The sequence below is a fragment of the Aestuariivita sp. genome (assembly GCF_021404545.1).
Lineage (GTDB): Bacteria > Pseudomonadota > Alphaproteobacteria > Rhodobacterales > Rhodobacteraceae > Aestuariivita.
This window is the reverse complement of the sequence record NZ_JAAWWD010000046.1, coordinates 1-57,244: the sequence shown is the minus strand read 5'-3', so window position 1 is coordinate 57,244 and position 57,244 is coordinate 1. Positions and strand designations below refer to the sequence as shown.

Genomic DNA, 57,244 nt, shown 5'->3' with positions numbered 1-57,244 from the left:
CGACAGAACGGCTCCCTTCCTTGAGCCCGCGTGAGCTGGAATGCCTGAAATGGACCGCGGATGGAAAGACGAGCATCGAAATCGCGCGGATTCTGTCGATGTCGGCCGCGACGGTCAACTACCACCTGAACAAGCCTGTCGACAAACTGGCAGCCTCGAACCGCCACCACGCGGCAATCATCGCAATTCGCAACAAGCTGATGTGACAGGGTCGCCTTGCCTGCAAATACGGCGAGCGATGCGCCGATCCTTTCGGGTGCCATTGCCGACAGATGCCTCGGTGCCAGGTCAAGGTCGGCTGGGACGGAGGGGTCCACCGGCTTGGCTGCTCTACCCGGGCAGCCACAGGGCAGCTCGCAAGCACCGGGATCGCCGTGTTACAGGACCGACCGATCCACTACCGCCACACCGGGCAGGACAGAGTCGCTGGGATGGATGATTACCCGTTCTCCGACCTCCAGCCCGTCAAGCACGACAGCCATCTGTGTGCTGCGTCGGCCAATCGTGATTGGACGCAGTTGCGCGACACCGTCCTGTTCGACAAAGACCGCCCAATCGGCGCCTTGCCGAAACAGCGCGCTGACCGGGATTTGCAGGACATCCTCTGCCCGCCATTCCACGATCCGCAGAAAAACCGCAAAGCCATCGCCAAGGCCGGGCCGCTCGGCCACCGGTGTTGTCAGGGTGAAATAGGCGTCGACGCGCTGTTCCTCGATGCCCAGGGCCGAGACTTTGGTACGCGCGGTCGGATCAATCCGATCCAGCCGGGCCTCCAACATCCCATCGCCGCCCCATCGGTCCACATAGGCCAGCGCCCCGGGGGCAAGGCGCACCCCATCGCTGGACAATAGATCGGCCACCAGTTCCAGATCGGACGGATCGCCAACGCTCAGAAGCGGAGCGCCCGAGATCACGGGGCGCTGGCTGATGGTTTCGACAGACAGGACCACACCATCGGCAGGGGCGGTAATCTCGACGCAACACCCGGTGGGAGATTCCTCGGGCTGGCTGGGTGTCATCAGGCTGGCTTCGGCGCGGTCGATTGTGCCCAGCGCCATATCGATGCGCGCCTCTGCCGCCTCAACAGTGGCCTTGGCGATGGCAAGGCGCTGTGTTGCGTCTTCCAACTGTGTGAGCGAGGCCACATCGCGGTTAACCAATGCTTCGACCCGGTTGAACTGGGTTTGGGCAAACACGCGGTCCTCAAGCGCTTTGGTCAGATCGGCCTGGGCCACGCTGAGCGCGGCCTGTGCCTCTTGCAGCGTGCCTTCGGCCTGCATGCGCGTGCGCCGGTCCAGCAGGCTGGGGGCCACCGGCTCCACGATCGCGACCACGGTCTTGCCCGCCACGACGGGATCGCCGGCCTCCACCGGAGAGCGCAGCGCCATGCCGGTGATCGGCGAGGCGATCTCGTACAGGTTGCGCACCTTGGTTTCGCCGTCGGCGTTGATTGTCACCTCAAGGGTGCCGCGCTGGGCGGTGTGCAGATCGACCGCCACCGGCTCTTCGCGGAAGCTGACATAGGCAAGCCCAGCGACGATTGCGCCGCCTAGGCCGATAAGGATGAGGGTGCGGGGAGAGTAGGCCACAGGCATCATTCCCTTGTTTTCATGACAGAGACGAGATCCAGCCGGTCCAGGCGGCGGCGCACCACCATGGCCGATGCGAATGCGGCTGTCAGCACGATCAAGCTGGCCAACGCAAAAGTGTCGGCTTTCAGTACCAGCGGGATCGCGTAGAGATCGCTGGAAAACCCGCGTGTCATGGCCGCGGCCATCCACGCACCGATCAGCCAGCCCAGAGGCTGCGCCAAAAGCGTCAGCAGCATGGTTTCACCAACCAGAATATATGACACTTCGCCCCGGCCAAAGCCCAGAATGCGCAGGCTGGCCAACTCCCGGGCGCGCTCTGACAGCTGGATCCGTGCCCCGTTATAGGCCACGCCAACGGTGATCAGGATAGCGATCACGATATAGATCGTGTTCATCACCAAAATGTTCTCGCGAATGGTTTCCTGAAAGGCGGCGCGGTTTTCGTTCATCTGCACCAGCCCTGCCAATTGCGGCAGTCCTTTGAGGGCGGCGTGCAGCGCGTCCAGTTCGGCCTCGTCCAGCATCACGTTCGCGACCGTTATCTGTGGGGTCTGACGGAAAAGCGCGTTCAAATAGTCAAGATCCATGTAAGCCCCCAGCCCGAAATGCTGCTCGACCAGGCTGGTGACGGTCAGAGTATGGGTTTCGCGCCGACCGGACAGGAACGCGACCTCGACCCGATCTCCGGCTTGCAGGGCAAGTTGCCCGGCCAGCCGTTCGGACAGCAGAATGCCGCCCGGAGGCGCCGAGATCACCCGATCCTGGGCATCCAGAACACGGCTGAGACCGGTGTCCGGACGCCGCGCATCAATCGACACCCGCTTGGACAGATAGCCATTGCGCAGAATGGCTGTGTGATACTGCTGGCCTTCGGCCTGCATCACTCCGGGCAAGGTCAGCACGTGCGCAAGCGCTGTTTCGGGCACGTCCTCGGAAAAAAGCAGCGTCGCGTCCTGCCGGTTGGTCTGGAAAAACGCGGTGTCGATGATTTCATCCAGCGCATCGCTGATGAACATCGCCGCGATCACCGATGCCACGGCCAACGACAGCCCCAGAGAGGTGAGCAGGCTGCGCCCGGGCCAGCGCAGCAGACTGCGCAGGATCATGATCGTTGGCTGCGACAGCCGCAGACGCGCCATCAGACGATCAACGGCCGAGCGTTTGAACCGCGGAGGGGTCGGCGGCTGCATCGCAATGGCGGGCGGCAGGCTGGCGGCCTGCATCGCGCTGCGCGCCGCCCCCAGCGTGGTGGTCAGCAGGGCGGCCAGCCCGGCGGCCGCATAGACCCAGTAGGAGACGCGGAAGATCATGAAGGGAAAATCGAAGAACTGTGTGTATTGCAGGGCCATGGCATGGGCCAGCCAGGTGCCAAAGCCCCAACCGACCACGATGCCCACCATCGCGATCAGCCCGGCCAGCATCAGATAGTGCAGGCACACCTCGACATCGGAATATCCAATCGCCTTGAGCAGCCCGATCTCACTGCGCTCCAGTGCGATGATGCGCCCCATGACCATGCTGACCAGAAAGGCCGAGATACCGAAAAAGATCGGCGGCAAGACGGCTGCCATGCCCTTGAGCTGGCTGATCTCGGCATCGAGAAAACTGTCGGACGGGTGCAACTCCCGGCCATAGGCACCCAGCCCTCCATAGGGTTCGAGCAGATCGTCGAGCCGGTCGATCACATCGGCCTCGTTACTTCGGGCAGCCAGCACCAGTGAAACGTCGTTGAACGCCCCGGTCATGTCAAAGGCTGCCGCCGCTGCCCGTTCGGACATCCAGATGATCCCGAAATACGCGTCATCGGGCATCATCGCGCCGGGGCTTACGGTATAGATGAACTCGGGCGATAGGACCGCGCCGACAATGGTCAGTGTGCGCTTCTGACCGTTCAGGTTGGCGTCGAACGTATCGCCCGGTCCAAATCCGTTGGCAATGGCGAAGGGCTGGTTGACGATCACCTCATCGATGGCCATCGGGTCGGGCATCCGCCCCCAGCGCAGCAAGGGCACGTTCAGCACGGGTTGGGCATCGTCGGGGAATGACAGAACACGACCCACGGCGGTGCGCGGCTTTCCGGGCAGGTCCAGAATGGCCGAGCCCGAGATCCGTGCCTCGGCGGTCATCACGCCCTCGATCGCGGCAATCTCGCGCATCAGCCCCTCTGGCGCGCGTTTGGCGGTCGCAAAGACATCGGCGAACCGGTTGCGTTCGTAATAGGCCTCTCGGGTCTCGGTCAGGGCCTGATACATCCCCAATGACGTCAACAGGATCGTCACGCCGCAGGCCAGCACCAGCGCAATGGCCAGCGCCTGTGCCCAGAGGCGCTTGAAATCGCGCAGCAATTTGCGGTCAATCGCTTGCATGCCGTTCACCACTTGATCTCATGCGGGGCCAGGCGATGTTCGTTGATCTGCGTCTTGCTGATTTTGCCGTCCCGGAAGTAGATGACGCGATGCGCCATGCGCCGGATCTCGGCGTTGTGGGTAATAACGACCGTGGTCGTGCCGAACTGTTCGTTGATGCTCTGCAACACTTCGAGGACCTGAGTGCCCGTGGTGCTGTCGAGCGCGCCGGTCGGCTCATCGCACAGCAGGATCTCGGGACGTTTCGCAATCGCGCGGGCGATCGCGACCCGTTGCTGTTCGCCGCCCGACATCTCGGACGGGAAATGGTCCATCCGTTTGCCCAGTCCCACCAGTTCCAGCGCCTCGGCGGCGGGCATGGGGTCGCGCGCCACATCGGTCACAAGCTGGACATTTTCGCGTGCCGTGAGGCTGGGAACAAGATTGTAGAACTGAAACACGAACCCCACATGGTCGCGCCGATACTGGGTCAGACCGCGGCTCGACATATTCGTCAATTCGGTCTCGCCAAACCAGACCCGTCCGTCTGTTGCGTGATCAAGCCCGCCGAGGATATTGAGCAAGGTGGATTTGCCGCTGCCCGAAGGGCCCAGCAGAACCGTCAGTTCGCTTGCATAGAGCTCCAGATCAACCCCGGCGAGGGCATAGACCTTGACCTCTCCGGTGTCATAGACCTTGGTCACGCCTTCGGTCCGGAAAATGATCTTTGGCATCTGATGTCCCGTTGGGCCGTGTCAGTCGCATCGGTCTGGTTCCTTGCGGATCTTAGTCAGACAGGCGCATTGTCCGTGCAAGACGCTTTGAGCGTTTGGGCGAAATCGGCGATCAATTGCCGTCTGCTGCCCGCGTCCTCGTTCTTGTTGGACAGGGTTGCCATGGCGGTGAGCGACCGGCCCAGATCGGCTTCGGCGGTGCTATAGGCCTTGTGCGGAGGAGAGTGGGCATCGCAGGTCAGAAACAGGCCAACACGTGTTGGCAGATCGCTGCGCTTGGCCAGTATATGCCGAAGCGGGGTTGCAGGATATGAAGTCCAGATCGGCCCGCAAAGACCCACAGCCCCATAGTCGGACAGTGATGGAATGTCGTTTTGCGGAGCCGGATGGTTCAGCCAGAGGCTGTCATAGCCCGCCCGCATAAACCCCAGGATGGCCATGTCATAGCGCGGAACCAGAAGCTCGAAAAGCGGCCCCCCGAGCGATTGCGCGAGGTCCTGTGCCACGCTGCGGGAATGGCCACTGCGGGAATAAAAGACAGTTGCGATTTGATCGGCTGGCGAGGGGTCGGCGGACTGGGGCATTTCGCTTCTCACGCAATGGGGGCGGACAGTGTCGGGATGTACCGGGATTTGTCCGAGGGCGTCTTGATAAAAATCAACCAATCTCGCGGGGCTGCGATCCCGGGCGATGCTCGCTCAGAGCCGGTTGCGGCGGCCACACCGATCCACCCTGTCAGTTCTGTCATATCTCTGGAATGATCCGGCCTGCCCGAAATAAAGACAGCCCCGGTCCGTGGACCGGGGCCGCTCTCATCTTTTGAGTGTTGCCCGTGCCGACACGGCCCCTGAACGATGCGCTTGCTATCGCCCGAACCCGGCTACATCGGGCAGCCATGTGGCAATCGGCGGGAACACGAACACCAATGCAAGACCGATCAGCATCAGTCCCGCATAGGGTGCCGACCCGCTGATGACTTGCGACAGTGGTGCCTTGGCAATGCCCTTGATCACAAAAAGGTTCATCCCCACCGGCGGCGTGATCAGCGCCATTTCCAGATTGATCATCAGGAGGATCCCGTACCAGATCGGGTCGATGCCCAGCGCCAGCATCACCGGAAACACGATCGGCGTGGTGATCAGGATGATGGAGATCGTCTCCAGGAACATCCCCAGAACCAGGATCAGCGCCATCACCGCCAGCACGAATTGGGTGGGCGTCATGCCCAGCGCGGCAACTGCCTCCACAATCTCGATGGGCAACCGGATGATCGTCACCGCGTGGCCGAACAGTGCGGCCGCCGCCAGGATCATGAACAGCATCGCGGTGGTGCGCACCGTGTCGAGAGCGGTCATCCACAGATCGCGCCAGCCAAAGTTGCGATAGACCAGAACCGCGATCACCAGTGCATAAAGACAACCGATAGAGGCGGCCTCGGTGGCGGTGAACACGCCCAGATAGATCCCGCCCAGCACCACGGGGGGCATCAGCAGCGCCCAGATCGATTGACGCGCGCGGGCCCAGACGACGCCCATCCCCTCCCAGGGTTTGCGCGCGACGGTGGCGCCGAAGCCCGCGCTGACCATCGCCCAGCCCGCAAAGATCAGCGCCATCATCACGCCGGGGATCAAACCGGCCAGAAACAGCGCGCCAATCGAGGCTTCGGTCACGATGGCATACAGGATCAGCGGCCCCGAAGGTGGGATCAGAATGCCCAACGTGCCACCGGCCGCGATCACGCCATAGGAATAGCTGGGGCGATAGTTGAACCGCTTCATCTGCGGAATGGCCGTGGACCCGATGGTCAAGGCCGTTGCCACGGACGAGCCGGAGATCGCGGCAAAGATCGTACAGGACAGGATCGTGGCCACACCAAGCCCGCCGCGCAGATGACCGACCATCGCGTTCGCCGCATTGTAGAGGTCCTCGACCACCCGCGCGCGGATCATCACATGCGCCATGAATGCAAACATCGGGATCGCCGTGAGCAGCCCGTTATTGAGCTTGGCAAAGACGGTGTCGGCAGCACTGTTGACGCTGCCTTCGGTCAGCAGCATCAGGATCAGAGACGCAAGGCCCAGCCCGGCAAAGATAGGCACGCCGGTCAGCAGGATCAGGATCAGCCCGCCCAGGATCAGAAATGTCATCATCCCGCGGGATCCGTCAATAAGCTGGTCATTCGGGCCAAGGCGGCCAGGATCAGGATCACCATACCAACCAGCAAAGCCGATTGCGGTATCCACATGGCCACGCCAAGATATCCGTTGGAATAGATCCCGAAATCATAGGAAAACCGCACCATCAAGACCGCGCTATAGACAATCGCGGAGGCCACGCAGATCACTGCGATCAACCCCCAGATACCGATCCATTTCTTGGCGCGCCCCTGCGCGCGGGTGGTCAGCAGGTCGACGCCGAAATGCTCGTCCCGCAGCAGGACCTCACCGGCCCCCAGCGCCACCATCGCCACAACCAGAAACCCGTTCAGCTCGTCGGTGATCGTGACCGGCGTGCCCAGCACATAGCGCATGAAGACGCTGTAGCTGACCACGCTGAACACGACCAGCACCATCAGGGTCGCCGCGGCCGCACCGGCGCCAGTCACCCAGCGCACGGCCTTTTCCACCCCCGAGACATGGCGCGTCCCGGAGGCGGCGTGGTCATCAGAGAGCTTGACGCTCACCCTGAAATTCCGTCGACAAGACCAAGCAGCTTGACCCCATCCTCTCCGGTGGCCTCTCCAAAGGCTTCGTCAAAGGCCGGCCCCATCAGAGCCTGCCATTCGGCCTGTTCCTCGGGGGTCTGGATATGGACGTTCATGCCCTTCTCGGCCAGTTGATCCGGCGCCGAGGCAGAGGCCTCCTCGGAGGCGACGACGGCCCATTGCGCGGCCTTCGCACCGGCCTCGTCAATGGCGGCTTTCTGGCTGTCGGTCAGCCCGTTGTACCAGGCCGGGTTGAGGTAGCCGTGAAAGAATACACTAAAGAGCGGCATGACATTGGCCTGATCCTGCACCTCGTAGTATTTGCGCGAATAGGCGGCGGCCACATCGGTCATGCCGGCGTCGATGACGCCGGTTGAGAGCGCCTCATAGACCTTGGAGCCGGACATTGCCGAAGGGGCGGCCCCCATCGCCACCAGGAACGAATCCGCCACCGGGTTCAGCCCGCGGATCTTGACGCCTTCGAAATCGGGCTGGTTGATCAGTGGCGCCCCGTTGGACGTGATCGCCGTCATCCGCGTGGTAAACAGCCAGACCGCGTTGTGAACGCCTTTCTCCAGCAGCTTTTCATTCAGAAACGCGGCTGCGGCACTGTCGGGCCAGGCGGCAAGCGTTTCGAGATCGGTTACGGCATAGGGTTTGAGCGTGACATTCATCAGCGGCAGCGTCTTGCCCCATTGCGGGTTGATCGAAAAGGCGCATTCGATGTTGCCCTTGGCGACCGAAACGATGTTTTCGCGCGCGCCGACAAGGCTGTTGGCGCCAAAGACCTGCACGTCGATCTCGCCGCCCGACAGCGTCTCGATCTCGGCCGCCCAGCGGTCGATGACCTTGGCGATATGGTGCGCGGGCGGCAGTTGGTGGCTGCACCGCATTTCCTCGGCAGCCAATGCGGGCGTGGCAAGCCCTGCGGCCAGGGCCGCGCCGTAAATCAGATGTTTCATGGTATCCTCCCATTTTGGTTATTGCGGTCTTGTCCCGGAACGGATCCGGGTCTCGTTGGTGACTGTCACATCGTCGGGATCGGTCCTGCGCGCGCAACGGCGCCAAAAAGCTGCTCGTTGGGCATGGCACTCTTCAGCACGTCCCGGACAGCGATCAGTTTTTCCAGATCGATGCCGGTGTCGACCCCCTTTGTCTGGGCCAGAAAGGCAAGGTCTTCGAGCACGACGTTGCCGGTGGCACCGGGGGCAAAGGGGCACCCGCCCAAGCCTCCAAGCGATCCGTCCAGCACCTGGCAGCCCGCGTCCAACGCGGCCGACGCATTGGCAATGCCCAGACCGCGCGTATCATGCAGATGGATGCAGAGCGGCACCGGACCGCACAGGGCACGCGCCTGTGCTGTCAGCGCGCCAACCGCATCGGGCCCTGCAAACCCCACCGTATCGGCCAGCCCGATCACGTCCGCTCCGGCCTCCAGACAGCTCTCCACCAGATCGAGCACGTCATGCGGCAGCACCGTGCCGCTGATCGAGCATCCAAACGCCATCGCAATCCCGACCGAGATCAGCGGCCCGTCCGCCGCGCGGGCGCGGTCTGCCATTCGGATCAGCGCGACCGCGTCATCCTGGCTGCGCCGCTGGTTGGCTTGCGAATGCGCCTGTGTGGCCGAAACGACCAGTGCGATTTCATGGACACCCGCCTGCAAAGCGTCGTGCACACCACGCTCGTTCAGGGCCAGCGCGATGCTGTGGGCGCCGGGCAACGTGCCAATCGTTTGGGCAAGCTCGGCGACATCGGCAAACTGTGGGAAGCGGCTGGCGGGTAGGAAGGAGCCGACCTCGAAATGCCGGACGCCTGCCGCGTGCTCGCGCGTCACCCAATCGCGCTTTGCGGTCGTGTCGGGCCAGACCTCGACCATTTGCAGCCCGTCGCGCAGGCCAACCTCGCGCAGGGTGAGGCGGCCTTGGGGGTATATCTGTGCCGCACGGGTCATGCAGGTGTCCGCAAAGGCGTGCAGGCAGCGATCTCGTCCGGGGCCAGGCCGACGCTGGCCAGCACTGCGGCGGTATCCGCGCCCACGCCCGAGACATCGCCCGCGGGCGGGTTGGCCGCACCGTCCACCTCGAAGGGGAGGGAAGGCGCGCGAAACGTGCCGTTTCCATCAATGGCGGAGGTGTCAAGCCCGCCGTCCCGCGCCACATGTGGATCGTCGAACATGTCACCGGGTTTGGAGATGGGAGAGAACGGAATGCCATGTGCCTCAAACAGGGCGGTCAGGTCCTCTGCGGTCCGTGCGCCGATCGCTTCGGCAAAGATCGGAATGGTCCAGGAGCGTGCCGCGATCTGAGCCTTGCGCCCCTGAAGGCGCGGGTCATCGCGCAGATTTTCCAGGCCCAGAAGGCCGGTGATGGTATGCCATTGCCCGTCCGTGACAGCCGACACAAAGATCTGCTGGCCCGAGGCTGTCTGAAACACGTCATAGACCGGCCAGGAAAAATCGCGCGCGGGCATCGGCGGCGGGTTCACCCCGTCAAGGTCGAATTGCACCATATGTTGCGCAACCAGGAGCAGGCAGTTCTCAAAAAGCCCCACCCGAATCGTGCGGCCTTCGCCGGTGGTTTGCCGTTCCAGCAATGCGGCCAGAACCGAGAACGCGCCAAAAAGACCGCCCATGATGTCGTTGGCCGAGGATCCCACCCGCAAGGGCCGCCCCGGCGGGCCGGTCATATAGGCAAGCCCGGTCATCATCTGCACGACCTCGTCAAGCGCTGTGCGATCCTGATAGGGCCCGCTCAGAAACCCCTTGCAGCCACTGATGATCAGACGCGGATAGCGTGTGCGCAACGCCTCCAGATCCAGCCCCATATCGGCGAGCGAGGCATCGCGGAAGTTCTCGACCAGCACATCGGCGGAGGCCAAGAGGCGGTGCAGGGCCGCACGCCCATCCGGCGTTGCGGTGTCCAGGCAGACCGACTTCTTTCCGCGGTTAAAGAGCGGATGCATCGGACGCCCCATCCCCTGAAGATAGCGTGTTTTGTCGCCGCCCGGCGGTTCGACCTTGATCACTTCGGCCCCCAGCAGCGCCAGGAACATGCCGCAGGCCGGCCCCATGATCATGTGGCTCAGTTCGATGACGCGAACGCCGTCGAGCGGACGAAATTCAGGGTTGGACATGTGCGCTCCTGTTGGTGGGGCACACGATACGCGTTGGCATGATATCAGAAAATAACAATGATTGTTGATCTATGTCTTAAAATCCTCAAAGCTCATGCGATGAATGATCGTCACCTGGCCTGTTTCGCCGCCATCTATGAAGAGGGGACATTGTCGGTTGCTGCCGAACGGTTGCGCCTGTCGGTGTCGTCCCTCAGCCTGCATCTGGGAAATCTCGAAGCGCAGCTGGGTACGCAGCTTTTTCGCAGACACCGGCGGGGGATGGAGCCGACCGCAGCGGGCCAGCGGTTTTATGGCCATGTCCGCACCATCCTGGCGGCGATGTCGGATGCCCAAGACGACATGCAGGCCGCCATCAACCGGGTGACGGGATCGGTCTCTGTGGTGATGGCCGGTTCGGCCATTCGCGCCATCGGGTTCGATCTGGTGCAGCGGGTGTGCCGGGACTATCCCGACTTGCGCCTGACTTTGACCGAAAGCCTGTCTGGCGCCGCCCTCGACGATCTGCACAATGGCCGCGCGGATCTTGCGGTGGCCTTCAATCCGATCGCAAGTCCGGACATTCGCATCACGCCGGTTCTGGACGAGGAACTGGTGCTGGTCGGTCAGGTCTCGATCATCGGCGACAGTCCCGAGCCGATCAGCTTTGACGAGGTTCTGAACTATCCCCTGGTATTGCTGCAACAGGGCCTCTCTGCCCGCGCGCTGACCCGCGACACGCGCCTCCTCAAACGCCTGGAGGCCAAGGCGCGGCTGCAGGTGAACTCCATCCGCACCATCGGCGAAAGCCTGTGTGCAGGGTTGGGTGCGACGGTCGGCACACGGCTGATCATGGCCGAGGAACTGGCCAGCGGCACCCTGCATGCGCGCCCGATCATCCGCCCGGATCTGGACCGCACGTTGTGTGTTATCGAAAGCACGGCGCGGCGCCCCAGCTTCGCGTTGGAGCATATGCGGGATCTGGTGTTGGATCTGCTCGAGGCCAGTGTCCGCGAAGGCCGTTGGCAGGCGCGTCTGATCGAGGAGCGCTAGGCCCGCCGGACGTCGTGCATCCGGTGAGCGCGTCACAGGTCTTGGAAAGACCGCACCGGCGCAGGTGCCGCCAGGGTCGGTCTGGCGAAAGGGTTCAGCTGAATGAGAACCCGGTGATCAACTGTCGCAGGCCAAGGGCCGCCCCGGCAAAGATTGATGCAAAGACTATCGGTGCGTTCAGCGTCAGGAGCGAAAAGGCCGAGATCCCCTGGCCGATGGTGCATCCAATTGCCAACACCGCACCGAAGCCCATGAAGATGGCGCCCAGCACCTGCCGCCTCAGCTCACGCGGGTCCTCGCAGGCCTCCCAGCGGAAATGCCCTTTGATCAAGCTGCCGATAAAGGCCCCGGCCAGAACTCCGGTAACCGATCCAACCCCAAAGGTCAGGCCGCCACCGCTCGACGTCATCAGAAACAACAGGGTTTCGCCCAGAGGCGCGGTAAAGCTGTGGCTGTTGACCGCAAGGCTGCTGAAGCCGGTATCGGCGACCCACTGTGTCCCAGCCCATCCGCTGATAATTGCACAGCCGACCACCGTCCCCCAAAAAACCATTTTGGGGTTGTTCAGAAATGGACGTGACCACAGCGCAAAGCCAGTGATGGCCGCGCTGATCAACAGCCCGATCCAGACCGGTGAAATGCCTGTCGCACGGCTGACCAGCTGGGGATAGCTGCGCAGATCTGTGGGAACTTCGGTCATCGACAGGCCCGCGATGCGCGGCTGTGCCAATGGACCCGACAGCATGACATAGGCGCTGATCCCCATCACCAGGACGATCACAAACGAGCGCAGATCGCCACCTCCGATGCGCGCGAGCGCCCCGAAACCGCAATTGCCCGCCAGCGACATACCATAGCCGAACATGAGCCCGCCCAGAATGCCGAATGTGGGGGACCAGGGTGACAGATGATAGATCGTCTGCGCCGGATCCAGCGCGCCGACGGCCACCAGGCCGAACGATCCCAGGCCCGCCAGCCCGATTGCCAACACCCACATCCGCAAGCGCAACGCACTGCCCTGATAGAGGACATCTTCGATCGCACCCAGCGTGCAGAAGCGTCCAAGCCGCGCCGCAAGACCGAGACTCACGCCGCCACCCAGACCGATCAGGGCCAAAAGCCCCGCATCCGACAAACCAAACAGCATATGCTCCTCCCGTATGTCTACGGGCCTGGTCGAGCGGCTAGCTGCCTTTGCAGAACAGGTCGTAGACCAGATCGAGTATCTGAATGGCGCGCTCGTCTGTCAAACTGTAATAAATCACCTTGCCATCCCGGCGCGGCGCGACCAGCCCTTCGCTGCGCAGGCGCGACAGCTGTTGCGAAACCGCCGCCTGGCGCGCCGACAGCAGCTCTTCCAGTTCGGTCACCGATTTTTCGCCGGTTGCAAGATGACACAGGATCATCAAACGCCCCTCGTGGCTGATCGCTTTGAGAAAGTTGGACGCGCTGCACGCATTCTCCATCATCCGCTCAATCTCGGCGTCGGACATGTCCTTGGTGATGACGGGAAGTGACATTTCAGGTCGGCTATCTAGCAATTTCGGGCCCTCTTAACCTCTGGGTCGGTATTTGGCAATTTGTGCTAGGTACGGCGCAGCCCGATGGTCGAATCTGCGCCTAAGTATCAGACTCCCTGGCGGCTGAGTGTTCATTTAATAACTTGCCAAGCAAAAACCAGAAAAATTCGTCGCCTGCATAGCCTTCGATACGGCCCAGTTCGGCACCCTGGTCGATCAGAACGAAGGTCGGTGTAAAAACCGGGCGCGAGGCAAAGGCGATGTCGTCAGGCAAGGCACGCAGATCGACCCGCCGCAGAGGCGCACGTTTGCCGTCCTCGGTCTTGGGATAAATATGGGCAAGTTCCTCGTCCCATTTTGCGCACCAGTGGCATCCATCCTGCTCGACCATCACAAGTTCGAGGGGCATTGCGGCCACAGGGAAAACCCCGATCAGAAGGGCGGCAAAGAGATGTTTCATGGGTATCCCAATTGACGGATCACTTAAACATATAATAACTTGAATATGTAATCTGCACAAGCGCCGGGACGATCCAGCATGTTCGATGTCACCTTGTTTGGCGCTTTTTTGGGCGGTTTGATCGTCTTTTTCTCGCCGTGTGTGCTGCCGATCGTGCCGTTCTACCTCAGTTACATGGCCGGTGCCTCGATGTCCGAGATCAGCGCCGATGGTACGCTTGCGCCGGGGGTACGCAGGCGGGCGTTTCTGGCCTCGGTCCTGTTTTCGCTGGGCATCATAACGGTCTTTGTCCTGCTGGGCGCGGCGGCCTTTGGGCTGAGCCAGAGTTTCCGGGGCGCGCAGACCGAGTTTCGCCTGTTTGCCGCAATTGTCGTCTTTGTGATGGGGCTGCATTTTCTGGGGATCATCCGCATCGGCTTTCTGAACCGGGCGTTCCAGATGGAAGCGGGTGACACGCAGAACATGTCCGTTTTGGGTGCATATGTCGTGGGCCTTGCCTTTGCGGCGGGGTGGACGCCTTGTGTGGGTGGTGTGCTGACCGCAGTGGTGTTTACCGCCAGCACCGAGGCCACCGCCCTGCGCGGTCTGGTGCTGCTATTGGTCTTTGGCGTCGCGATGACGGCGCCCTTTGTCGTGGCATCGCTTTTCATCGGCCCGTTCCTGAGATTCGCGGCCCGGTTTCGCCGCCACCTGCCCAAGGTCGAAAAAGCCATGGGTCTGCTCTTGATCCTGTTTGCGGGGCTGATCGCCACCGACAGCGTCAACCACATCGCGCAATGGATGCTCGAGACTTTTCCTGCATTTCAGAACATCTAGGGAGATCGCCAGATGAAACGCCTTTTGATCCTGCTGTCCTTGATCGCCATGCCTGCCTTCGGGGCCGAGCTGGGCGATGACGGGCTGCACAAGACCGACTGGATGCGCGACACGTTCAAGGATTTGTCCGAGGATCTGGCCGAAGCCAATGCCGAGGGCAAGCGGCTGGTCCTGATGATCGAGCAGCGCGGCTGCATCTACTGCACGAAGATGCACGAGGAGGTGTTCCCGCGCGCCGATATCGCCAGCTATATCCGCGACAACTTCTTTGTCGTGCAGATCAACCTGCATGGCGATACCGAGATCACCGACTTCGATGGTGAGACCCTGAGCGAGAAGCAGGCGGCACGCAAATGGGGTCTGCTGTTTACGCCTTCGATTCTGTTCCTGCCCGAAGAGGTCGCGGAGGGTGCCACTGTGCAGACCGCAGCCGTGGCGCTGATGCCCGGGGCGTTCGGCGCGGGCACCACGCTGGATATGTTCACTTGGGTCAATGAAAAACGCTATGCACTTGATTCGGATGAAGATTTTCAGCGTTACCATGCCCGCCGCATCCAGGAGCGCGCGGATGGGTCCACAGATTAGGTGCGACACAAATTCATTTATTCGAATTTGTCCTTGCTCGATAACATTTCTGTGTCCTAAAGTATGCCGAACATTGAATGTGTTGGGAGGACACATGGAACGCACATTTCTCGCTATTTTTGCCCTCACCGCATCGACGATCAGCCTCGGGGCTGAAGAGATCGCGCCGACCGCTGTTACCTTTGTCGATGGCAGTATCGAGACCTCGCTGACCGGCATGCCCGGTGACCCGGTCAAGGGACGTGACATCGTCAGTGACAAAAGCCTGGGCAACTGCGTGGCTTGCCACGAGGTGACCGATCTGGCCGATGTGCCGTTTCACGGCAATATCGGCCCGATGCTGGATGGCGCGGGCGAGCGGTGGAGCGAGGCGGAGCTGCGCGGCATCGTCGCCAACGCCAAAATCATGTTCGAGGACAGCATGATGCCGTCCTTTTACAAAACCGAAGGCTTTATCCGACCCGGCAACGCCTATACCGGCAAGGCCGCCGACGAGACGTTCGGCCCGCTTCTGAGCGCGCAGCAAATCGAAGATGTGGTGGCCTATCTGGTCACGCTGACAGAATACTAACCCCTGACCGGATTAACGGAGGTTCACGTATGGAACTGACACGACGCAATGCAATTGTGATGGGCGCCGCCGCCATTCTGGCCGCGAGCCTTCCTGTGCGCGGCAACGCAGCCGCAGGCGACCTGATCGCCGCCTTCACCGGCGGTGCAGAGGTTGGCACGGGCGACATCAGACTGATCGCGCCCGAGATCGCCGAGAACGGCAACACCGTTCCGATTGAGGTGTCCTCGGACACGGCAGTCGAAATCATGGTGCTGGCCATGGGCAACCCGACACCCAATGTCGCGACGTTCAAGTTCGGCAAACTGGCCGCTTCGCGCGCCGCCTCCACCCGGATCCGCCTTGCTGGAACCCAGGACGTGGTCGCAATCGCCAAGCTCGAAGACGGCTCGTTCGTTCAGACCGCATCGACGGTCAAGGTCACAATCGGCGGCTGCGGCGGCTAATCAGGAGAGACGACTATGGCAAAAGGTGTAAAACCCCGCGTTAAAGTGCCCAAGACCGCTGCGGCTGGAGACACGATCACGATCAAGACGTTGATCAGTCACAAGATGGAGTCCGGTCAGCGCAAGGATGACGAGGGCAATGTCATCCCCCGGTCGATCATCAATCGCTTTACCTGCGATTTCAACGGCGAGAACGTTATTGACGTGACGATGGAGCCTGCGATTTCCACCAACCCCTATCTGGAGTTCGAGGCGCTGGTGCCCGAAGCCGGTGAGTTCACATTCACCTGGTATGACGATGACGGCTCGATCTACGAAACCGCAAAGAAAATCGCGGTAGAATAATCTGCCGGTCTTGGGAGGGACATCTATGAGAAAGCTGACTGGCGCCCTGCTGGCAAGTGCCATCGCCGCCACGCCTGTGATGGCGGATCCGGTGGATGACACGCTGATACTGAATGAAGAGATCACCTTGGTAACCCGCACGGAGGCCCCTGAACATGTGGCCGATGTGTTGGGCGAGATTATCTCGGGCTGGCACTTTCGCGGCACCGAAACCAGGGCGATGCAGGCCGATGATTTCGACAATCCCGGCATGATCTTTGTCGAACAGGCCGAAGAGGTCTGGAACACGGCCGAAGGATCCGAAGGCAAGTCCTGCGCCAGTTGTCATGGAGCGTCCGAGGACATGGCGGGTGTCCGTCCGGTCTATCCCAAATGGAATGAGGCCGCAGGAGAGGTCCGCACCCTTGAGATGCAGATCAACGACTGCCGCGAGAACCAGATGGGCGCCGATAAGTGGAAATACACCGGCGGCGATATGGTCAACATGACGGCACTTATCGCTTCTGTCTCACGCGGGATGCCGGTGAATGTCGCGATTGACGGGCCTGCGCAATCCACCTGGGAGGCGGGGAAGGAGCTTTACTATACCCGGACCGGCCAGTTGGAGATGGCGTGCTCGTCCTGTCACGAGGCGAATTACGGCAACATGATACGGGCAGATCATCTCAGCCAGGGCCACATCAACGGCTTCCCGACTTACCGGCTCAAGAACACCAAGCTGAACGCGGTACATGCGCGGTTCAAGGGCTGCGTGCGCGATACGCGGGCCGAGACCTTCTCGCCCGGCAGCCCGGAATTCGTCGCGCTTGAGCTCTATGTCGCGTCGCGCGGCAACGGGCTGGCTGTCGAAGGCCCCTCTGTCCGAAACTGAACCAAAGGACCCCGCACGTGACCCGTGCGGGGTTTTCTTTTCGCAACACATTCAGGAAGATGCATATGATATCGCGGCGCGATTTTCTCCAGACCAGCATGGCGGCCAGCGCGATTTTGGGAGCCTCGGGTTTTGGGAAATGGGGTCGGCTTGCGGCGCAGCAGGCCGTGACGCAAGACCAGCTCTTGCAGTTCGAGGCTTTCGGGAATGTCTCGCTGATCCATATCACCGACATTCACGCCCAGCTCAAACCGATCTATTTTCGCGAACCGTCGATCAACATCGGTGTGGGCCCCAACAAAGGCGCGGTGCCCCATATCACAGGCGCGGAATTTCGCAGGATGTATGGCATCGAAGACGGGTCTTATGCCCATTACGCCCTGTCTTCGGGGGATTTCGAGGCCCTGGCGCGCGGCTATGGACGGGTCGGTGGTCTTGACCGTGTGGCCACCGTGATCAATCAGATCCGCTCTGAAAGGCCTGATGCCTTGCTGCTGGATGGCGGGGATACCTGGCATGGCAGCTACACCTGCTACCAGACCCAGGGGCAGGACATGGTCGATGTCATGAACGCCCTCAAGCCCGACGCGATGACGTTCCATTGGGAATTCACGCTGGGCTCCGAGCGTGTGAACGAGATTGTCGAAGGGTTGCCCTTTGCCGCGCTGGGCCAGAACATCTTTGACGCGGAATGGGACGAACCGGCCGAGCTGTTCCCGCCCTACAAGTTCTTTGAACGGGGCAGCGCCAAGATTGCCGTTATCGGTCAGGCGTTCCCCTATATGCCGATCGCCAACCCTGGCTGGATGTTCCCCGAATACGCCTTTGGCATTCGCGACGAGCATATGCAGGAAATCGTGGACAAGGTGCGCGGACAAGGCGCGGACCTGGTTGTCGTGCTCAGCCACAATGGCTTTGATGTGGACAAGAAAATGGCGAGCATCGTCAGCGGCATTGACGTGATCCTGTCGGGTCACACCCACGATGCCCTGCCCGAGCCGGTGTTGGTGGGCGAGACGATCATCGTGGCATCCGGCTCGAATGGTAAATTCGTGTCGCGTGTGGATCTGGATGTGCGCAACGGCCGGATGATGGGCTTTCGCCACAAGCTGATCCCGATCCTGTCGGATGTGATCGCGCCCGACCCAGAGGTCAGCGCGGTGATCGACGGCGTCCGCGCCCCGTTTGAAGAGGCGCTGGGCGAGGTGATCGGCAAGACCGACAGCCTGCTGTACCGGCGCGGCAATTTTAACGGAACCTGGGACGATCTGATCTGCGACGCGCTGATATCCGAGCGGGAGGCGGACATCGCGCTCAGCCCCGGTGTGCGTTGGGGGCCATCCATTCTGCCTGGGCAGGACATCACCCGTGAGGACATCTGGAACGTCACCTCGATGACCTATGGGCAGGCCTATCGCACCGAGATGACAGGGGAGTTCCTGCATGTCGTGCTGGAGGACGTGGCCGACAATCTCTTCAATCCCGATCCCTATTACCAGCAGGGCGGCGACATGGTGCGCACCGGAGGGCTGGGATACCGCATCGACATCACCCAGCCCCAGGGCAGTCGCATCACCGATATGACGCTTCTCAGATCCGGCGAGAGCATCGACCCGGCCAAAACGTATCAGATCGCAGGCTGGGCCTCGGTCAATGAAGGCACCGAAGGGCCACAGATCTGGGACGTGGTGGAAAACCACATTCGCAAGCAAGGCACGGTCTCCGTGCCGCAGAACGACAGCGTGACAGTCGTGGGCGCCTGATCGGCCCCTGACAGAAAGGCAAAGGCATGACAGACGACAAGACTTCCCCCTCACGGCGCGCGTTCCTCAAAGGGGCCGCCATGACCGGTGCGGGGCTGGCGGCGGGCCAGGCCGCGGCCGCCACACCCGATCCGTTGATCACCGAGGTTCAGCCCTGGGCCAGCGGTCTGGGCGACGGTGTGGATGCAACACCGTATGGGCTGCCCATCGAACATGAAGCCGACGTGATCCGCCGCAATGTCGAATGGCTGACCGCTGACACCATCAGTTCGATCAATTTCACGCCGATCCACGCGCTGGATGGCACGATCACCCCGCAAGGCTGCGCGTTCGAGCGGCACCATTCCGGCGCGATTGAATTGCGCAAGGAAGATTATCGTCTGATGATCAACGGGCTGGTGGACCGGCCATTGGTCTTCTCCTATGCCGATCTGGAACGATTCCCGCGCCAAAACCACGTCTATTTCTGCGAATGCGCCGCCAATACGGGCATGGAATGGGCGGGGGCGCAGCTCAACGGGGCGCAGTTCACCCATGGCATGATCCACAATATGGAATATACCGGCGTACCGCTGCGCATGATCCTTGAAGAGGCGGGCCTTGGGGCGGCAGGCGATCTTGCTGACAAATGGGTCTATGTGGAGGGCGCCGATGCCTCCTCCAACGGGCGCTCCATCCCTATGGAAAAGGCGCTCGATGACGTTCTGGTCGCGTTCAAGGCCAATGGCGAGGCGCTGCGCAAGGAACATGGCTATCCCGTTCGCCTGGTTGTTCCGGGCTGGGAAGGCAACATGTGGATCAAGTGGCTGCGCCGGGTCGAGATAATGGACGGTCCCGTGGAGAGCCGCGAAGAAACCTCGAAATACACAGATACGCTGGCTGATGGCATCAGCCGGAAATGGACCTGGGAGATGGATGCGAAATCGGTGATTACCTCGCCCAGCCCGCAGGCGCCAATCACCCACGGGACCGGCCCTTTGGTCATCTCTGGGTTGGCGTGGTCAGGTCACGGGGCGATCACGCGGGTCGATGTGTCCAAGGATGGGGGCAAGAGCTGGGAGACCGCGCGGCTGGCCAAGCCCGGCGAGAAGATGGCGCTTACACGGTTCTACCTCGATACCGAATGGGACGGCCAGGAGATGCTTCTGCAATCCCGTGCCATTGATGAGACAGGGTATGTCCAGCCCACCAAGGCGCAGCTGCGTGAGGTGCGTGGCCTCAACTCCATCTATCACAACAACTGCATCCAGACATGGTGGGTGCGCCCGAACGGGGAGGCGGAAAATGTCGAAGTATCTTAAGGTCGCAACCGCGCTTGTCCTTCTCGGCTCACCGGCATTCGCCGATGGGTTCGGCCTCGGCCGTGTGGCCTTGCCCGAGGAAATTGCGGCCTGGGATCTGGACGTGAGCCCGGACGGCACCGGCCTGCCGCCGGGATCGGGCGACGTACTGACCGGCGAAGAGGTCTTTGCCGACAAATGCGCCGTCTGCCACGGCGATTTTGCCGAAGGCGTGGACAACTGGCCCAAACTGGCCGGGGGGTGGGACACGCTGGCCGACGACGATCCGCTCAAGACTGTAGGCAGCTACTGGCCGTATCTGTCGACCAGCTGGGATTACATCAACAGGTCGATGCCGTTCGGCGATGCACAATCGCTGACCGCTGACGAGGTCTATGCCATTGTGGCCTATATCCTCTATTCCAACGATCTGGTGGATGAGGATTTCGTGCTGTCGGATGAGACCTTCACCGCCTTCGAGATGCCCAATCAGGACGGGTTCATCATCGACGACCGGATCGAGACCGAGTACTCCCAGTGGGTGCGCGAGCCGTGCATGGAAAACTGCAAGGATAGCGTAGAGGTGACCATGCGCGCCATGGTGCTGGATGTCACCCCACAGGAAGAGGTCGAAGCCAGCGCCCCGGTCGCAGCGGCGGCCCCCGCCCCGGCAGTGGCCGAAGCGGTGCAGGTTGTCGCGCTGGATCCCGCGTTGATCGAACAGGGCGAGAAGGTCTTTCGCAAATGCAAGGCCTGCCACCAGATCGGCGACGGGGCCAAGAACCGCTCGGGCCCGATCCTGACCGGAATCCTGGGCAGCCCCGCGGGCGTCGTAGAAGGCTTTAGATATTCCAAAGCGCTGATGGAGATGGCCGAAGACGGCTTGGTTTGGGACGAGGAGAGCCTTCACGCTTTCCTGGCCAGGCCCAAATCTTTCATGAAAGGCACCAAGATGACGTTTGCGGGCCTGCGCAGCGAGGATGATCTTGATGCCATCACCGCCTATCTGGCGAGCTTTGCGGAGTAATGGCCCGATTGCCGATCCTCCCCGCTGCACTGGCCGCGATCTGTGTGGCCGGTGCGGCATGGGCAGAAGAGATCGGAGATGCTGAAAAGGGGGCGGACCTGTTTTCTACCTGTATAGGGTGTCATGAGGTCGGCGCGGGCGCGCGCGATCGCATCGGGCCCCACCTCAATGGCATCTTCGGCCGCCGCGCGGCGGCGCATGACGGATATCCCTATTCCAGATCCATGCAGCGGGCGGGCGATGACGGTTTGACCTGGACCTTTGAAACGCTTGATGCCTACATCGAAAATCCGCGCGCGCTGGTCTCCAAGACGCGGATGAGCTTTCGCGGGTTGAAAGACCCTCGGGATCGCGCCGACATTCTGGCCTATCTCCGCGACTTTTCCGACAATCCGTCCGACGTGCCCGAAGCGGAACCGACCGCCCGCGCGACCGATCACGATCTGGACCCCGCAATCCTGGCGATCCAGGGCGACCCTGAATATGGCGAGTATCTCTCAAGCGAATGTCTGACATGCCACCTGCCCGATGGAGGTGCCGAGGGTATCCCGTCGATCACGCGTTGGCCGGTCGAGGATTTCGTCGTGGCCATGCATGCCTATAAACGCAAGTTACGGCCCCATCCGGTGATGCAGATGATGGCCGGTCGGCTGAATGACGAAGAGATTGCGGCGCTCGCCGCTTACTTCAGGGACCTTGATTAACAAGGTCCCTTTTTCTTTGGGAGGAGAACGAAAATGACATTGAATAGACGCTTGTTCATGGGCGCGGGCGCTGCGGCCGCCGCGACGCTCAAGGCGCCCGTCCTGTTGGCCGAAGGGCATGGAAAACCCAACGTAGTTGTCGTGGGCGGCGGCGCGGGCGGGGCAACGGCGGCCCGCTATCTGGCAAAAGACAGTGACGGGGCGATCAACGTCACCCTGATCGAGCCCTCGCGCACCTATTTCACCTGCTTTTTCTCGAACCTCTATATCGGCGGGTTCAAAGAGATCGACGATCTGGGCCACAATTACGGCACGCTGGCCGCCAAGTATGGGATCAACGTCGTGCATGACTGGGCGGTGGATGTGGACCGAGAGGCCAAGACGGTCAGCCTCGCCGGCGGTGGAAGCCTGCCATATGACAAGCTGATCCTCAGCCCGGGTATCGATTTCATAGGCGGGTCGGTCGAAGGCTGGGATCTGAGCGCGCAGAACGCCATGCCGCATGCCTATAAGGGCGGATCCCAGGCCGAGTTGCTCAGGGCGCAGATCCTGAACATGCCCGAAGGTGGCACCTTTGCGATGGTGGCTCCGCCGAACCCGTTCCGTTGCCCGCCGGGACCGTATGAGCGGATCTCGATGGTCGCGCATGCGCTCAAGGCGAGTAATCCGACGGCCAAGATCATCGTCGCGGATCCCAAGGAGAAATTCTCCAAGATGGCGCTCTTTCAAGAGGGGTGGGCCAACCATTACGAGGGCATGATCGACTGGATCGGGTCGGATTTCGGCGGTGGCAACGTGTCGGTTGATCCCGCGGCGATGACGGTCAGCATTGATGGCGAGGTGACACAGGTCGATGCCTGCAACGTCATTCCTGCGATGAAAGCCGGTCGCATCGCCGAGATGGCGGGTGTGACGGATGGCAACTGGGCCCCGGTGAACGCCGCTGACATGAGCACCAAGGCGGATCCCGACGTCTATGTTCTGGGCGATGCGAGCCAACAGGGCGACATGCCGAAATCCGGCTTTTCGGCCAACAGCCAGGCCAAGGTCTGCGCAAATGCGGTGCGTGGGGCGCTGACAGGCTCGCGGGTGTTCCCGGCCAAGTTCTCCAACACGTGCTGGTCGCTGATCGACACCAATGACGGGGTCAAGGTTGGCGCCACCTATGAGGCGACGGAGGAAAAGATTGCCAAGGTCGACGGGTTCATCTCTTCGACGGGTGAAAGCAGCGATGTGCGCCGTGCGACCTATGAGGAATCCGAAGGCTGGTATGCCGGTATCACGGCGGACATGTTCAGCTAATCAATGGGCTCGGGCCTGACATTTATCAAGGCCCGGGCGGCCCGACTCTGCTTGGGTTGTGTTGCAATCACAGAGGATATCATCAGATGCGACGTTTCATTCTTGCCGCCTTGCTGGCTTTTGCCGCAGGACCGGTGGCCGCTGCGGATCAGGCCGTCACATATCCTTTCGACGGCAGCTTTGAGGACGCGGCCTTTGCCGTGGAAAGTGCGATTGTCGGGCGCGGGCTGGTGATCGACTATGTCAGCCATACCGGCGAGATGCTCAACCGTACCGCCGCCGATGTGGGCAGCGACAAGGCGCTCTTTACAGAGGCGGACATCTTTCTGTTTTGCTCGGCTCAGTTGTCGCGCAAGGTGATGGAGGTCAACCCGATGAACATCGCCCATTGCCCCTATGGGATCTTCGTGGCCGATCAGGAAGGTGAGATCATGATCGGCTATCGCACCTACCCCGAAGGGGAGATGCAGGAGGTGCAGGCGCTTTTGGATGCCATTGTGCAAGAGGCGATGGAATAGCAGCGATCCTAGCCTGAGGTTGCCTGACGTCTCACTGCACGCCAGGCGCGGATCATCTTGGTGGCAATCTGGAGGAAGCCCGCGCGCGCCTCAACTGCTTGTGGTCCCGATCGGTCTTGCCGATGCCTGCCGCAAGCTTGGATTGGTGGTGCCAACTCTGGGTTTCGCCGTCTGGAGGGGAATGGACAGCAGTGGTCGCGCATCGAGTTGACCCACATCAAGGCAGAAAGGCCCTGCCCACAGTAGCCATGGCCCATTGAAAGGACCGATGCGTGTTTGAGGCATTGATCGATCAATTTGGCGATGGCGCCGTGCTGGCGATGGCAGGCTGTTTGGTTGGTCTGCTTTTTGGTGCGATGGCGCAGCATTCGCGATTTTGTCTGCGCGCGGCCTGTGTCGAGGTTTCCGAAGGCAAGCTTGGACCGCGTCTTCATATCTGGTTGATCGCCTTTGGGGCAGCGGTCGCGTCGGTGCAGGGCGCGATTGCAATCGGTTGGCTGGATGTGTCCGAATCCCGCCAGCTTGCCACCACGGGCAGCCTGTCGGGCGCGATCATCGGCGGGCTGTTGTTCGGGTGCGGTATGATCCTGGCGCGCGGCTGCGCCAGCCGCCTTCTGGTGCTGTCGGCCACCGGCAACCTGCGCGCAATCGTCACCGGGCTGGTGCTGACGCTGGTCGCGCAAGCCAGCCTGCGCGGGGCGCTGGCCCCCGCGCGCGAGAACCTCTCGGCACTTTGGCTGGTGCAGGGAGGGGAGGACCGCAGCCTTCTGACGCAGATGGGGCTGTCTTCCACCATGGTGGCAATCCTGGCGGGCGCGGCGGTGCTGCTGACCTTCGGGCTGTCCCGCCGCAACCAGGTGGCGCCCACCCGCGCCATTGCGGCCGCCGGGGTCGGGCTCGCCGTGGGGTTGGGGTGGTTCTTAACCTATGGGATTTCCCAAACCTCCTTCGAGGTGGTGCCGATCTCTTCGGTGACATTCACCGGGCCTGCGACGGATACATTGATGGGGCTGGTCAACAGCTCCGAACTGCCGCTGAATTTCGGGATTGGGCTGGTTCCAGGCGTCTTTTTCGGTGCCGGGCTGATGGCGCTTGTCACCCGCGAGGCCAAGATCGACCGGTTCGGCCCGGATACGCCCATGGAGCGTTATCTGATCGGTGCTGTGCTCATGGGGTTCGGCAGTATGCTGGCGGGCGGCTGTGCTGTGGGCGCGGGGATGTCCGGCGGGTCGGTGTTCGCGCTTACGGCGTGGGTCGCCGTCTTTTGCATGTGGGTCGGTGCGATGCTGACCCACCGGCTGATGCAGCGCGGCTGGTTGGCCAGGGCGGCCTGACGGCGGTTATCGCTGCGGCACCTCCTGGCGGGGCCTGCGCCAACAGAGCGGTCCTGGAATCAACCCGACCCGCTGCCTGAGCAGGTCCGGATATCGGCGCCCGCAGCGCTGGATCAAGGTCGCGATACCATGATCGGATTTATCCCGAGGGATGCCTATTCAAACTCCATCTGCTCGAACACCCGGCCGGCGTTCTTGGTCGCCAGCTCTTCGAAGGTGTCAAGATTGGCATAGGGCGATTGGTCCACATAATAGGCTTCGGCCAGCCCGCCACCGGCATCGATATGCGCGCCGATCTGTTCCCTGAGATATTCCAGATACCCTTTGGTGTAGCGCCGCACCTGATCCATGTTGGTCGGATGCCCATGACCGGGAATGACATAGGTGGCACCCAGCGCCTCGAACGCGGTATCCCAGGTCTCCAACCAGTCGGCGGTGTAGGTATGCTCGAATATCGGAAGCATCCGTTCGTGAAATGCCACATCCCCCGAAATCACCAGACTCTGATCCGGCAGCCAGACCACGATGTCGCCGGGCGAGTGGGCCGGGCCCAGATACCGTGCCTCGATCCGGAAATCGCCCATTTCAACGACATAGGCATCCTCGAACGTCTCGGTCGGGCCTTGCAGCCGGGTGCCTTCCGCCTGATCGCGGTTGTAGCGCTTCATACTCTCCAGAATACTGCCGCCATACTCCGCGACCTCCATCGCGGCATCGACATGCGCCACGATGGGCACACCCTGCTCGGTCCAGTAGTTGTTGCCCAGAACCGCATGCCCTTGACCGTTCTCGTTAAAGACCAGCTTTACCGGCTGATCGGTGATCGCCTTGATTTCGTCATGCAACGCCTTGGCCAGACCATAGGCTGCGCCCCCGTTGATTACGACGACGCCGTCGCCTGTCACGATGAAGCTGAGATTGTTGTTGTGCCCCGCATTCTCATAGGTCGGTGGAGCGGTCGCCCCAATGGCGGAAAAGACGCCAGGGATGAACTCCACCGGTTTGTCATAGAGCAGGGAGCCGGGATACTTGTCCGCGATATCCTCGCTGGCGTGGGCGCCTGTGGCGATCAGAAAAGGTAGTATCCAGCGCATCACATATCCTCCGATAGAAATCTATACGCGTCCCCGTCGCGTTCGACCCGGCCCAATCCGCCGTCCGGCAGGTGAAAGCCCATCAGCATGATCCTGTCCGCCGCAAGCCGATCCAGCAGCCGCATGCGTGTTTCAGCCCCCATATCGGGATCCTGATCTGCGCCACTGGGCCAGTCCGGGCGGGCAAAGGCCACATGCTGGTTGCCGATTGCATCGCCTCCGACCATCACGGCGTTCGATCCCTCGCGCAGCTCGAACGACATATGTCCCGGTGTGTGGCCATATGTGGCATGGGCCATGACGCCCGGCAGCACCTCGTCACCGTCATCGAAGAACCGGATCTGATCCTCGACCATGGCGAGCCTGCGGGCGGCGCCCACGGCAAAGGAGGCGCGCGCCTCACCGATGGTGTCGATCGTGTCGGGGTCCATCCAATAATCCCATTCGGTCCGCCCGATCATCAATTCCGCGTCCGGAAAGACCGGATCGTCAAAATCGTCCAGAAGCCCCCAAAGGTGATCGGGATGGCCATGGGTAAAGATCACGTGCGTGATCTCCTCTGGCGAGACCCCCAGCGTATCGAGGCTGTCGAACAACGCGCCGGCGCTCGGCATGAAGGCCGACCCGGCGCCGGCATCGAAAAGGACCGTCTTGTCGGGTTGGCGCAGCAAGGTCAGGTTACAGGGCGGCATCAGCTGCTCCGAAGACAGCCCGTGCCTGGCCAGGATCTCACCCACAGGTGCCTCGGGCAGCCCTTCAAAAAACATGCTGCCGGGCAGAACGAGATGGCCGTCGCTGACGCTGTCGAGCGTGCTCTGCCCCAGCTGTACACCGGTGCGCGCAAAGGATATCGACGGACCCCCAGCCAGCGCCAAACCACCCAGGCCCGCAAGGACACGCCTGCGATCAAGTTTCATGTGATCCTCCCCAACAAATTCTATTTAATGAATATGATATGATTGTGGGAGCGAATACAACCCCGTTTCAATTTTTGGGAGTGCCGGGGACGATGCGGGCTGAATTTAGCTCCGACACGTCGCTAAGGCCGGATCGCAGCCTGATGACGGTGGGTTGATGGCTTGAGTTTTTTTCGCTTTCTCCGGCTTGCCGATGTTGCAGCAGCAATGGGTATCCGGCCTCTGGATAGCGTGATCTGACCGGATGGGCTTTGCGAACCTGCCCGTTGATCTCTGCGTGTCGGACCAAACCTGCGACGCGGATCTGAGTTGCGGTATCTGTGTTTGGTGCAGGGCGTGGGCCACTTCCCTTGCATGCTCGGCCAGGTGCTTTGTGTGCCAGGCCGGGGTCTTGGGGTGCCTCTTGTCGTGGTCATGTCCGGAGGGGGCTGTTGCGCACAAAAAAAGGCCCCGATTTGCGGGGCCTTTGATCCTTTAGCTCACTCGAAGGTCAGTTGGGAATCTCGCCCTCGATCCCTTGGATGTAAAAGGTCATCCCGGCAAGTGTGGCGTCATCGGCAACCTCGCCGTCAGCCAGCCAGACCGAGCCGTCCTGTTTGTTGATGGGGCCAGTGAACGCATGGTACGCGCCCGTGCGCAGCGCTTCTTTCAGCGCCAGCGCTTCGGCCTTGACCTCGGCGGGCACCGCGTCGGTGATCTCGCCAATACCGACCATGCCTTCGCTGATGCCGTGCCAGGTGTCGACGCTTTCCCAGGTGCCGTCCATGACCGCCTGGGTGCGGGCGATGTAATAAGGCGCCCAGACGTCCAGGATGGCACTGACCCGTGGGAAGGGCGCGTATTGCGACATGTCAGAGGCCTGGCCGAAAGCCACGACATTCCCGGCCTCCTGAGCCGCGGCATGGGGAGCAGTCGAATCGGTATGTTGCAGGATCACATCCGCGCCCTGTTCGATCAGGGCCTTGGCGGCATCGGCCTCTTTGGCGGGATCGAACCACGTGTAGACCCAGACGATACGGAACTCGACATCCGGGTTGGCCTTCTTGGCATGCAGATAGGCGGAGTTGATGCCCCGGATCACTTCGGGGATGGGGTAGGAGGCGATATAGCCGATGATGTTCGATTCCGTCATTGAACCCGCGATATGGCCCTGCACCGCGCGGCCTTCATAGAACCGTGCCGAATAGGTCGAGACGTTGTCGGCCCGCTGATAGCCCGTCGCATGCTCGAATTTCACATCAGGGAACCGGCTGGCGACGTTGATCGTGGCCTCTCCGAACCCGAACGAGGTGGTAAAGATCAGGTCCGCGCCGTTCAGTGCCATCTGGGTCAGCACACGTTCGGCATCCGGGCCTTCGGCCACATTCTCGACGAACACGGTCTCCACGGCATCGCCAAATTCGGCCTCGACCGCCTTGCGGCCCTGATCGTGGGTGAACGTCCAGCCGCCATCGCCGACCGGTCCGACATAGACAAAGCCGACCTTGGTCTTGTCTTCGGCATAGGCGGATGTCGCCAGGCCGAGCGCCATCACGGCGCTGGTCAAAAGGGTTGTGAGTTTCATTCAGGTCTCCCCAGGTTTGGTTTTTGGCCCCTAGTTCGAGGCATGGAAAATCCGGCCAAGCGAAGCAGGCGCGCTGCTTTTGTCAGCCGAAAGAACAACAAGCACCAGGATGGTGATCAGGTAGGGCGACATTGCCAGATACTCGACCGGAATGGCAACGCCTGCTGCCTGAAGGTTAAGCTGCATCACGGTGATACCGCCAAAAAGATAGGCACCCAGCAGCGCGCGCCAGGGTTTCCAACTGGCAAAGACCACCAGCGCCAGCGCGATCCATCCTGCACCGGCGGTCATGCCTTCGGTCCATTGCGGTACCCGGATCAGCGAGATATAAGCCCCGCCCAGCCCAGCGCAGGCCCCGCCAAAGAGGATCGCCAGCGTGCGGATGCGCACCACCTTATAGCCCAGCGCGTGGGCGGCATCGTGATTTTCCCCAACCGCGCGCAGGATCAGCCCGACTCGGGTGAATTTCAGCATCGCCCAGACCGCCGCGGTCAGCAGGATCCCGAAGTAAAGGATCGGGTCATGGGAAAAGAGGATCGGCCCCACGACAGGCAGATCGCTCAGAACCGGCAGATCCAGTTGCGGGGTGGGCGGCGGTCTGACCCCGACATAGCCCTGGCCCAGAAGGCTGGACAGCCCCAGCCCGAAAAGCGTCAGCGCCAGCCCGGAGGCGACTTGGTTTGCCAGCGCATATTGGGTGAGGATCACGAACAGATACGACAAAAGCGCCCCGCCGATCGCGGCCCCGACGAACCCCACGATGGGCGATCCGGTTTCGACCGAGATGGCAAAGCCGCAGATCGCACCCACGATCATCATCCCTTCGACCCCGAGGTTCAGAACACCGGCTTTCTCGACGATCAACTCGCCGATTGCGGCCAGCAGGATCGGTGTGGCCGCAACCATCAGCGAAGCCACCAGCAGCACAGGGTTAATCGAGGACAGGTCCATGGGCGTTACCTCAGATCATGGCGCAGGCAGCGCAGCGTGACGGTGTCGGCGGGCGTATCGGAGACTGTAAGGATCATCACATCCTCCTGCATGTGTCGGGTGAGCGCGCGCGTCTCGAATCGCTGTACCCAGCCGTCGCTTTGCAACGGGCCGATCAGGGCGAGCTGGTCGTCGAACCGCGTATAGGTTCCGGTCCAGACGAGGGGGTATTCGAACGGGCCGGAGGTCTGGACCCCTTCGGCCCGAAACTGCCCCGTGGCGTCCATTGTCAGTTCCAAACCAAACTCGGATATCGGCGCGCTGTCTGGTGCGACTGCCAGGGCGCTTTGGCAGAACCACTCAGCATGGGCAGGCCCGGCGGCCAGAACGGCAAAGAGAAGGGCGACGCGCATCACGCGGCCTCCCGCCCGGTGCGCCGGATGCGGTAGTTGGTCAGCAGATCCAGCGCCAGCAGAAAGAACAAGAGCATGCCCTGAAACACCTGGATCGCGGCGGCGGGCAGGCCCAGTTGGCTTTGCGCGATCTCGCCCCCAATATAGGTCAGCGCCATCAGGAACCCGGCCAGCAAGATGCCCAACGGATGCAACCTGCCCAGAAACGCCACGATAATCGCGGTAAAGCCATAGCCCACGTTGAAGTCAATTGTCACCTGTCCGGCCGGTCCTGCCACCTCAAAAAGCCCCGCGAGACCGGCCAGCGCCCCCGACATGCCCAGACAAAACAGGATAAGCCGCGCCGGGTTCACCCCGGCAAATCGGGCGGCGCGCGGCGCCTCGCCAGTCAGGCGGATGTGATAGCCCAGCATATGCCGGTTGAGCAGCACATAAGCAAAGATCACCGCGATAAAGGCCGTGAGCACGCCCCAGTGCAGGCCCGATCCGGCGATAATCTCGGCATTATGGGCGCTGGCATATTGCTGAAGGTTGCGCGAGCCGGGAAATCCGAAACCCTCGGGGTTGCGCAAAAGCCCCAGCGCGGCGGAGGCCAGGATCTGTTCGGCCACATAAACCAGCATCAGCGATACCAGGATCTCGTTGGTGCCAAAGCGCACCTTCAAAAGCGCAGGGATCATCGCCCAGGCCCAGCCACCCAAGGCACCGGCCAGTATCATCAGCGGAAAGATGTACCACGCCTCAAGCGGGTAGAACGCCAATCCCACACCGGCGCCCACCACGGCGCCCATGATATATTGCCCCTCGGCGCCGATATTCCAGATACCGGCCCGAAACCCCAGCGACAGGCCGATCGCAATCAGGATCAGCGGCGCGCCCTTGATCAAAAGCTGCGGGCGGTAGAAAAAGGAAAACTCGCCAAACAGCGGCTCCCAGAAAATCGTGAGGATCGCGGCAACCGGGTCCTTGCCCAGCGAGGCAAAGAGGATCCCCCCCGCCACCATCGTCGCCAGAACCGCCACCACCGGCGTGGCCGCCGACCAGAACCGCGAAGGCTGCGGGCGTTTTTCCAACCTGATCATGGCGCGTAGGCCCCCCGGCTGATCCGGGACGGGATGAACGAGACCCGGCAAGCGGGATCGACATCAAAACGCGCGTCAGACATGGGCCACCTCCATACCGTGCGCGCCTCCCATCATCAGCCCGATCTGATCCACGCTCAGATCGGCGGTGGGCCGGATGTCCGAGAGCCGCCCTTCGTTGAGGGCCGCGAACCGGCCACTGATCTCCATCAGCTCATCAAGGTCCTGGCTGATTACCAGCACTGCCGCCCCTTGCGCGGCCAGATCCAGGATCGCCTGCCGGATCGCGGCAGCGGCAGAGGCATCGACCCCCCAGGTGGGCTGGTTGACCACCAGGACCGACGGGTCTTGAAGTACCTCCCTCCCGATCACGAATTTCTGCAAATTGCCCCCCGACAGCGACCGCGCGGCATTGGCAGGTCCCGGCGTGCGCACGTCGAAGGCGGCGATGATCTTTTCGGCAAAGGCGCGGGTGTCCGCCCATTTCAGAAACCCCGACCGTTCCAGCCGCTTCCGGACCGACCCGGTCAAGAGGGCGTTCTCCGTCAGGCTCATATCAGGCGCGGCGGCATGGCCCAGCCGTTCCTCGGGGGCGGCGAGCAGACCCAGCTTGCGCCGGGGATTCGGACCCAGATGGCCAACCGGTTGGCCATGCAGCTTGATCGCGTCGGATGCCGTGCGCAACTCGCCCGACAGGGCGGCCAACAGCTCATCCTGGCCGTTGCCCGCAACCCCGCCGATGCCCAGCACCTCGCCTTCTTGTAGGGTCAGGTGGATGTTTTTCAGCGATGTGCCAAAGGCAGAAGGAGAATTAACCGACAACCCGGTGATATCGAGCGCGACCTCACCCAATGCGTGATTGCGCGGCTCGGGCGTTTTCAGCGCGGTGCCCACCATCATCTCGGCCATGTCCCGGGCGGTGGTCTCGCGGGGGACGCAGGTGCCCACGACGCGACCCAGCCGCAGAATGGTGGCGGTGTCGCACAAGCTGCGGATCTCTTCGAGCTTGTGTGAGATGTAAAGGATCGCGGTCCCCTCGGAGGACAGCTTGCGCAAGGTCTGAAACAGGATATCGACCTCTTGCGGGGTCAGAACGGATGTCGGCTCATCCATGATCAAGAGCTTGGGATCCTGAAGCAGACAGCGAATGATCTCCACCCGCTGCCGTTCTCCTGCCGAGAGATCGCCCACCACGCGGAAGGGATCGAGGGGCAGCCCATAGGTTTCGGACACCTCGCGGATGCGGCGCGCCAAATCCCGCATGGGCGGTGGGTTTTCCATGCCCAGGGCGATGTTTTCGGCCACATTCAGCGCGTCAAACAGCGAAAAGTGCTGAAACACCATCGCGATCCCGTCGGCGCGGGCCGACCGAGGTTCAGGAGGGGCAAACCCCGCACCGCGCAGGGACATCGTGCCGCTGTCGGGTTTCACCAGCCCGTAAATCATTTTGACCAAGGTGGATTTGCCCGCGCCGTTCTCACCCAAGAGCGCGTGCACCTCGCCCACACCGATATCGAAGGAGACATCGTCATTGGCGACAACCCCCGGATAGGCCTTGGTCAGCCCTTGGATGGACAAAAGCGTCTCGGTCATGCCCGCCTATCCTTTGTCTCGCTTTGGTATCTGTCGCGCATCAGCAGCTCGTGCGCCACACCGATGGCGATCTGGGCGGGGTGCTTGCCCAGGGCGGGATCGCCGATGGGGCAGGTGATGCGGGCAATCTGATCGGGGCTGTGGCCCAGCTCGGACAACCTCTTGCGAAAGCGCGCCCATTTGGTGGCCGATCCGATCAGCCCGGCATAGGCAAAGCCGCGGCTGAGAACCTGGTGGCACAGCTCCAGATCCAGCGCGTGGGAATAGGTCAGAATATAGTGCTCTGCGGTGCAGGGCGCATGCGGGGCCAGATCACCCGGGGCTTTCTGCGAGACAACTGTGATCTGCGATGGAATGCGGGTCGGGAACCGGTCGGACACCGTGTCGATCCAGGTCAGGTCCAGATCCGGCAACGGGGCCAGCACATCGACGAGGGCGCGGCCCACATGGCCTGCCCCCCAGATCCAGATATGACGGCTGGGCTGTAAGACCGGTTCAATCATCCAGCCATCAATCAGCGCGGCAACGGGACGGTCGCCCTGCGCCCGAGCCTGCGCCAGAACTCGTTTGGCCGACAGCGGCATGTCCACCTTATCCCCAGCCGCAGGGCGCACGATCAGATCGGGGGATAACTCGGAAACCGTCCTGACATCATGGCGTTCCGATAAAATGCTGACGCGGCCCCCACAACACTGGCCCAGATCGGGACCCAGCGCATGAGTGCTCAGGCGACGGCGTTTATCCCCAGCCAGCATCTGTCGCGCGGCCTGGGCCATTTCAAACTCCAAGGCGCCGCCGCCAATGGTGCCCGATTGCCCATCCGCCCAAACCAGCATTGCGGTCCCGACACCGCGCGGTGACGATCCGGCCAGATCGGCGATGACCACACGCACGACGCGGCCATGGGCTTTGACCGCGCTCTGCAACCCTTTGAGATCGAAGCTCATGTCATGGTCTCCAAAGTGGCCCAGATCCGTTCGGCCGTCGCGGGCGCATCTAGCGATGGATAACGGTTACCACAAGCCGCCACCGCGTCGCTCAGCGCCAGCAGAGCAGATATCCCCAGCATGAGGGGCGGCTCTCCCACCGCCTTTGAGCGATAGATCGTCTCTTCGCGGTTCTGGGCGTCCCAGAGGGCCACGTTAAAGACATCCGGGCGATCCGAACAGGCCGGGATCTTGTAGGTTGAGGGGGCATGGGTGCGTAACCGGCCCGCATCGTCCCACACCAGTTCCTCGGTGGTCAGCCAGCCCGCGCCCTGCACATAGCCGCCTTCGATCTGACCCAGATCGATCGCGGGGTTCAGAGAGGCGCCCGCATCATGCAGGATGTCGGTGCGCAGAATGCGGTTTTCTCCGGTCAGTGTATCGACCGCCACTTCGGTCAGGGCGGCGCCATAGGCGAAATAGAAAAACGGACGGCCCGTGCCCCGGATCCGGTCCCACTCCAGCGACGGGGTTTTGTAAAACCCCGCCGCCGAGAGCGACACGCGCGCCATCCAGGCCGATTGCGCGGCTTGCGCAAAGGATATCGCATGATCGCCCACATGGACCTGACCGCCCTCAAAACGCACCGCATCGACCGCAGTCTGATGTCGTTCCGCCAGGTGGGCTGCGATCCGGTCGCAGATGGTGTCGCAGGCGGCCTTGACCGCCATCCCGTTCAGATCGCTGCCTGATGAGGCGGCGGTGGCCGAGGTGTTGGGCACCTTGCCGGTATCTGTCGCGGTGATCCTGATGCGCTCCAGCGGGAGACCGAACCGCGCCGCGGCCACCTGCGCCACCTTCTGGAAAAGACCCTGTCCCATCTCTGTCCCGCCGTGATTGAGATGGACCGAACCGTCCTGATAGACATGTACCAGCGCGCCCGCCTGATTGAGATGGGTCAGCGTGAACGAGATCCCGAACTTAACTGGGCTGAATCCGATGCCTTTCTTGATCACCGGATTTTGCGCATTCCAATCGGCAATCGTCTGTTTGCGCGCCGCGTAATCGGCCCTCTGCAAAAGCTGCTCGGTCAGCTCATGCAGCTCGAAATCGGTCACTTTCATGTTGTAGGGCGTGATCCCGGGGCTTTGCCCGTCGGCCACGGCGCGGGCCGACGGGTAATAGTTGCGCCGCCGCAGTGCCACCGGGTCAATACCGCTGGCATGGGCGACGTGATCCATCACCCGTTCGATCCCCAGCATGCCCTGCGGTCCGCCAAAGCCGCGAAAGGCCGTGGCGCTGCACATATTGGTGCGCAGGCGGTGGCTTTCGATGCGCATATGGGCGATGTCATAGGCGTTGTCGGCATGCAGCATGGCGCGGTCGGCCACCGGCAGCGACAGGTCCATCGACCAGCCGCAGCGCGTGTAATGCCGGAACGACACGGCCAAGACGCGGCCCGCATCGTCATAGCCCACATCGTAATCGATGCGGAAATCATGGCGTTTGCCGGTAATGATCATATCGTCATCCCGGTCATAGCGCATCTTGCAGGGCTTGCCGGTCAGGCGCGCGGCCACCGCACAGGCGATGGCCAGCGCATTGCCCTGGCTTTCCTTGCCGCCAAAGCCGCCGCCCATGCGCCGCGTCTCGACCCGGACGGCATGCATGGGCTGGCCGATGGCGTGGGCCACCTTGTGCTGGATCTCGGTCGGGTGCTGGGTCGAGGAAAAAACATGGCAATCGCCGCCCTCCTGCGGCCAGACCATGGCCGCCTGGCCCTCGAGATAGAAATGCTCCTGACCGCCGATCTCGATCCGGCCTTGCAGGCGGTTGGGTGCCGCGGCCAGCGCTGCGTCCGTCGCACCCTTTTCATAGATGCGCGGGCCATCCTCAAACCGGCTGTCGGCCTCCAGCGCCTGTTCGATGGTCAGGATCGGTTCGGTTTCGGTGATCGTCACGCAGCCCAGCCGTGCAGCCTTGCGCGCGGCCAGATGGCTGCGGGCGATCACCAGAAACAGAGGCTGACCCGCGTAATACACCTCTTCTGTGGCGAGCAGCGGCTCATCATGGTTTGACGGCGAGGTATCGGCGTCAAACTCCAGATCGCCCGCCGTCAGCACGGCCACCACATCGGGGGCCGTGCGGACCGCGTCCAGATCCATGACTTCGATCCGGCCGCGGGCGACATCCGAGAGGCCAAAGGCCAGATGCAGCGTGCCTGTGGGTGCTGGGATATCATCGACATAGCGCGCCGCCCCGGTCACATGCAGGGCCGCCGCATCATGGGGCAGCGGCTTGGCGATGCTCATGGCCCCACCTCCAGCACCGAAATCGCTGCGCCCTGATCCTCCAGCCAGGCGCGGCGCAGCATGGCGCGCGCGCTCTCCAGCCGATAGGCCGCCGAGGCGCGCATATCCGTGAGCGGCGTAAAATCGGCCTCGAAGGCGGCCTGAGCCCGCCGCACGGTTTCTTGGGTCCAGGGCTGGCCCATCAAGGCCGCCTCGACGGCGCGCGCGCGCTTGGGTATCCCGGCCATTCCTCCAAAGGCGATGCGCGCCTGTTGCACCATGCCGTTCCGGGTGGTGATGTTGAACGCGCCGCACACCGCCGAGATGTCCTGATCGAACCGTTTCGACAGCTTGTAGACCCGCAGCCGGTCGGGCTGATCGGGGATGCTGACCGCCTCGACGAACTCGCCCGGCGCGCGGTCCTGTTTGCCATAGTCGATAAAGAAATCCTCAAGCGCGATGTCGCGGCGCGCGTCGCCCTTGCGCAGGTGCAGCCGGGCGCCCAGGGCGATCAGCGGTGGCGGGTTGTCCCCGATGGGCGAGCCATTGGCGATGTTACCGCCGATGGTGGCGGCATTTCGCACCTGGGCCGAGCCATAACGGCGGATCATCTCGGCATAGGCGGGGTGCTGTTCTTCCATCGCGGCATGTACACGATCCATTGTGACTGCGGCCCCAATGCGCAGACCGCCCTCCGTCCGGTCCATCCGCTGTAAATCAATGCACCCGTTCAGGAACGCGACCGGGCCCAGGTCGCGCAGCCCTTTGGTCACCCAAAGACCCACATCGGTGGCCCCGCCCACAAGCGTGCCCTCGGGATGGGCCATGTACCACGCGGCCAGATCATCGCTTGATTGCGGGAGAGCCGTACCACCCGCGCCGACCTCCGGCACCGCATCATGCATCCAGTCAGGCACCGGTTCCACCGCCGCTGCCTGAGCGGCGCGCAGGATGGGCGCATAGCCTGTGCACCGGCAGAGGTTGCCCGCCAGCGCGTCGTCAAAACGGGTTTCGCCATTCAGATGGGCGCAGGTCATCGAGGTTATGAACCCGGGTGTGCAATATCCGCACTGGCTGCCGTGATGGTCGATCATTGCCCGCTGGACGGGATGCAGCACACCGTCCGGCCCGGCGATCCCCTCGACCGTGCGCACGGCCTTGCCATGCAGTTGCGGCAGAAACAGGATGCAGGCATTCAGCGTCCGCGCGCCATGTTCATCGGTTACGATCACCGTGCAGGCGCCACAATCGCCCTCGTTGCACCCTTCCTTGGTGCCGGTCAGTCCACGCCCCTCACGCAGCCACTCCAGAAGGGTCAGTGTCGGGTCCGGTTCGGTGAGGCAAACGACCTCTGCGTTTACAACAAACGTGATCTCCATCTGTGACAGACCTGTCGCGTTACCATTTTGGCCCAGTTTGCACGTCTCGATGCGACGTAGAGAGCGCGGGCCATGTCCCAAAGCCTGCAAAGGTTAGGGAGCAGGCTCTTGATCTGGCAAGACAAAGTTACATGTCTGACCGGCGGATCAGGCTAAACGCCTGCTTTTTCTGCATCTGCCAAACAGCGAAAAGCCGTGATGTTGCAAGGGACTGGCTCAAATCCAGTTTGAAAATCGGGGAATCAGCTTCAAAATTCCCAAGATAATCGGATGTGCGCAAAAGCAGCGGCTAGCGGCACGCAGGTGGTGCGAGCCGACATGTTTTGACGCCACGATCTGCGTGAGGTTGGGACTGGCCCCTGAGGCCGCGGTTGCCTAACTTCGCGCGCATGAACAGTTCCCCCCGATTCATTCACCTTCGCGTGCATTCCGAATACTCCCTTCTCGAAGGGGCGGTGCGCCTGAAAAAACTCCCCGATCTCTGCCGCGCGGCAGAGATGCCGGCGGTGGCGTTGACTGACACCAACAATATGTTCGCGGCGCTTGAGTTTTCGGTCGCGGCCGCCGGTGCGGGCATCCAGCCGATTATCGGATGTCAGGTCGATCTGGCCTATTTGCCCGCCGATCCGGGCGGCAAGCTGCGCGATCCCGCGCCCTTGGTTCTGCTCGCGCAGTCCGAGACCGGATATGAGAACCTGATGAAGCTGAACTCCTGTCTTTACATCGACAAGGCGGGTCAGTTGCCACAGGTTACACTGGAGGAACTGGAAAGACATGCGGGCGGTCTGATCTGCCTGACGGGCGGACCCGGAGGCCCGGTCGGGATGCTGTTGCAGACCGGTCAGCGTCCTGCGGCGGAGGCGCTGATGGATCGGCTTGCACGCGCGTTTCCATCGCGTCTCTATGTCGAACTGCAACGCCACCCCGGTGAGGATGGCGCGCCACCGGAGGCCGAACGCCTGACCGAACGCGGGCTGATCGAGATGGCCTATGCCAAGGAGTTACCCTTGGTTGCGACCAATGATGTCTACTTCCCGAAAACCGAGATGTACGAGGCCCATGACGCGCTGATCTGCATCGCTGAGGGCGCCTATGTCGATCAGCAGGATCCGCGCCGCAAGCTGACGCCGCAGCATTATTTCAAGACCCCGCAGGAGATGAGCGTTCTGTTCGCCGATCTCCCCGAGGCGATTGAGAACACTGTGGAAATTGCGCGCCGCTGCGCCTTCATGGCGTATCGCCGCGACCCGATCCTGCCGAAATTCGCCGATAACGAGATCGAGGAGCTGCGCCGCCAGTCCAAGCAGGGGTTGGCCGACCGTCTGGCTGTCATTCCACACGCGGCTTCGGTGGCGGAATACGAGGAACGGCTGGAATTCGAGCTGGGCATTATCGAGGGGATGGGCTTTCCCGGCTATTTCCTGATCGTGGCTGATTTCATCAAATGGGCCAAGGAAAAGCATATCCCGGTGGGACCCGGGCGCGGCTCCGGTGCGGGCTCACTGGTGGCTTATGCGCTGACAATCACAGATCTGGATCCGCTGAGATACTCACTGCTGTTTGAGCGGTTCTTGAACCCTGAACGGGTATCGATGCCCGATTTCGACATCGATTTCTGCATGGATCGGCGCGAAGAGGTGATCCAGTACGTGCAGGAGAAATACGGCCGCGACAAGGTTGGACAGATCATCACCTTTGGTGCGCTTTTGTCGAAAGCTGCCGTGCGCGATGTGGGGCGCGTTTTGCAGATGCCCTATGGTCAGGTCGACCGGCTGTCCAAGATGATCCCGGTCGAGGGGGTCAAGCCGGTCTCTATCGAAAAAGCGCTCAAGGACGAGCCGCGTCTGCGCGATGCCGCGCGCCAAGAAGAGGTCGTGGACCGTCTTTTGACCTATGGGCAACAGGTCGAGGGATTGCTGAGGAACGCCTCCACCCATGCCGCCGGCGTGGTGATCGGGGACCGGCCGCTTGATGCGCTGGTGCCGCTTTATCAGGATCCGCGCTCTGACATGCCCGCAACTCAGTTCAACATGAAATGGGTCGAACAGGCGGGGCTGGTGAAATTCGACTTTCTGGGGCTGAAAACCCTGACCGTGATCCAGAACGCGGTCGATCTGATCCTCGGCTCGGGGCGTCATCTGCATATCGCCGCCGACGGAACCGAGCTTTATGATCCCGCGCCCGGCACCGAGGATGACATCAACGCGATCCCGCTGGATGACGAGGGATCCTACAAGCTTTACTCCGCGGCCAAGACGGTTGCCGTGTTCCAGGTGGAAAGTTCGGGCATGATGGATGCCCTGAAACGGATGAAACCCACCTGTATCGAGGATATCGTGGCGCTCGTGGCGCTCTACCGTCCCGGCCCGATGGAGAACATCCCGACCTATTGCGAGGTCAAGAACGGCCTGCGCATGCGCGAGAACCTGCATCCCACCATCGACCATATCCTTGATGAGACCCAAGGCATCATCGTCTATCAGGAACAGGTGATGCAGATCGCGCAGGAAATGGCGGGGTATTCCCTGGGCGGTGCCGATCTGTTGCGCCGTGCGATGGGCAAGAAAATCCAGGAGGCGATGGACGCCGAACGCCCGAAATTCCTGGCCGGTGCGGCTGAGAATGGCGTTGACAAGGAAAAAGCCATGGAGGTTTGGAACCTCCTTGATAAATTCGCCAATTACGGATTCAATAAATCGCACGCCGCAGCCTATGCGGTGGTCAGTTATCAGACCGCCTGGCTCAAGGCGAACCACCCGGTTGAGTTCATGGCCGGGGTGATGAATTGCGATATTCATCTGACCGACAAGCTGGCGGTGTATTTCGAAGAGGTCAAAAAAGGCCTGGGCCTGCCCTGGGTGCCGCCTTGTGTGAACCGCTCGCAGTCCGGGTTTGATGTCTCGGGTGGGAAGTTGCTCTATGGGCTGGGAGCGCTGAAGAATGTTGGGCTGGACGCGATGCGTCTGGTGGTCGAGGCGCGCGGCGACCGTCCGTTTGCCACTCTGTTTGATCTGGCGCGCCGGGTGGATCTCAAACGCGTGGGCAAGCGACCGCTTGAGATGATGGCGCGGGCTGGGGCCTTCGATCAGCTCGACCCCAACCGGAGACGCGTCTTTGACAGCCTGGATGCGCTTGTAGGCTATTCGGCGGCGATCTTTGAGCAGAAGGCTTCCAACCAGGTCTCGCTCTTTGGCGAGGCGGGTGCCGATCTGCCCGAACCGCGTCTGAGCCCGGTGACCGATTGGTTGCCCGCCGAGCGGTTAAACGAAGAGTTCAAGGCCGTGGGCTTTTATCTCTCGGGCCATCCGCTGGATGATTACATGGGGGCCCTCAAACGCAAGGGCATCATGACGCTGGAGGAGGTTACGGCCAAATCCGAACGCGCGCCCCATTTGGCCAAAATGGCGGGCGTTGTCGCCGGGCGCCAGGAGCGCAAGTCGGCGCGCGGCAACCGTTTCGCGTTCTGCCAGATGTCCGACCCGACCGGCGCATTCGAGGTCACGCTGTTTTCCGAAGCGCTGGAGGCTGCACGCGAACATCTCGATACCGGCGCGAAAGTGGTGGTGACGGTAGAGGCGACGATGGAGGCCGATCAGCTCAAACTCCTGGGCCGGTCTGTGGCTCCGGTGGATGTGGCGGTGGCCGATGCGGGGGCGGCGGGTCTGAAAATCTGGGTGGAGGATACTGGGGCCGTTGCCCGTGTCGCTGGTGTTCTGGAAGGGGCGCAGGAGGCCGCCAAACGGGCGGCGCGTGGATCGGTGCAGCTTTGCCTGCTAGATCCGGGCTTGCCTGGCGAGGTTGAGATCGACCTTGGGACGGAGTTTCCAGTCAGCCCGCAGATCAAGGCCGCACTCAAGAGCCTGACCGGTATTCTCGACGTTGAGGAAATCTAGGTAGTCAGAAACTGACGCAGTTTCTGGGACATTTTCTGACGCAGAAAATGGTGCCCGGGCAGCCCGTGAAGCGCGAGAAAATGCGTCATTTTCTTTCCATTTTCTATGTTAGAAAATGGCGCGCCTCAATAATGCGGTGGCCGCTCATCGCCGAGAACCACCGCGCCTGGGTTCTGCGCCTCCCGATCCGCCTCACGCCTCATAAGCATCTCAACACGCCGGGTCAGGGTATCGATTTCCCCAGCTTGGCGTGCGACAACATCGCTCAGATCTTCTACGATCCGGGTCATATGGGCCAGTTTTTCTTCGATATCCTGCATGGATGTGTTCTACACCGCCGCGAGCGCCAAGCCAATGGGAGACCAAGATGACCGTCACGATCGAGGCAGACGGCCCCGTCCGCATCATCGCAATCGACCGCCCCAAGGTGCGCAACGCCGTCGATCCCGCCACGGCCGAGGCGCTTTATGGCGCGTTTATGGAGTTTGAGGCTGAGGAGGCGGCGCAGGTGGCTGTTTTCGCCAGCGGCCCGGATGCCTTCTGCGCGGGGTTCGACCTGAAAACCGCCGCAGACGGGTGGGCCAATGACTGGATTGCCGCGGTCGATATCCCCCACGATTGGGCGGATGCAATGGCCTGGCCCCTCGCGGGGCCGATGGGGCCATCCCGCCTCATGCTCTCCAAACCCGTGATCGGCGCTATCGAAGGTCCCGCGGTCGCGGGTGGGATGGAACTGGCCTTGTGGTGCGATCTGCGCGTGATGGCCGAAGGGGCCGTGATGGGGGTTTATTGCCGCCGTTGGGGGGTGCCGCTCATTGATGGGGGAACCGTGCGACTACCCCGGACTGTCGGCCAGGGGCGGGCCAATGACCTGATCCTGACAGGCCGGCCTGTTGATCCGGTCGAAGCGATGGCCATGGGTCTGGCCGACAGGCGTTGTGAGAAAGGGCAGGCGCGCACCACAGCGCTGGCGCTTGCCCATGATCTCACCCGCTTCCCTCAGGGCTGTCTGCGTGCCGATCACCTGTCTGCGCGGCCGACACCGACCGATCTTGCAACGGCCTTGCGGCGGGAATGGACCCCCGCCCGCCTCTTTGGGGACGAAGGCCGCACAGGGGCTGCGCATTTTGCCTCCGGGCGCGGCCGGTCGGGGGATTTCGGCGATATCTGAGGCTGCTTGCCCCTTGCCCCCCCTTGAGCTATCCCCCGGCGCAATCTCATCGCCCAAGGACCCGCGCCCATGGCCAAGCAGAAAAAACAGCCGCGCCCCAAGGCTGAAACGCCCAAAGGGTTCCGCGATTACTTTGGGGCGGAAGTCACCCAGCGCGCCGATATGCTGCGCGCAATTGCAGGCGTCTATCACCGCTATGGGTTCGACGCGCTGGAATCGAGCGCGGTCGAAACCGTCGAAGCGCTGGGCAAGTTCCTGCCCGATGTGGACCGCCCGAACGAAGGTGTGTTTGCCTGGCAGGAAGACGAGGGTGACTGGCTGGCGCTGCGCTATGACCTGACGGCGCCCCTGGCGCGGGTCTATGCCCAGCACCGCAATGATCTGCCGACGCCCTACCGCCGCTATGCGATGGGCCCCGTCTGGCGCAATGAAAAGCCCGGACCGGGCCGGTTTCGTCAGTTTTATCAATGCGATGCGGACACGGTGGGGTCCGCTTCGATGGCCGCCGACGCCGAGATCTGCGCGATGCTGGCCGACACGCTGGAGGCGGTGGGCATTCCGCGCGGCGACTACATCATCCGGGTAAATAACCGGAAGGTGTTGAATGGGGTTCTTCACAATGTCTTTGGTTTCAAGAACGAGAGTGAAGATGCTCAGCTGGACGCTGTTTGGGAGACTGTTCACAAACGCGAGGCGGTTCTCAGAACTATCGACAAATTCGACAAGGTAGGTCGGGAAGGTGTCCTCGAACTCTTGACGACTGGACGGAAAGATGCATCAGGAGCCTTCATTGACGGTGTTGGTCTCTCAGAGGATCAAGCCAAACCGGTTCTGGCTTTTCTTACTTCCAAAGGTGCGACCACGGCCGAGACAATTGCCAATCTTCAGGCCGCCATTGGGGAGAGCCCCGTTGGGGAAGATGGTATCGCAGAACTTCGCCAGATCGCCGACCTTCTCGCAGCCCAAGGCTACGGCCCCGACCGGATCGTCATCGACCCCTCGGTCGTCCGGGGCCTTGGCTACTACACCGGCCCGGTTTACGAGGCCGAGCTGACCTTTGACATTCTCGACGACAAGGGGCGCAAGCGGCAGTTTGGATCGGTCGCGGGGGGCGGGCGTTATGACGATCTGGTCAAGCGCTTTACCGGGCAGGAGGTGCCTGCGACGGGGATTTCCATCGGGGTGGACCGTCTTTTGGCGGCACTGCGCGAAAAAGGCCGGATGCAGGCGCAGGCGACCGGCCCCGTGGTCGTGACGGTCATGGATCGTGACCGGATGGCCGATTATCAGGCGATGGCGGCCGAACTGCGTGCGGTGGGGATCCGGGCCGAAGTCTATCTGGGCAATCCCAAGAATTTCGGCAATCAGTTGAAGTATGCCGACAAGCGCAACTCTCCAATCGCGATCATCGAAGGGGCCGACGAAAAGGCCAAGGGGATCGTGCAGGTCAAGGACCTGATCCTGGGTGCGAAAATCGCCGAAAGCGCCACTCTGGAGGAATGGAAGGAACGCCCCAGCCAGTTTGAGGTGCCGCGCGCCGATCTGGTCGCCCGGATCAAAGAGCTGTTGGACAGCCAGTCCTGATGCCCACCCGCACCGATACTCTGGCAGAAGCCGCGCGGCTGCGCGCCGCGTTCGAGGACGCAGGTGCGCAAGCGGTCGAGACGCCCATTCTGCAATCCGCGGACCTGCTTCTTGACCTTTACGGCGAAGATATCCGCGCGCGGGCCTATGTGACCTCCGATGCGCTGCGCGGCGAACAGATGCTGCGCCCCGATTTCACGGTGCCGGTGGTGCAGATGCATATGTCGGACGGGGCCGAGCCTGCGCGGTATACCTACTCGGGCGAGGTGTTCCGGCGGCAGGAGCATGACGAAGACCGCGCCAACGAATACATCCAAGTCGGCTATGAAGTGTTTGACGGCACCGACCCGGCGGCTGCGGATGCCGAGGTTTTCGCGCTTTTCGCGCAGCTTCTGGCGCCTTTGGGCCTGCGCGCGTCCACAGGGGATATCGGCCTTCTGATGGCAGCAGTGCAGGGGTTGCAGACCACCGACCGGCGCAAAGCGGCCCTGATGCGCCATATCTGGCGGCCCCGGAGATTTCGAGCCTTGCTTGACCGGTATTCGGGTCGGACGCAGATGTCGGCTGCGCGTGAAGCGCTCTTGGCAGAGGACGATCCGCTCGGTACGGCGCCGGAGATCGGGGTGCGCAGTCGCCCCGAAGTTGCCGCGCGGATTGACGCATTGCGCGCGGACGCCACCAGCCCGCCAATCTCCAGGACCGAGATTACGGCGCTGGATGCGCTCCTCGATACCCGCGAAACGATGCCGTTTGCCATTGAGCAGATCTCGGACATCGCGGTGGATTTGCCCGCGATCCGTCCCGCGCTGGACCGGATCCACACCCGGTTGGACGCGCTGGTGGCGCGCGGGCTGGATGTCGATCATCTGGATTTCGAGGCATCCTATGGCCGGACGCAGATGGAGTATTATGACGGCTTTGTCTTTGGGTTTTATGCCGAGACCCGGCCGGATCTGCCTCCTGTGGCCACGGGCGGGCGCTTTGACGCGCTGACCCGGCGGCTGGGGCAGGGGGCTGAAATCCCGGCGGTGGGCGGCGTGATGCGCCCCGGCCTGATGCTGGAGCTTGGCAGATGACGATCAAGCTGGGCGTGCCGTCCAAGGGCCGACTGATGGAGAAAACCTTCCGCTGGTTTGCCGCGCGCGGTGTGACGTTGACCCGCACCGGGTCAGAACGCGAATACGCGGCAGCGGTCGAGGGCATAGACGGGCTGACGCTCGTCCTCCTGTCAGCGGGTGAGATCCCGCGTGAACTGGCTGCCGGACGTATCCATCTTGGGGTCACCGGCACTGATCTGGTGCATGAGAAACTCGCCCGCTGGGAGCATCAGGTGGCCGAGCTTGAACCGTTGGGTTTTGGCCAGGCGGATCTGATCCTTGCGGTGCCCAAGTTCTGGGTCGACGTGGACACACTCGACGATCTGGATGCTGTCGCGGCAGCCTTTCGGGCGCGCCATGGTTTCCGGCTGAGGATTGCCACCAAATACCACCGTCTGGTGCGCGAATTCCTGCGCGATGCGGGCGTCGCCGATTACGCGCTGGTCGACAGTCAGGGCGCGACCGAAGGCACGGTCAAGAATGAGACCGCCGAGGCCGTTGCCGACATCACATCGACCGGCGAGACGCTGCGCGCAAATCATCTCAAACTGCTCAGCGATGGTCTGATCCTGCGAAGCCAGGCCACGCTTTGGCAAAGCCGGACAGCCAAGATGACGCCAGATCAGCGCAGGACGCTGGACGCAGTGCTGAGACGGGTCGACCTCGCCTGACGATCCCGCCCGGGCCATTTGCCCACGGCTGAGGGATATGACGTTGCGTTATCGGTCAGGCCGTCCACCGCACAGGCGCGTTCAATTATATCGTTTATAAACAATTAATTGAATGGCGGTTCGCTGCGCCACGCTAAACCTCTGGGCGGGTGGCGGCGATCGAAATACCGTTGCAGATGTTGCGACAACGCCCGGGGACTGTCATTTATAGATTTGAGCCGTCCAGGACGCGGATGCGATCATCAAAAGATCGCGACAAACCGGGACGATACATGGGAGGTCCGTATCGGAAGCGGAGGTGGATGATGGCGACACGCACGTGTTCGCCCCTTTCGCCATAGCCGTGGACGATCCGGAAAAAATGGGTCGCGCGCGCAATGCTCAAGATCGAAGACCTGCACCTGTCCTTTGGCGGGATCAAGGCCCTGCAGGGCATCAGTTTCGAGGCCAGGCCCGGTGAGATCACTGGCGTTATCGGTCCCAACGGGGCGGGGAAGACGTCGCTCTTCAATGCAATCTCCGGGTTTTATACACCAGATCGGGGCACGGTCTATTTTGAGGGCCGTGACATCACTGGGCTGAGCCCCGATAAACGCGCCGAACTGGGGCTTGCCCGTACGTTCCAGAACATCGCGTTGTTCCGCGGCATGACAGTGTTGGACAACATCAAGTTGGGCGGTCACACGCGGCTCAAGACCAATGTCTGGCAGGCGCTGCGTTATTTTGGGGCGGCCCGGCGTGAGGAGTTGGAGCTGCGCCGCGACATCGAGGAACGCGTGATCGATTTTCTCGAGATCGACCACATTCGCAAATACCCCATCACCATGCTGCCCTATGGTCTGCAAAAGCGTGTCGAACTGGGCCGTGCCCTGGCGATGCAGCCCAAGGTTCTGATGCTGGACGAGCCGGTTGCGGGCATGAACCGGGAAGAGACCGCCGACATGGCGCGTTTTATCCTGGATGTGCAGGAACAGTTCGGAACCACCATCCTTCTGGTCGAACATGACATGCATATGGTGATGGATATCTGTTCGCATATCGTTGTGCTGAATTTCGGCCAGCAGATCGCCAGCGGCACGCCCGCCGAGGTCAGCGGCAATGAGGACGTTATCGAAGCTTATCTGGGAGCCGCCGCTTAATGGGACAGTTCGTCCAGTTTGCAATCAACGGTCTGATGTCGGGCGCGATCTATGCGCTGATCGCCGTTGGAATCGTATCGGTGTTCAAGGCCACCAAGGTCGTGAATTTCGCCCATGGCTATCTGATCATGTTCGGGGCCTATTTCTATTACACGTTCGCGGTGATCATTCCGGGGCAGGAATGGGCGCCTGCCTGGCTCGCCTCTTGGGAGCCTGCCTGGCTGATGGAGTCGCGCGAGGGTCTGCCGATGTTCTCGCCCATGGGGGCGGTGCTGGACTGGGCACAGAACCTGCCGCGCATCCTCTTTGGAATAGCCGGAGCACTCGTGGCCAACGCCATCGTGGGCCGGATCATCGAACGCACGCTGATGCGCCCGCTGATGGGCCAATCGGTCTTTGCGATGATCATGATCACAGTGGGTCTGATTTCGATCATGTCAGGTGCGGCGTCGATCATCTGGACGGCGGATGCCGATTTCGTGCCGCATATCGCGCCCAACGCGCCGATCCGGTTCGAGATGTTCGGAACGACGATTTTCCTCTTTGGCGCGGATCTGGTGAACATGCTGATCGCGCTGTTCATCTTTGCGGGCATCGTGCTGATGGTGCGCTATACCAAATCGGGCGTGGCCATCCGTGCCACGGCCGAGGATCAGTCGACCGCCTATTCCATGGGCATCTCGGTGCCCAAGGTGTTTTCCCGTGCCTGGGTTCTGGCCTCGACCACCGGCGCCATTGCCGGTGCCATTCTGGCCACGCGCAACGGTATCTCGCCGTCGCTGGGTCTTTTTGGGTTTTCGGTGCTGGCCATTGTGCTGATGGGGGGGCTGGACAGCTATATCGGTGTGTTCCTGGCGGCGCTGGCCGTTGGCGTGATGGAGGCGATGACCCAATGGCAACTGGGCGGCGACTGGGCCGAGATCGTGCCTTACGTGGCGGTTCTGGTGGTCCTTCTGATCCGGCCGCATGGTTTGTTTGGCTCCAAAGAGGTTGAACGGATATGATTAACGGCAATCTCAAGGCCAGCTATGCCGCGGACGAGCGTGTCCTGAACAACAGCTATAAGCAGCTGTTCGTCTATGGGATGATGGCGGTGCTGGCGTGTTTCGCCACGTTCGCCAACGATTACATGATCCTGATTGCGTGCAAGATGGGAATCCTGCTGATCGCGGTCGTGGGTGTGAACATTCTGACGGGCTATACCGGCCTTATCTCGCTGGGCCATGCGGCGTTCGTGGCGATCGGCGCCTATGGGGTGACGATCCTGGACAACGTGTTGATGGGTGTCGTGCCCGAAGGCCTGATGTTCTTTGTCATCGTGCCGCTGGCGGTGGCGATCACGGCGATCATCGGCATTTTCGTCGGTCTTCCATCGCTGCGGGTCAAGGGGCTTTATCTGGCCGTTGCCACGCTGGCGGCGAATTTCATCGTGATCTTCCTGATCGAACAGGACCTCTTTGCGCCCTGGACGGGTGGCATGGTGGGGGTCAACACGCCGTCGCCGAACCTTCTTGGCTGGGTGCTGGATACCAACCGCGAGATGTTCATTCTGATCGCGATCATCGCATTCGCATCGCTTCTGGCGGCCCAGAACCTGATCCGCACGCGGGTCGGCCGGGCCTTTATCGCGATCCGCGACCGGGATTACTCGGCCGAGATCCTAGGGATTTCGCTGCTGCGTTACAAGCTGACCTCGTTCGCACTCTCGGCGGCATTTTGCGGGTTGGCGGGGGCGATGTTCGCTTACTTCTATGCCCGTATCCTGCCCGAGCAGTTCGAGCTGGATCTGAGCCTTGAGTTGGTCGCGGCCTTGATCGTGGGCGGGATGGGGCGCACGATGGGCCCGGTCTTTGGGGTGATCCTGATCGTGATGATGCCCGAGGTGATCAAGGTGGTCTTTGCCTATTTCACCGGTGGTGACGCCTCGGCGGCGCGCTATACCGCGCCCTTGCAGGAGATTGCCTTTGGTCTGTTGCTGGTCTTTTTCCTGCTGAAAGAGCCATTGGGCATCAACCAGATCACCGACAGAATACTGCGTGCTGCAAACCGTTGGCCGTTTGCACGCGGATAATCAAAACCCAAAAGGCCATAACTTAGGGAGAAGAGAGATTATGAAACTGAACCGCCGTTCCTTCCTCGCGACCTCGGCCGCAGCGACCGCTGTGATGGGTACGCCCATGATCCTCAGAGCGCAGCCGTCGGAATACGTGCTGGGGGCATCCTTGCCGCTGACGGGGCCTTTTGCCACTGCCGGTCAGCTTGTGGCACCGGCTTTCCAGCTGGCAGCTAAGCTTTTCAACGATGAAGGCGGCGTGGCGGGTACGCCGATCCGCTTTGTGACCGAGGATTCAGGCTATATCCCGCAGAACGCGCTGGCCAATTACCAGCGCGCGCTGGCCACAGAAGGCACTGCGATGATCGCGTATTTCGCGGATTCGACCGGCGCGATGAAACTGATCGCGCCGGAGTTGAAGGGTGAGAACGCGCGCATCATGGGCTCGACCTCGTTCGCGTCCGAACTGGCCGACCCGTCGACTCATCCCTATCAATACATGTCGGGCCCATCCTATCAGTCCCAGTTCGACATCCTGCTGGAAAACATCGCCGCCCAGGGCGGCACGTCGGTAGCGTTCATCTATTCCAACACCGAGTTCGGGCGCGATCCGATTGAACATGGCAAAGCCACGGCCGAACGGCTGGGCATCGAAGTGGTGCTGGAAGAGGCGACCAAGCCTCAGGGCGCGGACATCCCGACCCATGTCACCAAGCTGGCACAATCCGGGGCTGAGCACTGCATCCTGCAAGGCTATGTCACTGGTGTCTGGCCGCAGCTCATCGGTGGCGCGCGCCAGTTCGGCCTGCCCACACGGTTCTATGGCACCTTCTGGGGCATGGAGAAAATCATCGCCGACCGGATCACCCAGGAAGCGGGCCCGTTCCTGGAGGGCTATGAGGGTGTGATGCCTTACCGCTATTTCTGGGACCGCGAAGACGCGCCGCGCTATCAGAAATATGCCGAACTATCGAAGGAGATGTTCGCGGGCACGCCGATGGAAAACTATATGTCGACCTGGGCCATCCAGACCATGTGCGGTCTGGAGATTGCGATGAAGGCGATCCGCGACACCGCCGAAGCCGGGCAGGAACTGACCGCCGATAACATCGCCGAGACGCTGTCTGGTATCTCGGACTGGGATACCGGCGGGTTCTTTGGCGGTCCGGTGACGATGGAGAACAACTCCATCAAGACCGGTCGGGTTTATGCCTATGACACTGAAACCGGTCTTTTCAATCCGCGGTCGGACTGGTTGTCGGTGTGATCACTTGTGTCGGATCGCCTTATGGCGATCCGACCGGCGGGGGGCCAGCCCCCCGCACCCCCCGGGATATTTTGAGCCAGAAGAAACACGAGGCCGTGTCTTTATGCTGACCATCGAGAACATCGAAGTGACCTATTACCATACGGTGCAGGCCCTGCGCGGGCTGTCGCTGGAGGTGCCGGACGGCAAGATCGTCACGCTTTTGGGCACGAATGGTGCAGGCAAGACCACGACACTGAAAGCAGCGTCCAACCTTCTGGCGCTGGAGAACGGCGAGATCGGCGAGGGGCGGATCCGTTTCAAGGGCCAGTCCATCCTGTCGATCCAGCCTGACCGCCTGGTCCAGATGGGTCTGTTTCACGTCCGTGAAGGGCGTCGGATCTTTACCGAGATGAGCGTGGAGGACAATCTGGTCGCTGCCTCCTATGCGTTGGATCGGCGCAACGCCAAGGCTGACTATGACAAGGTGTACGCGTTCTTTCCGCGGCTGAAAGAACGGCGCAAACAGGTGGCGGGATACCTGTCGGGTGGCGAGCAGCAGATGCTGGCCTTTGGCCGGGCGATGATCGCGCGGCCCGAGCTTATCTTGATGGATGAGCCGTCGCTGGGTCTTGCGCCCAAGGTGGTGGAGGAGATCTTTGCCACCATCAAGCGGCTGAATGACGAGGATGGTGTGTCAATCCTGTTGGTCGAACAGAACGCCGGTGTGGCATTTTCCGTGGCCGATTATGGCTATATCATGGAGAGCGGTCAGATCGTGATGGAAGGCGATGTCGCAACGCTGCGCGACGACAAGGACATCCAATCGTTTTATCTGGGTGTTGCGGATGGCGAGGGCGGTGCCCGCCAGTCGTTCCGCGATGTCAAACATTATAAGCGCCGAAAGCGCTGGTTGAGCTGAGGAGCATCTGATGGCATTCGATATTCGCAATACCGACAGCGGGTTCCGGTCTGTGCCGCAGATGGTGGCGGATCATGCCGCCGCGCGCCCGGATGCGGTGGCAATGCGGCAAAAGGAGTATGGCATCTGGAACGAGATGACCTGGTCGGGTGTCTACGACATCATGCAGGCCGGTGCGGCCGGTCTGATCGGGCTGGGGGTCGAGGCCGGAGATCACGTCGGCATCCTGTCGGAAAACCGCAGCGAATGGGTCCTGGCCCAGTTTGCCATCAACGCCGCTGGGGCGACTGTGGTGGGAATGTATCCCACAAGCCCGGCAGCCGAAATCGACCATCTGGTGAGTGCCTCGGACACCACGGTTCTGTTCATCGAGGATCAGGAACAGCTCGACAAGATCATCGAGCTGAAAGGCAAGTTGCCCAAGCTGCGCCAGTTGATCGTCTTCAACGCCAAAGGCACTCAGGGCGAGGGCTATCTCAACCTTAGGAGCTGGGAAGATCTTTTGACCAAGGGCCAGGCAATGCTGAACGGTCAGGCCGGTGACGAGGTGTTGGCGCGTGTGGCCGGGATCAAGCCCGAAGACACCGCAATGATGGTTTTTACCTCGGGCTCGACCGGATTGCCCAAGGCGGCCGAGATTTCCTTTGCCAATCTCAATGCCGGGACCCATGTGGCCGAGCATGTGTTCGAGGGGTATGGGCCGGGCACGGATGTGCTGTCATACCTCCCGCTTTGCCATATCGCCGAGCAGGCTGTGACGGTGATGAACGGCCTGTCCAAGCAATTCGTGATGAATTTCGGGGAAAGCCTGCGCACCATCACCCTCGATCTGCGTGAAGTGGCGCCTCAGGTTTTCTTTGGCGTACCGCGTATCTGGGAGAAGATGCAAGCGGGCGTGATCGTTCAGGCGCAGACCGCCGGTGCGCTGCGCAAGCCGATGATCCTGTTGGCGCTCAAAGGGGCGATGCGGCGCGGTGCGAAACGGCGCAGCACCTGGACGACCGCGGACCGGCTGGCCCATGCCATGTGGGACGCGCTAGTCTATCGACATATCCGGTCTTATCTGGGGCTGGGGCGGGTCAGCTTTGCGATTTCTGCCGCGGCCCCCATCGCTCCGGATCTGTTGGCCTTTATGCGCGGGATAGGCCTGAACATCCGCGAAGCCTGGGGGATGTCCGAAACGAGCGGTGTGGGCACGATCCAGTCGGCCTGGGGCGATTGCGACGGGCGCATCGGCTTTCCGGTGCCCGGGGTGGAGTGTCAGATCGCCGAGGATGGTGAGGTGATGTTTCGGGGCGAGACGATTTTCAAGTCTTACTATAAGAACCCCGAGGCCACGGCCGAGACCATCATCGATGGCTGGCTGCATACCGGCGATGTGGGTCAGATGGAGCCGGACGGCTCGCTGACCCTGATCGACCGCAAGAAAGACATTATGATCAACGCGGCGGGCAAGAATCTGTCACCGTCGCTGATCGAGAATGTCATCAAATCCTCGGCTTTCATCAAGGAAGTGATTGTGATCGCCGACAAGCGCCCTTACGTGACGGCCCTGGTCCAGATCGACATGGATACCGTGCGTCTCTGGGCCGAAGGGGAGGGGATTGCCTATACGACCTTCCGCTCGTTGGCGGTGCATCCACAGGTCAAAGAGATGATCGACGCCGAAGTGGCCAAGGGCAACAAAGACCTGGCGCGGGTTGAACAGATCAAGAAAGTGTACCTTCTGCCCAAGGAACTGGACCACGACGATGGTGAGGTGACCGCGACGATGAAAGTGCGCCGGGCCAAGATCTTTGAGCTATACACCTCCGAGATCGAAGCGCTCTATCAGGATTAAGCCTCATGCGGATCCGCCCGCTGACAGGGTTCATGGGGGCCGAGATTTCCGGTGTGGATCTGCATCAGGCGATCGGTGACGATCTGGGGCAGGCTCTGCGTGGGGCACTTGCCGGGCATCTGATGATTGTGCTGCGGGATCAGCATCTGTTGCGGGCGGATCAAAAGCGGCTGACCCGGGTTTTTGGCCCTTTGATGCGGCTGCCATATGTGGAGCCGATGGCGGAGGATCCTGAGGTTATCGCCGTTCTGAAAGAGGCCGACGAAATTAATGTCGGTGTCTTTGGGGGCGATTGGCATTCCGATTTCAGTTTTCTTGAGAACCCGCCTGGCGGATCGGTTCTGAATGCGCTTGAGGTGCCGGAGGTTGGAGGGGACACTGTCTGGGCCAGCCAGATTGCGGCCTATGAGAGTTTGCCGACCGATCTGCGCCGGATGGTTGATGGGCGCATGGCAGTGCATCTGGGCGCGCCTTACGGCGTTACACATGCCCCGCCTGCCGAGGCGCGGTCGGGTGCATCGATCCGCATGACCCGCGGCGACCCGGAGGCGGATCGCGAGAGGCTGCATCCGGCGGTGGTGACCGACCCGGCGAGCGGACGCCGGGCGCTTTTTGTGAACCCGATCTATACGACGCGCCTGGACGGGCTGACCACAGAGGAAAGCGCACCTGTTCTCGCGGCGCTGTTCAAGCATGCCACCAAACCGGATTTCTCCTGTCGTTTGCGATGGGGCGCGGGGGATGTCGTGGTCTGGGATAACCGCATGAGCCTGCATTATGCCACGAATGATTACGATGGCGCCCGGCGGCTGCTGTATCGGACCACCTATGCCGCGCAGCCACCTGTGTGAGCCAGTTTCTGACGCAGAAACTGGCAAGAAACTGACGCAGTTTCTTGCCACCTGGATGGGGTGCGTTTCTGCGTCAGAAACGGGGCAGAAAATACGTGATTTTCTGACGCTTCTGGACAGATCCTGGATCTGGCGGAGTTTTAGAGAACCCCGATATCCGCAAGCGCCCGATCAAGATCCGCAGGCAGGCTCGGCTCCGCGTCGCGCCCTTTGCGAAGATCGGGCGGTGCATCCTCGGGTTTGAGATAGCGCCATCCTTGAAACGGACGTTTCAGGGCACTGGCCGTGCGCACCACATCTGGATCCAGAACGATGCCGCAACGTATGATCCCGTCCTGTCCTTGTACTTTATCCAGCCGCAGAATGCGCTGACGGCACAGGACCTCTCCCTTGAACACCCAATAGAGCGAACCGCCATTCAGCAGCTTGTCGGCCTGTTTGGGCCACATCCGGGTCACATGACGTGGCGCCCCATCGGGGCCCTTGGCGCGCGCAGAGGCCTGCCAGTCCAGCAGGTCTTTGACGTCTTCTGCGCCAACGCAGAGCTTTATCAGGTTCATCGTTGAGTTATCCACAGAGTCGCCCCCAATCCACACCCGATATAGTAGAGCATTAGAAAAGAGGTGCAAATCCTTGTGGAGTGAGGTAGCGTATTCACCCTGCACGCCATACAATCGGGAATCAACATGACACGCTTTGCCGCCCCTATTGCCGAGCAGATCTGGGACATGAAATACCGCTTCAAACAGGCGGATGGGACCCCGATTGACATCACGGTCGAAGACAGCTGGCGGCGCATCGCGCGCGATCTGGCGCGTGTGGAAAAGGATCCATCCCATTGGGAGGAGCGGTTCTATGCCGCATTGGAGGATTTCCAGTACCTGCCCGCCGGCCGTATCACGGCCGGGGCCGGTACGGCACGGCAGGTTACCTTGTTCAACTGCTTTGTCATGGGCACGATCCCCGACAGCCTGGCGGGCATATTCGAAGGGTTGAAAGAGGCCGCCCTGACCATGCAGCAGGGCGGTGGCATCGGCTATGACTTCTCGACCATCCGGCCCAAGGGCGCGGATGTCAAAGGCGTTGCGGCCGATGCTTCGGGGCCGCTTAGCTTCATGGATGTATGGGACGCGATGTGCCGCACCATCATGTCGGCGGGTTCACGCCGTGGTGCGATGATGGCGACGATGCGCTGCGATCATCCGGATATCGAAGACTTCATTACCGCCAAATCCGACGCCGCGCGGCTGCGCATGTTCAACGTTTCGGTTCTGGTTACCGACGCGTTCATGGAGGCAGTGAAGGCGAACGGCTCGTGGGAGCTGGTCTTTGACGGCAAGGTCTATCACACGGTCGAGGCGCGCGATCTGTGGAACAAGATCATGCGCGCGACCTATGATTATGCCGAACCGGGCGTGATCTTCATCGACCGGATCAACGCCGCCAACAACCTGACTTATGTCGAAACCATTGCAGCCACGAACCCCTGTGGCGAGCAGCCATTGCCGCCGTATGGCGCGTGCCTTTTAGGGTCCATCAATCTTGCCCGACTGGTGGAGGAGCCGTTCGAGGATACCGCTCAACTGAGCGAGGCACGGCTCGCCGATCTGGTGGCCACGGCTGTGCGGATGATGGACAACGTCGTTAATGCCTCGAAGTTCCCGCTGCCCGAACAGGCGGCCGAGGCGCGTGCCAAGCGCCGTATCGGCCTGGGCGTGACGGGTCTTGCCGACGCATTGTTGATGCTGGGCCTGCGTTACGGTTCGGACCAGGCTGCGGCGCAAACCGAGGCTTGGCTGAAATCCATCGCGCGGGCGGCCTACCTTGCCTCTGTGGAACTGGCCAGGGAAAAGGGGGCGTTCCCGCTGTTTGACGCCGAGAAATTCCTCGCGTCCGGCAATATGCTGAACATGGACGAGGATGTGCGGGATGCAATTCGCGAAGACGGCATCCGCAATGCGCTTTTGACCTCCATCGCGCCCACCGGCACGATTTCGCTTTACGCAGGAAATGTGTCCTCGGGGATCGAGCCGGTCTTTGCCTATGCCTATACCCGCAAGGTGCTGCAAAAGGATGGCAGCCGCAGCGAGGAAGAGGTGGTCGACTACGCCGTCCAGCTTTGGCGCGACAAGTTCGGGGATCGCGCTTTGCCCGACTACTTCGTGAACGCGCAAACCCTGGCCCCCGCCGATCACGTCAAGATGCAGGCCGCCGCACAGAAATGGGTCGACAGCTCGATCTCCAAGACCATCAACTGCCCCGAGGATATCAGCTTTGATGCGTTCAAGGACGTCTACATGCAGGCCTGGGATACCGGCTGCAAAGGCTGCACGACCTACCGGCCCAATGATGTCACGGGGTCGGTATTGAGCGTGTCGTCGCAGAACGATGAGGCCCCAGTCGTGGTCGCCTCGGACGCCTCTGAGCCCATGCGCCCCCATGGCGATGTCATCTACATGTCCGAGCCGCTGGACCGGCCCGAGGCTCTCGAAGGGCAGACCTACAAGGTGAAATGGCCAGATAGCGAGCACGCGCTTTACATTACGATCAACGATCTGATCCAGGGCGGACATCGCCGTCCGTTCGAGGTGTTCATCAATTCCAAGAACATGGAGCATTTCGCCTGGACCGTGGCGCTGACCCGGATGATTTCAGCCGTGTTCCGGCGGGGTGGCGACGTAAGTTTTGTTGTAGAAGAGCTTAAAGCCGTGTTCGATCCGCGCGGCGGGGCCTGGGTTCAGGGCAAATACATCCCGTCGATCCTGGCCGCCATCGGAGGGGTGATCGAACAGCACATGATTGCCATCGGTTTTCTCGAAGGTGAGGGGATGGGGCTGAAATCCGACCCGCAGGCCGCAGTGGTCAACCTCAATGGGTCGCGCGGAAAGCCCTGCCCAAGCTGTGGACAGTTCGAGATGCGGATGATCGAGGGGTGCATGACCTGTGCCAGTTGCGGTCACAGCAAGTGTAGCTGACTATTATCGGTTGTAGTTGTGGACGTGTGAAGTGACCCATAGTTTGCCCATTTCGTTCTAGCCGGGTCCATTATCTACACATAAGTTGTACATTGAGCGGCTTCACAACGATGCTTTCGGGGTGAAGCCGTCTCTATCTTGAGTATGGAGTTTGAGGAATTTTTTGGACTCGAAAGTCATGCTTTGATCACACCCAAAGCAGTGAAATCACTTGCGACGCACGTGATAAGTGAATGGAATCAAGGTCCTATAATCGCTCTTCAGGTGGCACGGCCGTAGGTTCAGGACTCATAGCCAATAGATGACGGTCGCAGCGAGGGCGATGGCTGAGAGGAAGACCTTCGGACAGCGGTCGTATCGGGTTGCCACCCGCCGCCCCTTGAGCCCGGCCGCATCGTTCATCCAAGTGTTCGCCCCCTTTTATCCCCTTGCCTGCCAGGATTTCCCCGTTTCGCTTTCGTTGCTTCCGAGTTGGGGTGCAGGAACCCGACCTTTCAACGGCCCCGCACCATCCTCCAACCCCAACCCC

At 61.5% G+C, this 57,244-nt stretch carries 52 protein-coding genes and 1 pseudogene (1 of these 53 cut by a window edge); 28 read left to right on the top strand and 25 right to left on the bottom strand.

Annotated features, from left to right (window positions below; translation table 11 throughout):
* A protein-coding gene (locus HEP69_RS16375) for a helix-turn-helix domain-containing protein (protein ID WP_366111534.1) crosses the window boundary here: on the top strand, window positions 1-206 show its 3' portion. 55 nt of this gene lie to the left of the window's left edge; 206 of the gene's 261 nt are visible here — the last part of the coding sequence; its start codon lies off the left edge, out of view; its stop codon occupies window positions 204-206.
* Window positions 207-377: 171 nt separating this feature from the next.
* On the opposite strand, the gene HEP69_RS16370 is transcribed toward HEP69_RS16375, so the two are convergent.
* The 9 genes from HEP69_RS16370 to HEP69_RS16330 form a co-directional block, all read right to left on the bottom strand.
* Window positions 378-1,595: an HlyD family efflux transporter periplasmic adaptor subunit gene (locus HEP69_RS16370; RefSeq protein ID WP_290559605.1), complete on the bottom strand. Its 1,218-nt coding sequence runs from the start codon at window positions 1,593-1,595 to the stop codon at window positions 378-380.
* A complete protein-coding gene (locus HEP69_RS16365; protein ID WP_290559599.1) occupies window positions 1,595-3,958 on the bottom strand; it encodes an FtsX-like permease family protein in 2,364 nt (787 codons plus the stop codon). Before HEP69_RS16365 ends, HEP69_RS16370 begins: the two co-directional genes overlap by 1 nt.
* A 5-nt stretch (window positions 3,959-3,963) precedes the next feature.
* Window positions 3,964-4,671, bottom strand: a complete 708-nt coding sequence (locus HEP69_RS16360; RefSeq protein ID WP_290559598.1) for an ABC transporter ATP-binding protein — start codon at window positions 4,669-4,671, stop codon at window positions 3,964-3,966.
* A gap of 56 nt (window positions 4,672-4,727) precedes the next feature.
* Window positions 4,728-5,255: a hypothetical protein gene (locus HEP69_RS16355; protein ID WP_290559597.1), complete on the bottom strand. Its 528-nt coding sequence runs from the start codon at window positions 5,253-5,255 to the stop codon at window positions 4,728-4,730.
* 279 nt (window positions 5,256-5,534) lie between these two features.
* Window positions 5,535-6,821, bottom strand: a complete 1,287-nt coding sequence (locus tag HEP69_RS16350) for a TRAP transporter large permease subunit (RefSeq protein ID WP_290559596.1) — start codon at window positions 6,819-6,821, stop codon at window positions 5,535-5,537.
* Window positions 6,818-7,354: a TRAP transporter small permease gene (locus HEP69_RS16345; RefSeq protein ID WP_290559595.1), complete on the bottom strand. Its 537-nt coding sequence runs from the start codon at window positions 7,352-7,354 to the stop codon at window positions 6,818-6,820. The genes HEP69_RS16350 and HEP69_RS16345 overlap by 4 nt, the downstream gene beginning before the upstream one ends.
* A complete protein-coding gene (gene dctP, locus HEP69_RS16340) occupies window positions 7,351-8,337 on the bottom strand; it encodes a TRAP transporter substrate-binding protein DctP (RefSeq protein WP_290559594.1) in 987 nt (328 codons plus the stop codon). The genes HEP69_RS16345 and dctP overlap by 4 nt, the downstream gene beginning before the upstream one ends.
* Before the next feature lie 65 nt (window positions 8,338-8,402).
* On the bottom strand, window positions 8,403-9,329 hold the full coding sequence (locus HEP69_RS16335; RefSeq protein ID WP_290559593.1) for a hydroxymethylglutaryl-CoA lyase: 927 nt from the start codon (window positions 9,327-9,329) through the stop codon (window positions 8,403-8,405).
* Entirely contained in the window at window positions 9,326-10,510 is a 1,185-nt protein-coding gene (locus tag HEP69_RS16330) for a CaiB/BaiF CoA-transferase family protein (protein ID WP_290559592.1), read from the bottom strand. Before HEP69_RS16330 ends, HEP69_RS16335 begins: the two co-directional genes overlap by 4 nt.
* A gap of 99 nt (window positions 10,511-10,609) precedes the next feature.
* On the opposite strand from HEP69_RS16330, the gene HEP69_RS16325 reads away from it, so the two are divergent.
* Window positions 10,610-11,542 carry a LysR substrate-binding domain-containing protein gene (locus tag HEP69_RS16325; protein WP_290559591.1) on the top strand — a complete coding sequence of 311 codons (933 nt, stop codon included), beginning with the start codon at window positions 10,610-10,612 and terminating at the stop codon, window positions 11,540-11,542.
* A gap of 94 nt (window positions 11,543-11,636) precedes the next feature.
* On the opposite strand, the gene HEP69_RS16320 is transcribed toward HEP69_RS16325, so the two are convergent.
* The 3 genes from HEP69_RS16320 to HEP69_RS16310 all read right to left on the bottom strand — a co-directional run bounded on the left by HEP69_RS16320 (window position 11,637) and on the right by HEP69_RS16310 (window position 13,522).
* A complete protein-coding gene (locus tag HEP69_RS16320) occupies window positions 11,637-12,689 on the bottom strand; it encodes a YeeE/YedE family protein (protein ID WP_290559590.1) in 1,053 nt (350 codons plus the stop codon).
* 37 nt (window positions 12,690-12,726) lie between these two features.
* On the bottom strand, window positions 12,727-13,062 hold the full coding sequence (locus tag HEP69_RS16315) for a metalloregulator ArsR/SmtB family transcription factor (RefSeq protein ID WP_290559589.1): 336 nt from the start codon (window positions 13,060-13,062) through the stop codon (window positions 12,727-12,729).
* 100 nt (window positions 13,063-13,162) lie between these two features.
* Window positions 13,163-13,522, bottom strand: coding sequence for a hypothetical protein (locus HEP69_RS16310; protein WP_290559588.1), 360 nt, complete (start codon window positions 13,520-13,522; stop codon window positions 13,163-13,165).
* A 78-nt stretch (window positions 13,523-13,600) separates the two neighbouring features.
* On the opposite strand from HEP69_RS16310, the gene HEP69_RS16305 reads away from it, so the two are divergent.
* The 13 genes from HEP69_RS16305 (at window position 13,601) to HEP69_RS16245 (ending at window position 25,084) form a co-directional block, all read left to right on the top strand.
* A complete protein-coding gene (locus HEP69_RS16305) occupies window positions 13,601-14,338 on the top strand; it encodes a cytochrome c biogenesis protein CcdA (RefSeq protein ID WP_290559587.1) in 738 nt (245 codons plus the stop codon).
* A gap of 12 nt (window positions 14,339-14,350) precedes the next feature.
* Window positions 14,351-14,923 carry a thioredoxin family protein gene (locus tag HEP69_RS16300; protein ID WP_290559586.1) on the top strand — a complete coding sequence of 191 codons (573 nt, stop codon included), beginning with the start codon at window positions 14,351-14,353 and terminating at the stop codon, window positions 14,921-14,923.
* A gap of 94 nt (window positions 14,924-15,017) precedes the next feature.
* Entirely contained in the window at window positions 15,018-15,494 is a 477-nt protein-coding gene (soxX, locus tag HEP69_RS16295; RefSeq protein WP_290559585.1) for a sulfur oxidation c-type cytochrome SoxX, read from the top strand.
* Between the two features lie 29 nt (window positions 15,495-15,523).
* Window positions 15,524-15,940, top strand: a complete 417-nt coding sequence (gene soxY, locus HEP69_RS16290) for a thiosulfate oxidation carrier protein SoxY (RefSeq protein ID WP_290559584.1) — start codon at window positions 15,524-15,526, stop codon at window positions 15,938-15,940.
* A 15-nt stretch (window positions 15,941-15,955) separates the two neighbouring features.
* A complete protein-coding gene (gene soxZ / locus HEP69_RS16285; protein WP_290559583.1) occupies window positions 15,956-16,285 on the top strand; it encodes a thiosulfate oxidation carrier complex protein SoxZ in 330 nt (109 codons plus the stop codon).
* A 25-nt stretch (window positions 16,286-16,310) separates the two neighbouring features.
* On the top strand, window positions 16,311-17,156 hold the full coding sequence (soxA, locus tag HEP69_RS16280; RefSeq protein ID WP_290559582.1) for a sulfur oxidation c-type cytochrome SoxA: 846 nt from the start codon (window positions 16,311-16,313) through the stop codon (window positions 17,154-17,156).
* A 65-nt stretch (window positions 17,157-17,221) separates the two neighbouring features.
* Window positions 17,222-18,919 (top strand): thiosulfohydrolase SoxB, encoded by a 1,698-nt coding sequence (gene soxB / locus HEP69_RS16275; protein WP_290559604.1) that lies wholly within the window; start codon window positions 17,222-17,224, stop codon window positions 18,917-18,919.
* A 26-nt stretch (window positions 18,920-18,945) separates the two neighbouring features.
* A complete protein-coding gene (gene soxC, locus HEP69_RS16270; RefSeq protein ID WP_290559581.1) occupies window positions 18,946-20,220 on the top strand; it encodes a sulfite dehydrogenase in 1,275 nt (424 codons plus the stop codon).
* Window positions 20,204-21,226: a c-type cytochrome gene (locus HEP69_RS16265; protein ID WP_290559580.1), complete on the top strand. Its 1,023-nt coding sequence runs from the start codon at window positions 20,204-20,206 to the stop codon at window positions 21,224-21,226. Before soxC ends, HEP69_RS16265 begins: the two co-directional genes overlap by 17 nt.
* Complete coding sequence (locus HEP69_RS16260) at window positions 21,226-21,930, top strand: c-type cytochrome (RefSeq protein ID WP_290559579.1); 705 nt, start codon at window positions 21,226-21,228, stop codon at window positions 21,928-21,930. The genes HEP69_RS16265 and HEP69_RS16260 overlap by 1 nt, the downstream gene beginning before the upstream one ends.
* A 33-nt stretch (window positions 21,931-21,963) precedes the next feature.
* A complete protein-coding gene (locus tag HEP69_RS16255) occupies window positions 21,964-23,232 on the top strand; it encodes an NAD(P)/FAD-dependent oxidoreductase (RefSeq protein ID WP_290559578.1) in 1,269 nt (422 codons plus the stop codon).
* A gap of 86 nt (window positions 23,233-23,318) precedes the next feature.
* The gene (locus HEP69_RS16250) at window positions 23,319-23,750 is read left to right on the top strand and encodes a DUF302 domain-containing protein (RefSeq protein ID WP_290559577.1); all 432 of its coding nucleotides are present in this window, start codon (window positions 23,319-23,321) and stop codon (window positions 23,748-23,750) included.
* Window positions 23,751-24,022: 272 nt separating this feature from the next.
* On the top strand, window positions 24,023-25,084 hold the full coding sequence (locus HEP69_RS16245) for a YeeE/YedE family protein (protein ID WP_290559576.1): 1,062 nt from the start codon (window positions 24,023-24,025) through the stop codon (window positions 25,082-25,084).
* Between the two features lie 155 nt (window positions 25,085-25,239).
* On the opposite strand, the gene HEP69_RS16240 is transcribed toward HEP69_RS16245, so the two are convergent.
* The 10 genes from HEP69_RS16240 to HEP69_RS16195 all read right to left on the bottom strand — a co-directional run bounded on the left by HEP69_RS16240 (window position 25,240) and on the right by HEP69_RS16195 (window position 37,273).
* Window positions 25,240-26,178: an MBL fold metallo-hydrolase gene (locus HEP69_RS16240; RefSeq protein WP_290559575.1), complete on the bottom strand. Its 939-nt coding sequence runs from the start codon at window positions 26,176-26,178 to the stop codon at window positions 25,240-25,242.
* Window positions 26,178-27,095 (bottom strand): MBL fold metallo-hydrolase, encoded by a 918-nt coding sequence (locus HEP69_RS16235; RefSeq protein WP_290559574.1) that lies wholly within the window; start codon window positions 27,093-27,095, stop codon window positions 26,178-26,180. Before HEP69_RS16235 ends, HEP69_RS16240 begins: the two co-directional genes overlap by 1 nt.
* A 490-nt stretch (window positions 27,096-27,585) precedes the next feature.
* The gene (locus HEP69_RS16230; RefSeq protein ID WP_290559573.1) at window positions 27,586-28,659 is read right to left on the bottom strand and encodes a BMP family ABC transporter substrate-binding protein; all 1,074 of its coding nucleotides are present in this window, start codon (window positions 28,657-28,659) and stop codon (window positions 27,586-27,588) included.
* Window positions 28,660-28,689: 30 nt separating this feature from the next.
* Window positions 28,690-29,610, bottom strand: coding sequence for an ABC transporter permease (locus HEP69_RS16225; protein WP_290559572.1), 921 nt, complete (start codon window positions 29,608-29,610; stop codon window positions 28,690-28,692).
* 5 nt (window positions 29,611-29,615) lie between these two features.
* Entirely contained in the window at window positions 29,616-30,002 is a 387-nt protein-coding gene (locus tag HEP69_RS16220; protein WP_290559571.1) for a hypothetical protein, read from the bottom strand.
* A complete protein-coding gene (locus HEP69_RS16215) occupies window positions 30,002-31,084 on the bottom strand; it encodes an ABC transporter permease (RefSeq protein WP_290559570.1) in 1,083 nt (360 codons plus the stop codon). Before HEP69_RS16215 ends, HEP69_RS16220 begins: the two co-directional genes overlap by 1 nt.
* Window positions 31,085-31,159: 75 nt before the next feature.
* Window positions 31,160-32,677, bottom strand: a complete 1,518-nt coding sequence (locus HEP69_RS16210) for an ABC transporter ATP-binding protein (protein ID WP_290559569.1) — start codon at window positions 32,675-32,677, stop codon at window positions 31,160-31,162.
* Window positions 32,674-33,624: a xanthine dehydrogenase accessory protein XdhC gene (gene xdhC / locus HEP69_RS16205; protein WP_290559568.1), complete on the bottom strand. Its 951-nt coding sequence runs from the start codon at window positions 33,622-33,624 to the stop codon at window positions 32,674-32,676. Before xdhC ends, HEP69_RS16210 begins: the two co-directional genes overlap by 4 nt.
* A complete protein-coding gene (gene xdhB / locus HEP69_RS16200) occupies window positions 33,621-35,915 on the bottom strand; it encodes a xanthine dehydrogenase molybdopterin binding subunit (protein ID WP_290559567.1) in 2,295 nt (764 codons plus the stop codon). The genes xdhC and xdhB overlap by 4 nt, the downstream gene beginning before the upstream one ends.
* Window positions 35,912-37,273, bottom strand: coding sequence for a xanthine dehydrogenase small subunit (locus HEP69_RS16195; protein WP_290559566.1), 1,362 nt, complete (start codon window positions 37,271-37,273; stop codon window positions 35,912-35,914). Before HEP69_RS16195 ends, xdhB begins: the two co-directional genes overlap by 4 nt.
* 389 nt (window positions 37,274-37,662) lie before the next feature.
* Between HEP69_RS16195 and dnaE the strand changes: the two genes are divergently transcribed.
* Complete coding sequence (dnaE, locus tag HEP69_RS16190) at window positions 37,663-41,166, top strand: DNA polymerase III subunit alpha (RefSeq protein WP_290559565.1); 3,504 nt, start codon at window positions 37,663-37,665, stop codon at window positions 41,164-41,166.
* A 125-nt stretch (window positions 41,167-41,291) separates the two neighbouring features.
* Here dnaE and HEP69_RS16185 read toward each other — a convergent pair whose 3' ends face one another.
* A complete protein-coding gene (locus tag HEP69_RS16185; RefSeq protein ID WP_290559564.1) occupies window positions 41,292-41,486 on the bottom strand; it encodes a SlyX family protein in 195 nt (64 codons plus the stop codon).
* Window positions 41,487-41,533: 47 nt separating this feature from the next.
* Here HEP69_RS16185 and HEP69_RS16180 point away from each other — a divergent pair, with 47 nt between their 5' ends.
* The 11 genes from HEP69_RS16180 to HEP69_RS16130 all read left to right on the top strand — a co-directional run bounded on the left by HEP69_RS16180 (window position 41,534) and on the right by HEP69_RS16130 (window position 53,740).
* Window positions 41,534-42,337, top strand: coding sequence for a crotonase/enoyl-CoA hydratase family protein (locus HEP69_RS16180; RefSeq protein WP_290559563.1), 804 nt, complete (start codon window positions 41,534-41,536; stop codon window positions 42,335-42,337).
* A gap of 69 nt (window positions 42,338-42,406) precedes the next feature.
* The gene (hisS, locus tag HEP69_RS16175; RefSeq protein ID WP_290559562.1) at window positions 42,407-43,921 is read left to right on the top strand and encodes a histidine--tRNA ligase; all 1,515 of its coding nucleotides are present in this window, start codon (window positions 42,407-42,409) and stop codon (window positions 43,919-43,921) included.
* Window positions 43,921-44,997, top strand: coding sequence for an ATP phosphoribosyltransferase regulatory subunit (locus tag HEP69_RS16170; protein ID WP_290559561.1), 1,077 nt, complete (start codon window positions 43,921-43,923; stop codon window positions 44,995-44,997). The genes hisS and HEP69_RS16170 overlap by 1 nt, the downstream gene beginning before the upstream one ends.
* Entirely contained in the window at window positions 44,994-45,689 is a 696-nt protein-coding gene (gene hisG / locus HEP69_RS16165; protein ID WP_290559560.1) for an ATP phosphoribosyltransferase, read from the top strand. The genes HEP69_RS16170 and hisG overlap by 4 nt, the downstream gene beginning before the upstream one ends.
* Window positions 45,690-46,066: 377 nt before the next feature.
* On the top strand, window positions 46,067-46,828 hold the full coding sequence (locus tag HEP69_RS16160; RefSeq protein ID WP_290559559.1) for an ABC transporter ATP-binding protein: 762 nt from the start codon (window positions 46,067-46,069) through the stop codon (window positions 46,826-46,828).
* Window positions 46,828-47,832 (top strand): branched-chain amino acid ABC transporter permease, encoded by a 1,005-nt coding sequence (locus tag HEP69_RS16155; protein WP_290559558.1) that lies wholly within the window; start codon window positions 46,828-46,830, stop codon window positions 47,830-47,832. Before HEP69_RS16160 ends, HEP69_RS16155 begins: the two co-directional genes overlap by 1 nt.
* The gene (locus HEP69_RS16150; RefSeq protein WP_290559557.1) at window positions 47,829-48,899 is read left to right on the top strand and encodes a branched-chain amino acid ABC transporter permease; all 1,071 of its coding nucleotides are present in this window, start codon (window positions 47,829-47,831) and stop codon (window positions 48,897-48,899) included. The genes HEP69_RS16155 and HEP69_RS16150 overlap by 4 nt, the downstream gene beginning before the upstream one ends.
* Window positions 48,900-48,939: 40 nt before the next feature.
* The gene (locus tag HEP69_RS16145; RefSeq protein ID WP_290559556.1) at window positions 48,940-50,148 is read left to right on the top strand and encodes an ABC transporter substrate-binding protein; all 1,209 of its coding nucleotides are present in this window, start codon (window positions 48,940-48,942) and stop codon (window positions 50,146-50,148) included.
* 103 nt (window positions 50,149-50,251) lie between these two features.
* A complete protein-coding gene (locus HEP69_RS16140) occupies window positions 50,252-51,049 on the top strand; it encodes an ABC transporter ATP-binding protein (protein ID WP_290559555.1) in 798 nt (265 codons plus the stop codon).
* 10 nt (window positions 51,050-51,059) lie between these two features.
* Window positions 51,060-52,889 carry a long-chain fatty acid--CoA ligase gene (locus tag HEP69_RS16135; RefSeq protein WP_290559554.1) on the top strand — a complete coding sequence of 610 codons (1,830 nt, stop codon included), beginning with the start codon at window positions 51,060-51,062 and terminating at the stop codon, window positions 52,887-52,889.
* A 5-nt stretch (window positions 52,890-52,894) separates the two neighbouring features.
* The gene (locus HEP69_RS16130) at window positions 52,895-53,740 is read left to right on the top strand and encodes a TauD/TfdA family dioxygenase (protein ID WP_290559553.1); all 846 of its coding nucleotides are present in this window, start codon (window positions 52,895-52,897) and stop codon (window positions 53,738-53,740) included.
* Between the two features lie 140 nt (window positions 53,741-53,880).
* Here HEP69_RS16130 and HEP69_RS16125 read toward each other — a convergent pair whose 3' ends face one another.
* Window positions 53,881-54,300 carry a DUF1489 domain-containing protein gene (locus tag HEP69_RS16125; protein WP_290559552.1) on the bottom strand — a complete coding sequence of 140 codons (420 nt, stop codon included), beginning with the start codon at window positions 54,298-54,300 and terminating at the stop codon, window positions 53,881-53,883.
* Window positions 54,301-54,426: 126 nt separating this feature from the next.
* Between HEP69_RS16125 and HEP69_RS16120 the strand changes: the two genes are divergently transcribed.
* Window positions 54,427-56,715, top strand: a complete 2,289-nt coding sequence (locus tag HEP69_RS16120; RefSeq protein WP_290559551.1) for an adenosylcobalamin-dependent ribonucleoside-diphosphate reductase — start codon at window positions 54,427-54,429, stop codon at window positions 56,713-56,715.
* Between the two features lie 288 nt (window positions 56,716-57,003).
* Here the strand turns inward: HEP69_RS16120 and HEP69_RS16115 are convergent.
* Window positions 57,004-57,244, bottom strand: a pseudogene (locus HEP69_RS16115) (hypothetical protein); the annotation flags it as partial.

Coding starts and splice junctions, on each gene's coding strand:
- hisS (WP_290559562.1), top strand. CDS start 42,407: ATGGCCAAGCAGAAAAAACAGCCGCGCCCCAAGGCTGAAACGCCCAAA.
- HEP69_RS16255 (WP_290559578.1), top strand. CDS start 21,964: ATGACATTGAATAGACGCTTGTTCATGGGCGCGGGCGCTGCGGCCGCC.
- HEP69_RS16140 (WP_290559555.1), top strand. CDS start 50,252: ATGCTGACCATCGAGAACATCGAAGTGACCTATTACCATACGGTGCAG.
- soxA (WP_290559582.1), top strand. CDS start 16,311: ATGAGAAAGCTGACTGGCGCCCTGCTGGCAAGTGCCATCGCCGCCACG.
- HEP69_RS16315 (WP_290559589.1), bottom strand. CDS start 13,062: ATGTCACTTCCCGTCATCACCAAGGACATGTCCGACGCCGAGATTGAG.
- HEP69_RS16240 (WP_290559575.1), bottom strand. CDS start 26,178: ATGCGCTGGATACTACCTTTTCTGATCGCCACAGGCGCCCACGCCAGC.
- HEP69_RS16260 (WP_290559579.1), top strand. CDS start 21,226: ATGGCCCGATTGCCGATCCTCCCCGCTGCACTGGCCGCGATCTGTGTG.
- HEP69_RS16335 (WP_290559593.1), bottom strand. CDS start 9,329: ATGACCCGTGCGGCACAGATATACCCCCAAGGCCGCCTCACCCTGCGC.
- HEP69_RS16220 (WP_290559571.1), bottom strand. CDS start 30,002: ATGCGCGTCGCCCTTCTCTTTGCCGTTCTGGCCGCCGGGCCTGCCCAT.
- dnaE (WP_290559565.1), top strand. CDS start 37,663: ATGAACAGTTCCCCCCGATTCATTCACCTTCGCGTGCATTCCGAATAC.
- HEP69_RS16215 (WP_290559570.1), bottom strand. CDS start 31,084: ATGATCAGGTTGGAAAAACGCCCGCAGCCTTCGCGGTTCTGGTCGGCG.
- HEP69_RS16185 (WP_290559564.1), bottom strand. CDS start 41,486: ATGCAGGATATCGAAGAAAAACTGGCCCATATGACCCGGATCGTAGAA.
- HEP69_RS16235 (WP_290559574.1), bottom strand. CDS start 27,095: ATGAAACTTGATCGCAGGCGTGTCCTTGCGGGCCTGGGTGGTTTGGCG.
- dctP (WP_290559594.1), bottom strand. CDS start 8,337: ATGAAACATCTGATTTACGGCGCGGCCCTGGCCGCAGGGCTTGCCACG.
- HEP69_RS16360 (WP_290559598.1), bottom strand. CDS start 4,671: ATGCCAAAGATCATTTTCCGGACCGAAGGCGTGACCAAGGTCTATGAC.
- xdhB (WP_290559567.1), bottom strand. CDS start 35,915: ATGAGCATCGCCAAGCCGCTGCCCCATGATGCGGCGGCCCTGCATGTG.
- HEP69_RS16180 (WP_290559563.1), top strand. CDS start 41,534: ATGACCGTCACGATCGAGGCAGACGGCCCCGTCCGCATCATCGCAATC.
- HEP69_RS16130 (WP_290559553.1), top strand. CDS start 52,895: ATGCGGATCCGCCCGCTGACAGGGTTCATGGGGGCCGAGATTTCCGGT.
- HEP69_RS16160 (WP_290559559.1), top strand. CDS start 46,067: ATGCTCAAGATCGAAGACCTGCACCTGTCCTTTGGCGGGATCAAGGCC.
- HEP69_RS16120 (WP_290559551.1), top strand. CDS start 54,427: ATGACACGCTTTGCCGCCCCTATTGCCGAGCAGATCTGGGACATGAAA.
- HEP69_RS16365 (WP_290559599.1), bottom strand. CDS start 3,958: ATGCAAGCGATTGACCGCAAATTGCTGCGCGATTTCAAGCGCCTCTGG.
- hisG (WP_290559560.1), top strand. CDS start 44,994: ATGACGATCAAGCTGGGCGTGCCGTCCAAGGGCCGACTGATGGAGAAA.
- HEP69_RS16125 (WP_290559552.1), bottom strand. CDS start 54,300: ATGAACCTGATAAAGCTCTGCGTTGGCGCAGAAGACGTCAAAGACCTG.
- HEP69_RS16225 (WP_290559572.1), bottom strand. CDS start 29,610: ATGGACCTGTCCTCGATTAACCCTGTGCTGCTGGTGGCTTCGCTGATG.
- HEP69_RS16355 (WP_290559597.1), bottom strand. CDS start 5,255: ATGCCCCAGTCCGCCGACCCCTCGCCAGCCGATCAAATCGCAACTGTC.
- HEP69_RS16210 (WP_290559569.1), bottom strand. CDS start 32,677: ATGACCGAGACGCTTTTGTCCATCCAAGGGCTGACCAAGGCCTATCCG.
- HEP69_RS16320 (WP_290559590.1), bottom strand. CDS start 12,689: ATGCTGTTTGGTTTGTCGGATGCGGGGCTTTTGGCCCTGATCGGTCTG.
- HEP69_RS16370 (WP_290559605.1), bottom strand. CDS start 1,595: ATGCCTGTGGCCTACTCTCCCCGCACCCTCATCCTTATCGGCCTAGGC.
- HEP69_RS16195 (WP_290559566.1), bottom strand. CDS start 37,273: ATGGAGATCACGTTTGTTGTAAACGCAGAGGTCGTTTGCCTCACCGAA.
- HEP69_RS16155 (WP_290559558.1), top strand. CDS start 46,828: ATGGGACAGTTCGTCCAGTTTGCAATCAACGGTCTGATGTCGGGCGCG.
- HEP69_RS16135 (WP_290559554.1), top strand. CDS start 51,060: ATGGCATTCGATATTCGCAATACCGACAGCGGGTTCCGGTCTGTGCCG.
- HEP69_RS16230 (WP_290559573.1), bottom strand. CDS start 28,659: ATGAAACTCACAACCCTTTTGACCAGCGCCGTGATGGCGCTCGGCCTG.
- soxZ (WP_290559583.1), top strand. CDS start 15,956: ATGGCAAAAGGTGTAAAACCCCGCGTTAAAGTGCCCAAGACCGCTGCG.
- HEP69_RS16300 (WP_290559586.1), top strand. CDS start 14,351: ATGAAACGCCTTTTGATCCTGCTGTCCTTGATCGCCATGCCTGCCTTC.
- HEP69_RS16325 (WP_290559591.1), top strand. CDS start 10,610: ATGAATGATCGTCACCTGGCCTGTTTCGCCGCCATCTATGAAGAGGGG.
- HEP69_RS16305 (WP_290559587.1), top strand. CDS start 13,601: ATGTTCGATGTCACCTTGTTTGGCGCTTTTTTGGGCGGTTTGATCGTC.
- HEP69_RS16170 (WP_290559561.1), top strand. CDS start 43,921: ATGCCCACCCGCACCGATACTCTGGCAGAAGCCGCGCGGCTGCGCGCC.
- HEP69_RS16310 (WP_290559588.1), bottom strand. CDS start 13,522: ATGAAACATCTCTTTGCCGCCCTTCTGATCGGGGTTTTCCCTGTGGCC.
- xdhC (WP_290559568.1), bottom strand. CDS start 33,624: ATGAGCTTCGATCTCAAAGGGTTGCAGAGCGCGGTCAAAGCCCATGGC.
- HEP69_RS16250 (WP_290559577.1), top strand. CDS start 23,319: ATGCGACGTTTCATTCTTGCCGCCTTGCTGGCTTTTGCCGCAGGACCG.
- HEP69_RS16350 (WP_290559596.1), bottom strand. CDS start 6,821: ATGATGACATTTCTGATCCTGGGCGGGCTGATCCTGATCCTGCTGACC.
- HEP69_RS16265 (WP_290559580.1), top strand. CDS start 20,204: ATGTCGAAGTATCTTAAGGTCGCAACCGCGCTTGTCCTTCTCGGCTCA.
- HEP69_RS16150 (WP_290559557.1), top strand. CDS start 47,829: ATGATTAACGGCAATCTCAAGGCCAGCTATGCCGCGGACGAGCGTGTC.
- soxB (WP_290559604.1), top strand. CDS start 17,222: ATGATATCGCGGCGCGATTTTCTCCAGACCAGCATGGCGGCCAGCGCG.
- HEP69_RS16330 (WP_290559592.1), bottom strand. CDS start 10,510: ATGTCCAACCCTGAATTTCGTCCGCTCGACGGCGTTCGCGTCATCGAA.
- soxY (WP_290559584.1), top strand. CDS start 15,524: ATGGAACTGACACGACGCAATGCAATTGTGATGGGCGCCGCCGCCATT.
- soxC (WP_290559581.1), top strand. CDS start 18,946: ATGACAGACGACAAGACTTCCCCCTCACGGCGCGCGTTCCTCAAAGGG.
- HEP69_RS16145 (WP_290559556.1), top strand. CDS start 48,940: ATGAAACTGAACCGCCGTTCCTTCCTCGCGACCTCGGCCGCAGCGACC.
- soxX (WP_290559585.1), top strand. CDS start 15,018: ATGGAACGCACATTTCTCGCTATTTTTGCCCTCACCGCATCGACGATC.